The sequence below is a fragment of the Halorubrum sp. B52 genome, from assembly GCF_059752555.1.
The window spans coordinates 722,613-776,503 of the sequence record NZ_MWTG01000009.1 but is presented as its reverse complement, the minus strand read 5'-3'; the positions used below and the strand labels follow the sequence as shown (position 1 = coordinate 776,503).

Below are 53,891 nucleotides of genomic sequence, written 5' to 3'. Positions count from 1 at the left end.
AAGCTGACCCCGGAGATCCCGGACGACGAGTACGTCTGCTTCTACCCGATGAGCAAGCGCCGCGGCGAGGAGTACAACTGGTACGACCTCTCCTTCGAGGACCGCGCGGAGCTCATGGCCGGCCACGGCGAGGTCGGCAAGGAGTACGCCGGGAAGATCAAGCAGGTGATCGCCTCCTCGGTCGGCCTCGACGACCACGAGTGGGGCGTCACGCTGTTCGGGTCGGACCCGACCGACATCAAGGACATCGTCTACGAGATGCGGTTCGACCCCGCCTCATCGCGGTACGGCGAGTTCGAGGAGTTCTACATCGGGCGGCGGTTCCCGCCGGCCGACCTGGGCGCGTACCTCGCGGGCGAGACGGTGCCCACGGGCGACGCCGACCGGGAGGGCGAGCACGGCCACGGCGAGGGGGGACACGGCGGCGCTCACGGCGAGAGCGACCACCACGGCGACGAGAGCCGCGGGAGCCGCGGCGGGGGCCACGACCACGCGAGCGCCGGCGGCGGCTCCGCGCACGGCGACCACCCGCACGGCGAGGAGGAGGCGGGCGGCGATGGCGACCACCCGCACGGCGATGAGGAGGCGGGCGGCGATGGCGACCACCCGCACGGCGATGAGGAGGCGGGCGGCGAGGGCGTCTCCGACGAGGAGATCCGCGGCGAGCTCGCGGACCTCGACATTTACGCCGGGAAGCCGCACGGCGAGGACGTGTACGCGACCGTGCTGTACAGCGAGGCCGACGTCGACGAGCTGTTCGACGAGGTCGAGGGGCTCCGCGGCAACTTCGACCACTACGGCACCCACGTGAAGACGGCGGTGTACGAGGGCCGGCACACCGACCGGTCCGCGGTCGTCTCGATCTGGGACACGGCCTCCGCCGCCGAGACCGCGGCCGGCTTCCTCTCGGAGCTCCCGGACGTCGTCGCCCGCGCCGGCGAGGAGTCCGGCTTCGGCACGATGGGGATGTTCTACACCGTCAAGCCGGACTACCGCGAGGAGTTCGGCGACACGTTCGACGAGGTCGGCGAGATCCTCGCGGAGATGGACGGCCACGTCGAGACCGACCTCATGACCAACGTCGAGGACGAGAACGACATGTTCATCGCCAGCCAGTGGGAGGCGAAGGAGGACGCGATGACGTTCTTCGGCTCCGACGAGTTCCGCGAGACGGTCGAGTGGGGCCGCGAGGTGCTCGCCGACCGGCCGCGGCACGTCTTCCTCGCCTGATTCCCGAGGGAAACCGTTCCGCGGTCGACCGCCTGTTTTTAACTATCGCCTCGGCGAACGGAGTCGTATGTTCGACACGATCGTGGTCGCGACCGACGGTTCCGACAGCGTGCGGCGGGCCGTCGACGTCGCGGTCGACATCGCCGCCCGCTTCGAGGCCGAGGTTCACGCCGTCTACGTCGTCGACAAGGGGGAGGTCGAGTCCACGCCCGACGAGGTCCGCGAGGACCTCCGCGCCGCGCTCGACGACCACGGCGAGTCGGCGCTCGAAGCGGTCGCCGACGCCGCGGCGGAGCGCGACCCCGGCATCGACGTCACGGCCGAGGTGCGCGAGGGGCGACCGGCCGCCGAGATCTCGGGGTACGCGCGCGACGTCGACGCCGACGTCGTCGCGATGGGCACCCGCGGCCGCCACGGGGAGAACCGGTTCCTCATCGGCTCCGTCGCGGAGCGCGTCGTGCGCACCTGTCCGATCCCCGTGCTCACCGTCCGTCAGCTCACCGACGAGGACCCGCGGCGAACGACGATCTGAGGGACGCACGCGGCGGGACGGCGGCACGGGCGAGGTGACCAGTACGGGAGGGGTGATCCGACGCGCACCGGGAGAACGGCGGAGTTTTCCCGCTCCCGCCCGGCCCGACGGTATGGACGACGAGCTCATCGACGAGGCGGGGATCCCCCGCTCGCGGTACACGCGGCTGCCCGGCAAGGGCTTCTTCTACCCGGACTCGCTGGACGAGGAGCGCGCCGAGCGGCGGGCCAAGGAGGCGATCGAGGGGAGCGAGGCGGTCGTGATCGCCGACGGCGACGCCGACGGGCTCGCCTGCGCGGCGATGGTCCGAGAGGCGTACGACGCCACCCTCGACGTCGCCGACTTCGAGGCCGCCATCGCGGCGCGGCTCGCGGGCGGGGACGACAGAGAGGAGGCGGGCGAAGACGCGGAGGAGGCGGACGAAGACGCGGAGGAGGTCACCGACGACGACGCCGACGACCCCACCGCCGACGCCCACGCGCGTTCGCCGGTCGGACTGGTCGCGGCGGGGCCGTACTCGCTCGACACCTCGCTCGAGCGCGTGCTCGCGTACGCCGACGCCGACGTCGATCTGTTCGTCTGCGACCTCTGTCCCGACGACTACGAGTGGATCGCGGAGCCGCTGGAGGCGCTCGCGGCGGAGGTCGCCTCGATCCGGTGGTTCGACCACCACCAGTGGGACGACGAGACGGCCGCAGCGGTCCGAGAGCTCGGCGTCGACCTCGTGATCGGCGAGTCCGACGAGGAGTGCACCGCCGACGTGGCGCTGCGCTCGCTCGACCACGCGTTCGACGACCGGTGGGCCGAGCTGGCGGCCGTGACGCGCGACCACGACCTCTGGATCAAGGAGGACCCGCGCTCGGACGACCTCGCCGACTACTCCTACTGGGCCGGGAGCGAGGAGTACGCGACGGTCGTCGGCGCGTACGGCGCCGACCTCCCGGAGACCGTCGAGGCGTTCGTCGCCGACCGTCGCGTCGAGAAGGAGGCGCGGATCGACGCCGCCGTCGACCGCGCGGTCACCCACGAGGTCGGCGAGTGGACCGTCGCGGTGACGTACGGGCGCTGCTCGCAGAACGAGGTCGCGGAGGCCCTCCGCGAGGCGGGCGCGGACGCCGCCGTGATCGTCAAGCCGGCCGGCTCCGCGTCGATCCGCGGCTCGGAGGAGTTCCGGCACGCCCACGAGGTCGCCGGGAAGGTGAACGGCGGCGGCCACCCGCAGGCCGCCGGCTGCAAGCCGGACATCTACGACGACATGCTCGACTACGCCCAGCACTGGACGACCGAGGGCCAGGCCTGCAAGCGGGTCATCCTCGCCGCCTTCGAGGCGGTCGCCGAGGAGGTCGCGGCGGCGGAGGGCGACGCGGACGGGCCCGACGCGGACGGAACTGACGCCGACGAGTAGGGTATCACCGAGCGAACAGGGGCGAACCGCACACTTTCATGTCGCCCGGCGCCCCCGTCTCTCGCATGGCGGAGATCCTCGTGGCCGGCGAAACGCTGATCGACTTCCTCCCCGGGCCGGGGGAGACGCTCCGCGACGTGGACGGCTTCTCGCACCGGCCGGGCGGCGCGCCGGCCAACGTCGCGGTCGGGCTCTCCCGGCTCGGCGCGCCGCCGGCGTTCTGGACTCGGCTCGGCGGCGACCCGTTCGGAGATTTCCTGCGCGAGGCGCTCGTCGACGAGGGCGTGTCGCCGGCGCGGTTCGAACGCGTCGACGGCAACACCACGCTCGCGGTCGTCTCGCCGCCCGGCGTCGGCGGTCGGCGCTTCCGCTTTTACGGCTCCGGCGACGTCACGTTCGGCTTCGAGCCCAGCTCGGTCCCCGAAGACGCGCTGGCGTCGGCCTCGTGGGTCCACCTCGGCGGCGTCGCCCTGACGCACTCCGACGGCCGGGAAGCGATGCGCGAACTGGCCGCGGCCGCCGGCGAACGCGGCTGTACGGTGTCGTTCGACGTCAACTACCGCGAGGACCTCGTGCCGGACGGCGAGCGCGAGGCCGTCGTCGACGCGGTCCGCGGGATCGTCGCCGACAGCGACGTGGTCTTCGCCAGCGACGAGGACGTGGACGCGACGGGGCTCTCCTCGAAGGAGGGCGAGGCGCTCGGTCGCGACCTGCTGGCGCTCGGCCCCCACACCGCCGTCGTCACGCTCGGAGAGTCCGGCGCGGTCGTCACGAGTTCGGCGGCGGCGCCGTGGGGCGAGCGGACCGCCCGCCACGCCGGCTTCGCGGTCGAGGCCGTCGACGCCACCGGCGCCGGCGACGCGTTCACCGCCGGGCTGATCGCGCGGCTCGCCGAGGGAGGCTCGGGCGCCGATACCGACCTCGACGACGCGGTCGCGTTCGCCAACGCGACGGCCGCGCTCTCGGTCCGAGAGCGCGGCGGAATGACGGCGCTCCCCCCGAGAGAGGGCGTGAAGTCGTTCCTCGACGAGCGGCGGTAGGGAGGTCCGGTCGGCTTCGGCGGAAGAACGGCGCGAACCCGGCGCCGACCTAGTCGTTCCGGCCGTGGACGTACGTCTGGTCGTGGTCCGGGAACACGTCGTCGACGGTGTCCTCGCCGTGCTCCTCCGCGATGAGGGTCCGGATCTCGCCCTCGTAGTCGGCCTTCGGCACCTCCTCGCTCGGCCCCTGTTGGACGTCGAACGTCTCCTCGACGAGCCGGTCGACGGCGTGGCGGCCGAACCCCGACAGCGGGGAGATGTAGTCGACCCCGTGGCGGTCCTCTAAGCTCTGCGCCTGCGCGCGGGAGACCGTCGGCACCCGGTCGTCACGGCGGGTGCCGTCGGCGATCGCGTCGACGTCGCGGCTCGCGATCGCCTCCAGGGCGTGCTCGTGGACGCGCTGGATCCCGTTGCGGGGGTAGCCGTCCTCGAGCATGGTCTCGGCCGCCTCCTCGGCGACCGCGCGGTCCAGTTCGACGCGCTCGAAGGGGAACCCGAGCTCCGCGGCCGCCCGCTCGGCGTGCTCCCAGTCGTCGGTAAGCCCGAAGCTGCCGGTGACGCAGCGCACGTCGTAGAACCGGTCGAGCAGGTGGGCGGCGAGCGAGGAGTCCTTCCCCCCGCTGTACAGGAGCGCGAGCTCCATCTATCGCCGCCTGATGTCGAAGCTCTGCTGGTCGGGCTGCAGCTCCTTCAGGAGGTCGCGCATCTGGTCCTCGTCGATACGCCCCTGAATCCGGCCGCTCTGGGCGAGCGCCGCGACCTGCTGTTTCACCTTCTCGCCGAACTCCGGCTTCGACATCTCGACCGCGTTGAGCCGTTGGCGCGCGCCGTCGGTCAGGTACTGCTTGAGAACGGCTTCCTGCTGGGCGTCGGCGCGCTCCTGCGCCTCGCGCTGGGCCTCGGCGTCGCCGCCGCCCTGCTGCTGCTCGCGGAGCTCCTCCATCTTCTTCTCTCGCAGTTCCTCCAGTCGTTCGTCGTCGGGGTTCTCGCTCATACGAGGGCCTTCACGGTCCGCGCGAAAAACGATTTCGGAGGCCGCGGTGGCGACCGCGGGGCGTCGGACGCCCCGAACGGCCGCGACGGCTGGCGGGGGAGGACCGCCCGCGCCGGCGGTCCGCGCCGCTTAAACGGCTCCTCGGCGTAGCCGCCGGCAATGAGCGAGTCGCGGGAGTTCTGTCCGCGGTGCGGCGATCCGGTCCCGGAGCGGCGCGAGCCGCTCCCCGGCGAGCCGCGCGGCCGAGACGCGCTGTTATGTGACGACTGCTACTTCGAGGACTTCGACCTCGTCGACGCGCCCGACCGGATCGAGGTGCTGGTCTGCTCCGGCTGCGGCGCGGTCCGGCGGGGCGAGTCGTGGCGCGACGTCGGCGCGCGCGACTACACCGACGTCGCCGTCGACGAGGTGGCGGAGGCGCTCGGCGTCCACGTCGACGCCACGGACGTCGAGTGGGGCGTCGAGCCCGAGCAGGTCGACGAGAACAACGTCCGGATGCACTGCCGCTTCTCGGGCGTCGTCCGCGGGACGCTCCGCTCCGCGGAGGTCACCGTCCCGGTGAAGATATCGCGCGGGACCTGCGACCGCTGCGGGCGGATCGCGGGCGGCTACTACGCCGGCACCGTGCAGGTGCGCGCGGACGAGCGCGACCTGACGCCCGCGGAGCGCGCCGAGGCGCTCGACATCGCCGAGTCGTACGTCGCGGCCCAGGAGGCCGACGGCGACCGCGAGGCGTTCATCACGGAGGTGAAAGAGACCGACGACGGCCCGGACGTGAAGCTCTCCTCGAACCGGCTCGCGCAGAACGTCGCGACCCGGATCACCGACGCGCTCGGCGGGAGCTTCGAGTCGTACCCGACGCTCGTCACCGAGGACGGCGACGGCAACGAGGTGTACCGGGTGACGTTCGCGGTCCGCCTCCCCCGGTACGCCGAGGGCGAGGTCATCGACCCGGAAGACGGCGACGGTCCCGTGCTCGTCACGGGCGTCTCCGGGCGCCTGCAGGGGGTCAGACTCGCCACGGGCGAGGCGTACGTCTCGGAGTTCGAGGACGCGGAGGCGCCGGACGCGACCCGCCTCGGGACGAGGGAGGACGCCGCGGAGACGACGGTGGTGACGGTCGAAGACGAGAACGCGATCCAGGTGCTCGACCCGGTCACCTACGAGGCCAAGACGGTGCCGAACCCCGACTTCGTCGACGGCGACGCCGACAGCGTGCTCGCGTTCGAACACGAGGGCGACGTGCACCTCGTCCCGGAGGAGTAGGGCGCCGTCGCGGAGAGGTCAGTCCGGGCGTCGTCGCGGAGGGACGCGGTCTCGGCGCCGACGGTCGCGACGCTGTGCGTGCGGGTAAGCGAGGAGACGGCGGCGGGGACAGTCCGCCGTCGAGGAGAGGGAGGTGGTCGCGTTCAGTCGGCGCGAGCGGTCGACTCGTTCCCGAGGGCGGCGGCGCGCTCCGACTCGGCCACGTCGATCCCGCGGCGCTCGAGCTGATCGACGAACTCGGCCTCGCTGAGGCCCGCCTGTGCGGCCGCCTGAGGGAGTGTCAGCGTTCGCGCACCGTACAGCGTCAGCGCACTCGAGAGGCCCTTCGTTGCCATACCTACAGTAGACCCGTGTAGGTTTATGAAGGTTACTAATTGATTGAAGTTCCTGATACACCTTATACGATATATATTGACGATCGATCAGACCGGCGGCGTATAATCACTACCGAGGACGGCCCGCAGGAATTATGCCGCTCTGCGGCGCAGGTGGGGTATGAACAGACAACAGATATTCGCGCTGTTCTTCGCGTTCCTCATGGTGAGCTCCATGGCCGCCTGGGGAATCTCGCTGATTTAAGCGGGGTTCGCGCGATCCGGCGGTCTCGTATCCGGCGCCGCTCGGCGGCGAAACGCGGCTCGAGCCCCCGCCTCAGCCGTCGCCCCAGACGTCGGAGAGCGGGTGATCCCGACGCTGCTCCGCGTCCGCCTCGGAGCGCGTGCGCGTCGTCTCACCCCCGTCGCCGGACGCGCTGGCCTCGCCCGACGGTCCCGCCCCCGAGCCGCCGCTCCGTGATCTCCCGGTCCCGTCGGGCCCGTCGCCGTCGACGCCGCCCGGTCGGCTCCGCGCAGCTCGAGAGGGGCCGGACGGCTCGGCGTCGATGCCGGCGAGCGCGGCCGCGGGGTCGAAGTCTGGCAGATCGGGGGTCGTCATCGCGTCGATCTGGTCGCGGAACCACGGCGGCGTGTCGGCGCTCGCGCGGTCGAAGAGGTCCAACAGGGAGTCGTCCGCGAGGTACGTCGCGCCGTAGTCGTCGGGCGCGCGGACGACGCGGCCGCACGCCTGAATGACGGTCCGCAGCGCGGTGCGGTGGTACCACGCCCACTGGTCGTCGGCGAGCCGGCGTGCGACGCGGGAGTCGTTCGTGTTGCGGTACGGCGCCTTACACACCACCTGCCAGCGGCAGAGGTCGCCTTTCAGGTCCAGCGCCTCCTCCATCTTCACGGAGACGAACACCTCGGGGTCGTCGCTCGCCTTCCACGCCGACAGCTCCGCGTCGCGGTTCTCCCGTCCGTGCCGTCTGACCCGCGCGGCGACGCCGAACTCGCCCAGCAGCTCGGTGATCCGCCCGGCGATGTCGTAGGAGTGCGCGTGGATCAGCCCCTTCTCGTTCGGGTGTTCGGCCATCAGCCGGACGATCAGGCGAGCGATCTTCGGCACCGTCTCGTCGCGGTGCTCGTACGTCATCGACCCCCGCGTCACGTCGTACAGCGGGCGGTGCTCCAGCGGGAAGGTGTGCTCGACGTCGACGAGGGCGACGTTCGACGGGTCGAGCCCGATCCCGCGACAGAACGCCTCCTTCGAGAGGATGGTGGCGGAGAGGAGCGCGAACCGGTTCCCGCGGTCCCACACCGTGTGCCGGAGGTAGCGGGCGGGGTCCAGCGGCTTGATCGCGAGCGGCGACCCCTCTCCGCCGGACTGGTCGACGACCCACGTCGTCGGCGAGTCGAGGTCCCGGTAGTCCTCGAGGAACCAGCCGAGCTCGCTTATCAGCTCCCCGAGGCGGTCGCGGCGCGCGACCTCCTCGCGGTCGAGCTCGGGCCGGCCCGTCAGCTCGTCTTTCGCGCGCTTCGCGACGTCGCGGAGGGAGGCGACGAAGCGGGCGGTGCGGTCGAGCGCGTCCTCCTCGGGACCGGCGTCGGCTTCCACGTCCGGAACGCTCACGTCGTCCCAGACGGGGACGCGCTCGGGCGAGAGCTCGATCGTCGCGTACATCTCCGCCCACTCGGCGAGCCCGTGCGCCTCGTCGATGACGACGACGTCGCGCTTGCGGAACACGTCGGAGCCCGCGGTGCGCATGAAGTAGGCTAACGTCAATGCGGCGTACCGGTTCCCGGAGGCGATCGCGCGGTCGGAGAAGTACGGGCACCGGTGTTTCACGGAGCAGTCGAACCCCTGCTGCCTGACGCACGGAGCCCGGTTGACCGGCGTGTCGTGCTCGCCGGGGAGGATGCAGTCGTAGTTCGACTTCCCGCGGATCACCGCCAGGTCGTCGAGGAGGTCGTCCGCCTCGACGTCGTCGATCTGCGACACCTGCGGCGTCGTGTAGTAGGCGCCCGTCGCCTCGCTCGGCGACGTCTCCTCGACGGTGGCGGCCGCGCCCATCACGGCCCGCGCGAGCAGCGACTTCCCGCTCCCCGTCGGCGCGCGCACGAGGACGACCTCGTTGCCGGCGGCGAACGCGTCGCGGATGTCGGCGAGCGCCCGCTCCTGCGCGCCGCGGAAGCTCGGGGCGGGGAACTCGGCGGGGATCCGATCGGGGTCCACAGGGGTCCCTCGCGCCCTCCCGGGATTAAACCCTCGCGTTCCGACCGATCGGGTAAACTCAAAACTACCCGATCGTTTATACTGTTCGGGCGGGTCGAAGGCGGTATGCACTGGCAGGAGGCGGAACGTGAGTTCGCGGACGACGTCGTCGCCCGGGAGACGCTCCCGCGCACGTTCGAGCGGTCGGCCGAGCGCAACGCCGACCGGACCGCCCAGCGGTACAAGGGGGGGATCTACGACCGCTCGCTGGTGACCGAGGGCGTCCTCCCGGCGGCGCCCGACGGCGAGTACGCCGACGTCACCTACGCGGAGATGCGCGGCGTCGTGCGGCGCCTCGCCGCGGGATTCCGCGAGGTCGGCGTCGACGGCGACGCCCGTGTCGCCCTCTACGCGCAGACGCGGATGGAGTGGGCCCAGACAGACTTCGCGGCGCTGGCCGCGGGCGGGGTCGTGACGACCGTCTACGCCTCCTCCTCGCCCGATCAGGTCCGGTACCTGCTGGAGGACCCCGGCGCGACCGTCGTCGTCGTCGAGGACCGCGACCTCTTGGACGAGGTGCTCGCCGTCGCCGGCGACCTCTCGCGGCCCCTCGACGCGATCGTCTCGTTCGACGACGTGGAGACGACCGATCTGGATCTGGACGACTCCTCCCTCACCGCCGACGACGTGTACACCCTCGGCGAGCTCCACGCGCTCGGCGCAGAGGCGTTCGACGCGGAGGCCTACGAGGGGTGGCTCGACGCGGTCGACGTCGGCGACCTCGCCAGCCTCATCTACACCTCCGGGACGACCGGGAAGCCGAAGGGCGTCCGACTCACGCACGCGAACTTCCGCGACAACGTCACGCAGTGTTACCGCCGCTTCGCGGACCGCCCGGACCGCGACCCCGACGTGCCGGGGATCTCGGCCGAGTCGACGACGCTCTCCTTCCTCCCGCTCGCGCACGTCTTCGAGCGCATGGCGGGCCACTACATGATGTTCGCGGCGGGCGCGACGGTCGGGTACGCCGAGAGCCCGGACACCCTCCGCGAGGACTTCGGGCTCGTGCGGCCGACGACGACCACGAGCGTCCCGCGCGTCTACGAGAAGCTGTACGACGCGATCCGCGAGCAGGCCGGCGAGTCGCCGGTGAAAGAGCGGATCTTCGAGTGGGCGGTCGAGGTGGGGCGAACCCATCACGGGGCGGACGACCCCGGCGTCCTGCTCGACGCGAAGCGCGCGGTCGCCGACCGGCTCGTCTTCTCGTCGGTCCGGGAGGCGATCGGCGGCAACGTCGACTTCTTCATCTCTGGCGGCGGGTCGCTGTCGGCCGAACTGTGTGCGCTGTACCACGCGATGGACCTCCCCATCTTGGAGGGGTACGGGCTCACGGAGACGTCGCCGGTGATCAGCGTCAACCCCCCCGAGGCGCCGAAGGTCGGCACCATCGGCCCGCCGGTCGTCGACACCGAGATCGCGATCGACGGCGGGGTCGTCGGCGAGGAGGCCGCCGACCTCGACGGCGACGTCGGGGAGCTGCTCGTTCGCGGCCCGCAGGTGACCGACGGCTACTGGAACCGGCCGGAGGCGACCGCGGAGGCGTTCGTCGACGCCGGTGGCCTCCCCGACGACGCGACCGTCGCGGGCACGCCGCCCGAGGAGCGCGACGGCGACCCGGACGAGCCGTGGTTCCGCACGGGCGACATCGTCCAGCTCCGACCGGACGGGTACGTGGCCTTCCGCGAGCGCGCCAAGCAGCTGCTCGTGCTCTCGACCGGCAAGAACGTCGCGCCCGGTCCGATCGAGGACCGCTTCGCGGCGAACGAGTTCGTCGAGCAGTGCGTCGTGCTCGGCGACGGGCGCAAGTTCGTCTCCGCGCTCATCGTCCCGAACTTCGAGAGAATGGAGTCGTGGGCGGAGACGCGCGGGATCGACCTCCCCGACGACCGCGGGGCGATCTGTCGCGACGATCGGGTCCGCGAGCGCATCGAGGAGGAAGTCGACCGCGTGAACGAGGAGTTCGAGTCCTACGAGCGGATCAAGCAGTTCCGCCTCGTCGAAGAGGAGTTCTCCGCGGAGAACGACCTGCTCACGCCGACGATGAAGAAGAAGCGGCGGAACATCTTAGACCGCTTCGCCGACGAGGTTGAACTGATCTACAGGGAGGCGTAGACGGCGTTCCGACGGCGGCGGGGCGGCCGAGGGATCGACGCGACGGGTGCCGCCGTCTCAGCGCCACATGGCGAGCGAGACGTACGCGCCGCGGCTCGCCGTCATCCACTCCGTGGTCTGTTTTCCCTCGGCGGGATACTCCGGGTGGAGGGTACACTCGTCGGGGCGGCCCTCGTACCGCGCGAACGTCGCCTTGATCGTCTCCCCGCGGCCGTGGGAGTCCTCGCTCTGTTTCATCGCTGGTTCCGCATGCGGCCCATCCGGGTATGATTATGCGCGTCCTAACGGGGTCGAGTCGCTCGTTTCGACCGAGACGTGCGGAGGGGTCCGGCGACGGTCACGCCGACGACGCGACCGACTCCGCGGGGTCGTCCTCGACGTCGGCGTCGTCGCCTTCGGCGGTTTCTCGGTCGTCGACGGCGCCCTCGTTGACCGGGTCGCCGAACGCGTAGACGGTGTTGTGTCCGGTCACCTCGACCGTCAGGAAGTCGCCCACGTCGACGCCGCGCTCGGTCGCGTTCTGCACGATTATCTGGCGGTACGCGTTGTCGCGGCACTTCACGGAGTCGCCGGTGCCTTCCTCGACGACGAGGACCTCGTAGCGCTCGCCGACCATCGACTCGTACGCCTCGCCGACGACGTCCATCTTCAGCTCCGACATCGCCTTCGAGCGCTCCTTCTTGACGGTCCCGCCGAGCCCCTTCATGTCGGCGGCGTCGGTGCCGGGACGCTTCGAGAAGCGGGTGACGTTGATCTTCTCCGGACGGACCTCGGCGAGCAGGTCCATCGACAGCTCGTGGTCGGCCTCGTCCTCGGTCGGGAAGCCGACGATGAAGTCGGTCGAGAGCGTCCAGTGGTCGAGCCGGTCGTCGAACGTCTCGACGACCTCGCGGAACTTGTCGACGCGGTGTTGCCGGCGCATCTCCTCGAGGACGTCGTCGGAGCCGGACTGGACCGGCGCGTGGATGAAGTCGTACAGCTCCTCGTTCTCGGCGAACACGTTGGCGAGCTCCTCGTGGATCCCGTGGATGCCGCCGGGGTTCGCCATCCCGAGCCGGACTCGGAACTCGCCGTCGATGTCGCAGATGCGGTCGAGCAGCTCCGGGAGCTTGCGCTCGCCGTCGTCCCAGCCGTAGACGCCGGTGTCCTGTCCCGTGACGCGGATCTCCTTCGCGCCGGCGTGGACCAGCGCGCGGGCCTTCTCGACGTTCTCCTCGACCGGCGGGGAGTCGACCCGCCCGGTCGCGAACTTCGTGATGCAGTACGAGCAGTTGCTCATGCAGCCGCGGGCGATGGGGAGGAGCCCGACGACGCCGTCTAAGACCGGCTCGGCGTCGGGGGTGGTCGTCGGGCACTCGCCGTTGAGCGCGTACGTCGGCACCTCGTCCCAGTGGAGGATCTCGGCGTCGACGCCGGCCTCGCGGAAGGCGTCGCCCTGCGCGAGCGCCATGCAGCCGGTGACGACGAGGTCGGCCGTCGTCTCCTGGAGCTCCTCGGCGCGGCGGAGCATGTTCCGTTCCGTCTTCTCGACGACCGTACAGGTGTTGAGGATGGCGACGTCGGCGTCTTCGGGTCCGTCGGCCGGGCGGTGACCGCCGTCGCGGAGCGCGCGCTCTATCTCCCGGCTCTCACCCCGGTTCGAACTACAGCCGTAGGTTTCGATGTGGTACGTCGCCATCGAGTGGGTTCACTACCGGTCCCGCGGGCAAAAACGCGACGGATCGGAGCCGTGCGCGTGGAAGCGGTCGGAGTCGGATTCGAACCACGGTCGCTCCCTATCGGTCGCTCTCTGATTCGAATCCCCGCACGACACGCCCGCGGCGCGGCGTGCGCCGCGTGCGTACGGTGGGAGCGGGATTCGAACCCGCGAGGCCTTTCGGCCACCTGCTTTCCAAGCAGGCACGTTCGTCCACTCCGTCATCCCACCGGGCGAACGGTCCTGGCCGACTCCGACGAACCGCGAACGCGTTCCGGTGCTCCGCGGCGGACGAAGCGAGCGTCGGCTCGCCTCAGTGCTCCTCGTCGACGACCTCGAAGAGACTCCCCCAGTTTTCGGTGTCGTCGCTTTCGGGAAGCATGTCCCTGAGCTGGTGGAAGTCCGACTCGGGGACCTGCGACCGGACGACGTCCATGATGACCCGGGCGTGATACGCCGCGTCGGCCGGCTCCGCGCGCTCGATCTCACTCACCCGCTCGACGAACTCCTGCCAGTCGAAGCGCTGGCCGTGTTCGTGGACCGCGCCGGTCAGGTACCACTTGATCTCGAGGGGCAGCGAGGCGGCGAGGTCCTCCGCGTTCCCCTCGGGAATCCGCTGTCCGAGCGTCATGAGCGTCGCCCGGATCGCCCGTACCGTCTCCCCCGTCCCGGGCAGTTCGAGTCGGTGCTGTACTTCGCCGGTGAATTCGTCGAAGTTCATGAGCGAGGGTACGCACCGCGAGAATGTCAATGTACCTGAAGGATCTCATCACCCGGCAACGATCCACCGGCCCGCCCTCGCCGGTAGGCGTCCGATCGCCCCCGGCTCCGGTGGGCCGTCGGACGGTGGCCGCCGTGCTACTGCGTCGTTTCGTAGATCTCCACGCCCGAGGAGGCGCCGATCCGACTCGCTCCTGCGGCCACCATTTCGAGCGCCTCCTCGAAGGTGGATATCCCGCCCGAGGCCTTGATCTCGGTGCCCGGACCGACGGCGTCTCGGATCGCGGTTATCTCGTCGATATCCGTCGGCCCGTCGTACCCGACGGCGGTCTTGACGAAGTCGGCACCGCCCTCTTCGACGAGCGCGGCGGCCCGCCGTATCTCGGACGGCGTCAGGGTGGGCGACTCGATGATACATTTCAGCGTCGTCTCTCCGACCGCGTCTCTGACCGCCTCGACGTCCTCGACGACGAACTCGTGATCGCCGTTCGCGAACGCGGTTCTGTTCATGACCATGTCGAACTCGTCGACGTGCTCGCGGAGCGCTTCGACTTCGCTTCGCTTGGCCGCCGAGTTCTGTATCCCGTAGGGGAACCCGATCACCGCGACGACGTTCGCGTCCCCGTCGAGCAGTTCACTCGCGAGCGCCGCGTGGTACGGAACGACGACGGCCGAGCAGAACCCGTATTCGAGCACCTCCTCGCAGAGGGTCCGGATCGCCGCTTCGGTCGCCGTCGGGTCGACGTTCGTGTGGTCGATTATCGACGCGATCCGCTCGGGGTCGTCTCGGAGTGTTGTCTCCAATGACATGTCTTCCCCTTGTGTCCGAGCCGATAAGTATGTCTGCCGCTCGAAACGTGTCGGCACGCCGTCGTTCCGTCGAGGGGATCGAACCGCCTCGATACGCGGTCCGGATCGGTCGTACCACTGCGTCCAGAAACAGATACACGCACGTCGGTCGATCGGGCCGAACCGGTCCCGGACGGCGGTCCCACTGCGGCCCCTTTCGAGGTCGGTCTAGTCCTCGGCGACCGCGGCCGCCGTGGGCGCGTCGGCGTCGGGGTCCGAGCCGGCCTCCGGCTCGGCCGCCTCCGAGCGTTCCGACTCGGGGACCGGCGCGTACACCGACCGGCGGGCGTCGCGGGGGCAGAGGCCCTCCTCGACGAGCCCGACCTCGGTGAGCTTCTCGACCGCGAACCGCACGGTCCGGGTGGAGAGGCGGGTCTCCTCGGCGAGCCCGGTCTGGTCGAACCGGCCCTCCTCGTCGAGAACGTAGTAGACCAGTTTGGCGCTCGGCGGGAGCGGCTCGAGCAGCTCGCGGGCACTGTCGTCCATACGTAACGGACACGGGCGAGTCGGTCATAATCGTGGCCCGAGTGTGTGCTCCGGTCGCACAGCTCCCCGTCATTTTATATACGATAGCGAGTCGACGCGGCGGTCGAGAGGGTGCGCGGTCGGCGGCGGAGTCCCCCTACCCGTCCGTGCGGAACCCGAACCGCGCGCCGTCGGCGTCGTCGATCGAGAGCGTCCACCCGTGTGCGGCCGCGATCTCGCGGACGATCGCGAGCCCGAAGCCGGTCCCGTGCGGGTCGTTGGAGACCCCGTACTCGACCGCCTCGTCGGGGTCGACGTCGAACCCCTCGCCGTCGTCGGCGACGTAGAACCCGTCCGCGAGCGCGCCGACCGTCACGGTGACGCCCGATCCGTCGCCGGGAGCGCCGTGCTCCATACTATTCGTGAACAGGTTCTCCAACAGCGTGCGGAGGCGCTCGGGGTCGGCGTCCACCGCGACCGCCTCGTCGGGGGCGTCCAGCGCCGCGCCGGCGGTGTCGACGGTGCGCCACGCCTCCGCCGCCGCCTCGGCGAGGTCGACCGACTCCAGCTCGTCTACCGTCCGTCCCTGCCGCGCCAGCGCGAGGAGGTCGTCGATGAGCTCCTCCATCCGCTCGTGGGCGTCGGCGACCCGGTCGAGCTCGGCGAGCGCGTCCGCGCCGTCGACGAGTCCGCGCGCGATCTCGAGCCGCCCGGCCGCGACGTTGAGCGGATTCCGGAGGTCGTGGGAGACGAGCCCGGCGAACTTCTCCAGTCGGTCGATCTCGCGCTGGAGCGCGGCGTCGCGGGTCCGGAGCTGCGCCGTGCGCTCGGCCCCGTCGAGCGCGACGGTGACGTTGGCCGCCAACACCCGCGCCAGCTGGATCGCCGTGTCGTCGAAGAACCCCGGCTCGCGGGAGCCGAGCGGCATCACGCCGTGGTCGCCGAGCGGGACGACGAGCAGGCTCCGCAGGTCGCCGTAGCCGACGACGGTGTCGACGGCGTCGAGGTCGTCGACGACGATCGGCTCGCCGCGGTCGAACGCCTCCCAGATCCGGCCGTCGCCCGGACCGAACGCGGGGCGCTCGCCGAGCGCGGCGGTCGCCTCCTGGCTGATCGCGGTCGGCGCCAGCTCCCCCGCGTCGGGGTCGTACAGCCGGACCGCGCTGTTCGGGAACTCCAGGATGTCGATGGCCGCGCGCGTCGCGAGCGCGGCGATCTCCTCGCGACCCTCCCCGCGGAACATCTCGCGGGTCGTCTCGTGGAGGTTCCGGAGGGTCCGCTCGACCCGCTTCTGCTCGCCGATGTCGGCGTAGACGCTGTAGATGACCGTCTCGTCGCCGCGACGGACGGGGATCACGTGCAGGATGAAGTCCCTGAGCCCGTCGGTCGTCCGGCGACGCACCTCGAGCCGGGGGATCTCGTCCCCCTCGAGGACCGTCCCGGGATCGTGTCGGTCCGCGCCCTCCGGGATGATCGCGTCCCGGATCTCGCAGTAGCCGTGGTCGGCCGCCGAGTAGCCGAACGTCCGTTCGAACGCCTCGTTCGTGGCGTCGAGGCGCCGACCGCCGCCCCCCAGCGCCACCGTCCTAGCCGCCGGCAGCGGGAGGTCGTCGAACAGCGCCGTCAGCCGGTCGCGCTCGGCCCGCAGCGCGTTCTCCGTCTCGATCTGTTCGATCGCGTCGGCGGCGTGGGCGGCCAGCAGCTCCGCGAACTCGGCGTCCCCCTCGTCGAACGCGGCGTAGCCGTCGGAGACGGCCTGCAACACGCCGTACGACCCGATCGGAACGCTGATCGCCGAGCGGATGTCGTCGGCGACCGGATCGGCGACCGAGCTGCCGTCGGCCTGTTCGGCGTCGCCGGTCCGGTCGGCGTCGCCGGTCCGGTCGGCGTCGCCGGTCCGATCGGCACCGCCGACCCGGCCGCTATCGCGGCGTTCGGCTCCCGGCGAGTCGCAGTTCTCCGGGTCCTCCAGCTGGTCCGGGTCGGCCGGGTCGACGCTGACGTTGTCGACGACCATCGTCCGCTCCTCGGCCGCCGTGGTGCCGACGACCCCCTCGCCGAGCTCGAACGCGCGGACCTCGTCGTCCGTGACGCTCTCCGAGAGCGCCGCGGGGACGAGCAGGTCGCCCTCGCGGCGGGCCGTGACGCACCGGTCGAACTCGAGGATGCCCTCCGCGGCGACGACGGTCCGCTCGAACACGTCGGCGACGCGCTCGCAGGCGGCGACCTCCGTCGCGAACTCGTGGAGCGCCGTCACCTTCTCGTTCACCTCGCGGAGGTCCCGCTCGACCCGTCGGCGTTCCAGCGCGTTCCTGACGCTGTTCGCGAGCATCTCGTACCGGTCCCGACCGGAGCCCTTCTGGAGGTAGTCGGTCACGCCGGCGGAGATCGCCTCGCTGGCGATCTCCTCGGAGCCCTTCCCGGTGAACAGCACGAACGGGATCCCGGGGTCGACCGCGCGGACGTCGGTGAGCAGTTCGAGCCCGTCGCTTCCGGGCATGTCGAAGTCGCTGACGACGCAGTCGACGCGCTCCGTCTCGACCGCCGCGAGCGCGTCCTCCGGGGCGGTGTACGTCACCGTCTCGATCCCGTCGAGCAGCCGTTCGACGTGGATCGCCGCGAGGTCGGCGGCGCCGGGCTCGTCGTCGACGAAGAGCACCCGTCGCGGCCCCCCGCCGGCCGGGTCCGATCCGCGGAAGGCGTCGGCGGCGGGACCGTCGACGGCGTCTCCGGGAGCGGTGTCCATGGGTACCTCTCACACCACCGGTAATTTTAGCTTACGCTCCGATGGTCAAGACTGAGAACCGGAGCGGCGGCGGTCGCGGTCGGTCCGCTCCGTCGCCGCCTACAGGAAGTCCTCGACGTGGTCGGCGACCTCCTCGGGGGTGTCGCCGACGGGGACGCCCGCGTCGTTGAGCGCGTCGATCTTCGACTGCGCCGTGCCCGTGCCGGAGCCGGAGACGATGGCGCCCGCGTGGCCCATCCGCTTGCCCGGCGGCGCCGTGCGCCCGGCGATGAAGCCGGCGACCGGCGTGTCCATGTGCTCGCCGATGAAGCGGGCGGCCTGCTCCTCGTCCTCCCCGCCGATCTCGCCGCACATCACGACGGCGTCGGTCTCGCTGTCGGCCTCGAACGCCTCGAGGGCGTCGATGAAGGAGGTCCCGATGATCGGGTCGCCGCCGATCCCGATGGCGGTCGTCTGGCCGATCCCGCGCTCGGTGAGGTTGTCGACGACCTGGTAGGTGAGCGTGCCGGAGCGAGAGACGAGCCCCACGTTGCCGTCGGCGAAGATGTTCCCCGGCAGGATGCCGAGCTTCGCCTCGCCGGGCGTGATGATCCCCGGACAGTTCGGGCCGAGCAGCCGCGTGTCGACCTCGCTCAGGCGCTTGTTCACCTTCGCCATGTCCTGGGTCGGGATCCCCTCGGTGATCGCGACGGCTAAGTCGAGGTCGGTGTCGAGCGCCTCGAAGATCGCGTCGCCCGCGAACGCCGGCGGGACGAAGACGACGGACGCGTCAGCGTCCTCCTCCTCGACGGCCTCGTCCACGGTGTCGTAGACGGGGACGCCGGCGACCTCCTGGCCGCCCTTGCCGGGCACCGCGCCGGCGACGACGTTGGTGCCGTACTCGATCATCTGGCCGGCGTGGAACTTCCCCTCCCCGCCGGTGATCCCCTGCACAACCACCCTGGTGTCGTCGTCGACGAAAATGCTCATTGGGTCACCTCCTCCGCGTTCTTCACCGCGCGCTGGACCGCCGCTTCCAGCGTCTCCTCGACCTCGATCAGGTCGGTGTTCAGGATCTCCATCCCCTCCTCGGCGTTGGTGCCGGCGAGCCGGACGACGACCGGCTTCGGGATCTCGTCGAACTCCGCGAGCGCCTCGTTGATCCCCTTGGCGACCTCGTCGCCGCGGGTGATCCCGCCGAAGATGTTGAACACGACGCTGTCGACGTTGGGGTCGGAAAAGACCATGTCGAGAGCCTGCGTGACGCGCTCGGCCTTCGCGCCGCCGCCGATGTCGAGGAAGTTGGCGGGCTTCCCGCCGTAGTAGTCGACCAGGTCGAGCGTCGTCATCACGAGCCCGGCGCCGTTGCCGATGATGCCGACGTTGCCCGAGAGGCGGACGTAGTCGAAGCCGTACTCGCCGGCCTTCCGTTCGAGGTCGTCCTCGTAGGACGCCTCGGCCATCTCCGCGAGGTCGGGCTGGCGGAACAGCGCGTCCTCGTCGATGTTCATCACGGCGTCGGCCGCGACCACGTCGCGGTCGCCGGTGATCATGACCGGGTTGACCTCGATCTCGGAGGCGTCGTTCGCCTCGTAGAGGTCGTACAGCGTCGAGAGTATCGACGCGACGTCGAGCGCGACGTCGGCGTCGACGCCGGCCTCGTAGACGACCTTGCGGGCCTGGTACGGGTGGAGGCCGAACGCGGGGTCGACGTGCTCGCGCGCGATGGCGTCGGGGTTCTCCTCGGCGACCTCCTCGATGTTCACGCCGCCCTCGGTCGACACCATCAGGACCGGCTCGCCCGCGCCGCGGTCCATCGTGACGCCGACGTACAGCTCGTCCACGAAGTCGACGCCGGCCTCGACGAGCACGGAGTCGACGGTGTACCCCTTGAGGTCCATCCCGAGGATCTCCTCGGCGTACTGCTCGGCCTCCTCGCGGTCGGTCGCGATCTTGATCCCGCCGGCCTTGCCGCGGCCGCCGACGTGGACCTGCGCCTTGATCGCGGCCGGGTAGCCGATCTCGTCGACGGCGTCGAGCGCCTCGTCGACGGTCGTCGCGAGCCGGGAGTCCGGGACCGGGATCCCGGCGTCCGCGAAGATAGTCTTCGCCTGATGTTCGTGTAGCTTCATCCGTCTCGAACGGGGACCGACGGCGGCTTAAATGGTGCCGATCCGCCGCGAGCGGCGCGCGGAGCGCCGCCCCGGAGAGGGCGGGCGATCGGAGCGGACGCCCCCGGCGCGGCCCGTCCGCGCCGGCTCGTTACGGGCCAGTCAGTCCTCGTCGCCGAGGATGACGCGGTGCGTCATCGCCTCGGGGTCGAGCACCTCGTCGGCCTCTTCCTCGGTGAGGTAGCCGGCCTCGACGGCGGCCTCGCGGACGCTCTTCCCCTCCTTGAGCGCCGTCTTCGCGACCTTCGACGCCTTGTCGTAGCCGATCGCGGGGTTCAGCGCGGTCGCCAGCGCCATCGACTGCTCGACGCGCGTCTCGCAGTGCTCCTCGTTGGCCTCCAGCTTCGCGACGAAGCGCTCGCCGAACGTCGCCGCGGCGTTCGACAGCAGCTCGGCGGACTCGAGGAAGTTGTGCGCGATGACGGGCTTGTAGAGGTTTAAGTCGATCTCGCCGCGGGCGGCGCCCGCCGAGATCGCGGCGTCGTTGCCGACGACCTGCTTGTGGACCTGGTTGACCGACTCGGCGACGACCGGGTTGATCTTCCCGGGCATGATCGAGGAGCCGGGCTGGTTCTCGGGCTGCTCGATCTCGCCGAGCCCGTTGCGGGGGCCGGAGGCGAGCAGCCGCAGGTCGTTCGCCATCTTGTTCATGCTCCCGGCGATCGTCCGGAGCGCGCCGTGGGCCTCGGCCATCGCGTCGTGGGCCGCCTGCGCCTCGAAGTGGTTGTCGGCCTCGCGGAACGTCGTGTTCGTCTCGTCGGAGATGTACTCCGCCGCCAGCTCCGGGAAGTCGGGGTGGGTGTTGAGCCCGGTGCCGACCGCGGTGCCGCCGAGGGCGAGCTCGCGGAGGCTCGACTGGACCGTCTCGGCGCGCTCGATCCCCTTCGCGGCCTGGGTCCGGTAGCCGCCGAACTCTTGGCCGAGCCGGATCGGCGTCGCGTCCTGCAGGTGCGTGCGGCCGGTCTTGACGACGCCGTCGAACTCCGCCTCCTTCGCCTCCAGCTCGGCGTGGAGCGTCTCCAGCGCGGGCACGAGGTCCTTCTCGACGGCCTCGAGGGCGGCGACGTGCATCGCGGTCGGGATCACGTCGTTCGACGACTGTCCGTAGTTGACGTGGTCGTTCGGGTGGACGACGCGGTCGCCGATCTCCGCGCCGGCGATCTCGGCGGCGCGGTTGGCGATCACCTCGTTGGCGTTCATGTTCGAGGAGGTGCCCGAGCCGGTCTGGAACACGTCGACCGGGAACTGGTCGTCGTGCTCGCCGGCGATCACCTCGTCGGCGGCGGCGACGATCGCCTCCGCGGTGTCCTCGTCGACGAGGCCCAGGTCGCGGTTCGCCTGCGCGGCCGCCTTCTTGACGACGCCGAGCGCGCGGATGAACCGCCGGCTCATCGGGATCCCCGAGATCGGGAAGTTCTCGACCGCTCGCTGGGTCTGCGCGCCCCAGTAGGCGTCGGCCGGCACCTGCATCTCGCCGAGGCTGTCCTCCTCCGTGCGGTATTGCTCGCCCATGCGCGACGCTTCCCGCGAGACCGGGTAAAAGCTATTGAATGCGGCCGTCCCGACTCACTCTCCCTCGACCGGGAACAGCCCCGCCTCGCGGAGGTCGGGCGCGAGGCTCCCGTCGCCGTGCTCGGCGTAGTCGGCGGGCGTGTACGTCTTGATCTCCAAGGCGTGGACGGACCGGGTCATGTGGTCGCCGACGGCGTCGTACACGCGCTGGTGCTGGTCGACGAGCGACTCGCCGTCGAAGGCGGGGGAGACGACGACGGCCGCGAAGTGCGCGTCCTCGTCCTCGTCGTCGTGGATCCGCGGGTTCGTCACGCGGGCGACGGCGTCCGGGATCCCCGCCTCGATCAGGTCCTCGATCTCGGCCGGTTCGATGGTCATACCCCGTCTCGGAGCCCCCTCGGCAAAAAGCGACCGCATGCGGTCCGGGGGAGTCGCCGCGCGGACGTGAGCGGCGCAAGCTTCTTTTCGCGAGTCACGGTAACGGGAAACGATCATGTCAGACGTTGACTTGCGGGAGGAGCAGGAGCCGCTGAAACGCGAGTACGAGGAGAACCCGGACGCGGCCAAGGTCACGCTGAGCGCGACGGGCGAAGAGCAGGACGACGTGCGTTCCTGCAGCGTCGACATCGGCCGCGCGATCTACGAGGCGGAGCTCCACGAGGGGGCCGGCGGTCCCGGCGCCGCCGCCTGCTCCGGGGACCTCCTCCTCGGCGCGCTGGCGGCCTGCTCGCAATTGACCGCCCAGGCCGTGGCGGAGAACTTCGGGGTCGACCCCGACATCAGCGTGGAGGCCAGCGGCGACCTCGACCTCCGCGGGACGCTCGGCATCGACGACGACGTCCGGGTCGGCTTCGAGGAGATCCGCCTCGACGTGAGCGTCGACGGCGACCTCGACGAGGACACGCGAGCGGCGCTGCGGAAGTACACCGAGCGGTACTGCGTGGTGTACCAGACGCTAGCGGACGCGCCCGAGCCGGAGACGACGTGGGAGTTCTCGTAGGCGGAGACGACGTGGGGGTTCTCGTAGGCGGGGACGCCGCGAGGGGTCTCGTAGGGAGTCCCGCCCCGACCCGGCTCAGCGCTCGAAGACGAGCCCGTAGTGGAACGGCGGCAGGTCGACCTCGCGGGCGAGCCGCAGGTCGCTCGCGTCCTCGACCGCGCGCCTCGTCTCCTCGGGCCCCAGCCGCAGTTCGGTCGGCGGGCCGCGCGGCTCGCCGTCGACCGCCGTCTCCTCCCGGGGCCGGTCGCGCCAGTTGACGACGACGAACCGCCCGTCGGCGGCGAGCGCGGCGGCGACGCCCGCGACGAACCCCGCCCGGTCGTCGATCCCGTGGAAGGCGTTCGCGAGCAGCGCGAGGTCGACCGGCTCGGGAAGGAGGTCGGCGAGGTCCCGGGCGTCGCCGCGGACCGGGACGACGTTCCCGATCCCCTGCGCGTTCGCCATCCCCTCCAGCTCAGCGAGCAGCGTCGCGTCGACGTCGACGGCGTACACCGACGCCGGGTCGGCGAGCCGCGCGGCCGGCAGGGCGAAGTAGCCGTTGCCGCAGCCGATCTCGGCGACGCGGTCGCCCGGGGTCAGACCGAGCCGCCGAAGGGTGTCCGCCGGCGTCGGCCAGATCCGTCCCCACCAGTCCCAGTCCGGCTGCCCTGTGTTCCGGAAGCGCTCCATGCGGGCCGTAGCGATCGACCGGATTTAGCGGTTGGGGTCCCCGCGCCGAGCGCTCCGCGAGTGGGAAGGGGTTTGTCGTCGGAGCCGAAACGGTCCTCGCAGATGTCTCACCGGGACGACCTGCGCGAGGCGGCCGACGCCCTCGGCGGCTCCGTCGTCGTCTGCGGCCTCGGCGCCTACGCCGACCGGCTCGCCCGCGTCGAGTTCCGCGACGCCCGGTACGCGTCGGCAGCGGAGCTCCTCGCGGAGACGACGCCCGCGGGCGAGCCGGGCGCCGCGCCCGCCACGGCCGACGCGTCGCCGCCCGCGGCGGTCGTCGTCGTGCTCGATCCCGACGACCTCGGCGAGGGCGACGAGGCGAGCGAATCGCTCCGGGCGCTCGCCGGGCTCGACGCGTTCGCGGTCGCGGTCGTCCCCGCGAACGCGGCCGACGGCGACGCGCTCTCGGCGGTCCGCGACTCGGTCGACGCCGTGTTGCTCGCGGAGGGCGACGCCGTCGAGGCGGCGATCCGCGCGTTCCTCGCGACGGTCCAGGAGCCCGGCTTCGTCAACCTCGACCTCACCGACGCGGAGACGGTGCTCTCGGCCGGCGTCGCCGCGCTGGGGACCGGGACCGCCGACCGCGACGCGCCGGGGACCGCGGTCGCGTCGGCCTTCGACGGGCTCCCCGCGGGGGTCGACGCGACCGACGCGAGCGCGGTGCTCGTGGACGTCGTCGTCGATCCGGAGACCAGCATCGCCGCCGCGACCGACGTGATCGCGGCGGTCCGCGAGCGGATCGGCGCCGACGCCAACGTGATCTGGGGCGGCGCGGTCGACGAGGCGGCCGCGGCGGAGCTCTCCGTTCGGCTCGTCGTCGCCGGCGTCCGCCACGCCCCGCCGCTCGCCGCCGGCGATCCCTGCCCGCGCTGCGGGGCGCCCCTCTCCGCGTACGAGTTCGGCGCCCGCGAGACGCTCTCCTGCGACGACTGCGGCTACTCCGGCATCGCGATGCGGCGCGGGTGACCGTCGCGGGTGAGACCCGCGCGGCGCCGCCCCGTCGCTCTCCGGAACGCGTTCGCGTCGAGGGGCACCGCCGACGGTAATTTTCTTTGAATACGGGCGCGTACCCTCGCCCGTATGTACGGCACGACCCTGATCCCGACCGGCGGTAGCGACGCCGCGTTCGCGGCCGTGGACGACGCGGTGGAGGTCACGGCGCCCGACGGGACGGTCCACGTCCTCGGCGTGCTGGAGGACATCCCGACCTACGAGCGGTCGGGGAAGCCGGGCGCGTTCGACGGCGACGAGGACGACGACCAGGAGCAGCGGGTCCGCCTCGAGGCGGCCGTCGAGCGGATCGAGAGGGAGGCGACGGGGGCGGGAATCGACTGCGAGACCGCGATCGAGGAGGGGGTTCCGTCGCGCGAGATCGTCGCGTACGCGGACGAGATCGGCGCCGACGCGATCGTCATGGGGACCCGCGGCGCGCGCGACGCCGCGGGCGACCTGCTCGGCAGCACGACCGAGCGCGTCCTCCGCGACGCGTCGACGACGGTCGTCTCCGTTCCCGCGTCGGAGTAACGGCCTGACGCGTTTCGCGCCATACCCCGTCACTTATTCCCACGCGGACCGACGAGATCGACCGTGGTCGCGTTCGTAACGACGGTGACCGGCGCGTCGCCCTCGGCGGCGCCCGGCTCGGTCAGGCGGCGGGTGAGCGGGCCGTGAGCGACGACGGCCTCTTGGGATCGCTGTCGCTCGCGGGGCTGTTGAGTCTCTGCTGTATCGGCTTCGGCGGACTGGCCGGCGGCGCCGCCGTCGCGGGCGGCGGGGCGTCGGTGAGCGTCGTCACCGCGGGCGCGACGGGGGTCCGAGGCGCGCTGATCTCCGGTCTCGTCACGTTCGCGACGGTGTTCGCCGTCGCCGGTGTGATTCGGTGGCGGCAGCGCCGGTGACGCGACGGTCGACGGTCAGCGCTGCGGCTCGTCCGGCGCGGCGCGGGGCTCGCGTTCCGGGGCGGCCCGCCGCGGGGCGGGAGCCGACTCCTCCCGGTACAGCCGGAGGAGGTCCTCTAAGACGACCGCGTGCCGATCGCTCGGGACGTACTGGTGGTCGATGAAGTCCTCGGCGTCGCTGAAGTTCCCGCGGAGCGCCAGCTTCCTGACGAACGCGACGGACTCGAAGAACGGCGGGTGGTCCGCGTCGGCGTCGCCGCCGAGCTCGCGCTCCGCCCGCGGCATCACCTCCCCTCTGATCTCCTCGTAATCGATCGTCTCCGGCTCGTAGTCGTCGAGCACCTGGTTCAGCACGTAGTCGGTCGAAAACCGGTAGAACTCGGACTTGCTCTCGAACTGGCCGCTCTCGACCAGCGACTCGATCTCGCCGACCACAGACTCGGGAAACCGGACCGTGCTCTTCACCATGCGTCCACGAGGCGCCCCCACCCGTATTACCTTTTTGTAAGTCGACAGAAACTTCGCGGTGCGGGAGCGGCGAAAAGACCCCCCTGCGGTTCACGCCTCGCGCCGGAACGAGCCGGCGAGGTCGTCGGCGACGGCCGCGATCGCCTCCTCGGCGCGGTCGACCTCGCGGAGCGTCATGAAGCCGTGGACCATCGCCTCGTAGTTCTCGTACCGCGTCGGGACGCCGTCCCGGACCAGCTGCTCGGCGTACGCCCGCCCGCCGTCGCGGAGCGGGTCGAACCCCGCGGTGACCACCGTCGCCGGCGCGACGCCGCCGAGGTCGCCGGCGTTCGTCGGGTCGGCGTACGGGTTCCGGCGGTGGATCTCGTCGCCGTAGTAGCAGTCCGCGAACCACTCGAGGTCGGCCTCGTCGAGGACGACCCCGGCGTGCTCCCGGACCGACGGCTGGTCCGGGTCGACGCCGACGCCCGGGTACAACAGCGCCTGGTACTCGATCGGGGGACCGTCGCGCTCGGCGGCCATGAGCGCGGCGACCGCGGCGAGCGCCCCGCCGGCCGAGTCGCCCGCGACCGCAACCTCCCCCGTGCCGGCGAGCGCGTCCGGGTTCTCCGCGGCCCACTCGACGGCGGCGTACGCGTCCGCGACCGCCGCGGGGAACGGGTGTTCGGGCGCGAGCCGGTAGCCGACCGAGAGGACGGCGCAGCCGCTCTCCCGCGTGAGCCCCCGACAGAGCCGGTCGTGGGTGGCGACGCTGCCGAGCACGAACCCGCCGCCGTGGAAGAAGACAACCGTCGGGAACGGTCCCTCGGCGTCCGGGAGGTAGAGCCGCGCGTCGAGGTCGCCGTCGGGACCGGGTATCGTCCCGTCGACCGTCCGCCCGACCGGCGGGGGGTTCCGGTTGCGGATCCGCATCACCGGCTCGGTGAGGAGGCGGGCGAGCTTCAGCCCCCACTCGCTGTGCGGGATCGGGAACCGCTCCTGGCGCTCGATCGCCGCCTTCGCCTGCGGATCGATCTCGTCGGCGTGCATGGCCCAAGGTGCGTCGAAGCGGAGTTGAGTCTTCGGGCGGCGCGTCTGCGGGTCCCGCCGCGACGCTTTTCACCCGGGAAATCGTGGACGCGGTCGATGCCAGACGGGACGAAGATCACCGACGTCGAGACCGTCACCGAGCGGGGATCGTACCGCTTCACGGCGGCCGACCCGTTCACGAACGACCGGGAGGTCGTCATCGTGCCCTGCGAGGAGCCGCCCGGGGTTCGGGCGTGGATCAACACCTGCCCGCACGAGAGCCAGCGGTTCGACACGGGCGACGGCGTGCCGATGCGGGACGGCGAGGTGATCTGCCCGCGGCACGGCTCGCTGTTCGACGCCTGCTCCGGCGAGTGCGACAACGGCCCGGCGGCCGGGACGACGCTCCGCGGCGTCGAGGTCGCCGTCGACGACGGCGCCGTCTACCTGATCGACGACGACTACGCGTTCCGACACGAGGGCGGGACCGACGACGACGGTCCGGGGTCGACGTCGCACCTCTCGCTCTGATCTGTCGCTCGCTCCCCCTTCGGGCCGCCGCTACCGACTCGGCGGCTCCGGCTCCGAGCGCGCCTCGACGTCGACGCGGTCGTGGATGTGCCCCTCGCGCTCGCGGAGGTGCCGCGGGGTCCGGCCGTTGCTGACGGCGAGGATCTCGCCGACGATGCTGTGGGCGATCTGGTACGGCGAGCCGCCGCCGAGGTCGAGCCCGATCGGCGTGTACAGCGACGCGAGCTCGGACTCGTCGAACGTCGTCCCCTCGTCGTCGTACGCCTCCATCATCTCCTCGAACCGCTCCCGCGGGCCCATCAGGCCGACGTAGGGGGCCGGCGACCGGAGCAGCTCCTCGACGGCGATCCGGTCGTCGACGAAGTTGTGGGTCATCACGACCGCGTGCGTCCGCTCGTCGAGGCCGAGCGCGTCACCGAGTCCCGCCGGCGACGTCGTCACGGTCCGGTGGGCGTCGGGGAACCGCGCGTCGAGGTCGACCCCGCCGCGGAAGCCGACGACGGTGACACGGAAGTCGTTCCGCTCGGCCAGTTCGACCACCGGTCCGACGTCGTGGCCGGTGCCGAAGACGACGAGGTCGTCCGGGGCGGCGAGCCCGTCGACGAACACCTCGAGCGTCTCGCCGGCATCCCCCTCGACCGTGACCACGTCGGCGGCGCCGCGCGCGGCGAGGTCCGCTGCCGGCCCCGCGAGCGCCTCGGTCGGCCACCCGTCTGCAGGCGACCCGTCGGGGAGCGTCAGCCGGTCCTCGTCGGGACGGTAGTACGCGCGCTCGCCGAGGCGGTCGCGGTCGGTGTCCGGGGCGTCGTCGACGTCGCCCGCACCGCCCTCTTCTCCCTCGCCGCCCGCGGAGAGCACCGTGAGCACCGCGACGTCGCGGCCGGCGCCGAACGCCTCGACGGCCGGGCGATACGTCTCGTCTAACGGTTCCAGGAGGACGTCGATCACGCCGTTACAGCCCACGCCGAGCCCCCAGACGTCGTCGTCGTCCTCCATCAGGTCGTAGGTGACCCGGTCGGGGCGGCCCGTCTCGCGGACCGCCTCCGCGGCGGCGAGCAGGTCGTCCTCGATACAGCCCGCGGTGATCGAGCCGACGCCGGTCCCGTCGTCGTCGAGGAGCATCTTCGCCCCCGGGCGACGGTAGGCGTTGCCCTCGACGTCGACGATCGTCGCGAGCACGTCGGTGCCGTCGGCGTCGAGTCGGTCGCGAACGCGCTGTACCACTTCGGTCTCCGGTACGCTCCAGTTGCTTGCTGTCATGTCAGGTCACAGGTCGATGGTCGCCGGCGCGTCGCGCGCCGCGTACACCTTCCGAACGCCGCGGTCGTGGAGGTCCGTGCCGCAGGCGCCGCCCGCCACCGCGGCCCGCGCCCGCCCGGGGTCGTCCACCGCCGCGCCGGCGACGACGTCGACGCCCCGCTCGAACAGCGGGCCGGGGAGCGACGAGGCGGTCGCCCCCACCACGACGACCGTCGCCGACGCGGGGGCGGCGTCGAGATATCGCTCGATCCCGCCGTACACGAGCGTCGATCCGGTGACGAAGACCACGTCCGCCCCCTCCATCGCGGCCGCGGTCTCCGCAGGGATGAACGACCGGAGCGCGACGCCCGCGGGGGTCGACACCGCCTCGGGGTCGACGGGCTCCCGCTCGATCGCGCGGACCTCGACGCCGTCGAACTTCCGGAACGCGGGCCGGAACAGCCCGACCGTGACGACCGTCTCGACCGACGGGTCGAGCAGCGCCATCGGGTCGCCGTCGCGCCAGTCGAGCAGCGGCGCCGCGCAGGCGTTCAGCGTCGCCACCGCGAGTGCGCGGGCGCCGAGGACGACCTCGTCGGTTGCGGCGCCGCCTCCGCCCTCTCCCGACCGGATCGGCGCCAGCAGTCCCTCGACGTCGTCTGGCACCGTCGGCGCGGATCCCGGCGGAAGGTGCGCGAGTCCGGCCGCCGGTCGGCCCGGTCGCTCATCGCCGCCCTCGAGCTCCACGAGCGCGATTGACTCCCCGAGCGTGACGCGATCGAGGCGGACTCCGGAGAGCACGCCGCGGTCGCGGAGCGCGTCGCGCGTCGCCCGCAGGACGGGACCGGGCCACGCGGCGTCGACGTCGTCGGAACCGGTGGGGTCGGCGCCGGCGGCGGCTCGGTCGACGTCGTCGGTCATACGACACCTCCGTCACCGGCGTCCGCGTCGCCCGTCTCCGTCCCGCCGCGAGATCGACCTCGCTCGCCTCCGGGCGCGCTGCCGGTCCGACGCGGGTCGTGCTCGTAGCCGACCGGCCCGCCGAGCCCGCGGCGCTCGATCTGGCGGGCGGCCTCCGCGAGATCGCTCGCCTCCGCGAATCCGAACAGCCCGTCGACGTAGGGGGCCGCGTCGCTCATCCCGCGGGACGCCGGCTCGAACGACGGGGAGACGGCGAGCGGGTTGAGCCAGACGACGCCGTCAGCGCGGTCCGCGAGCCACGTGATCCCGTCCGTGAGCAGCTCCGGGTCGCCCACGTCGAGCCCGTCGCTCACGACGACGACGACCGTCCGCCGGTCGACGGCGTGCGGGGCGGTCCGGCGCAGCTCGTCGAACGCGCCCCCGATCTCGGTGCCGCCGCCCCACTCGATCTCGGCGGCGCGGAGCGCCTCCGCCGGCGAGCGGGCCGGGTCCGCGAACGCCGCCGTCGCCTCCGCGAGGTCGGTGTCGAAGAGGAAGACGCGGGCGTCGCGGGCGCTCCCCGCGACCCGCTCCCCGAGCCCGAGCAGCGCGCTCCGGTCGATCGTGTCGAGCACCGACCCGCTGACGTCGACGAGCAGGCAGCACCGCAGCTCGCTCGGCGTCGGCTCGTCGCGCGGGAGGTCGATCGGCGCGCCGCCGGTCTGGAGGCTCGCCCGCAGCGCGCTCCGCGCGTCGACGAGCGGACCGGTCGGCGACCGGCGGCGGCGGCGGCCCGGGAGCGACGAGAGCGCGTCGACGAACCGGTCCGCGGCCGCGCGCTCCGCGCTCGACGGCGCCGGCACGTCCGCCTCCACGAGCGCGCTCTCGCCGACCGCGCTGTACCGGCGCCCGTCCGTCTCCTCGCGCGGCTCGTCGGTCGGGCGGTCGCCGGCGGCGTGGCGGCGGTCGGTCGGGATCCGGACGGTCGGGTCGCCGTCCCCGTCGGCGTCCATCTCCGGCGGCTCCGCGCCGTCGAGCAGGCCGGGCTCCTCCGCGTCTGCGGTCGGCCCCGTCTCGTCTCCCTCCCGGTCGCCGTCGCCCCCCTCGTCGCCCGCCGGCGACGGCCCGTCGTGGGCGGTGGCGATCCGGTCGAGCCCGCTCCGGAGCCGGTGCCAGAACGTCGGGAACGCCTCGTCGAAGGCGTCGCCGTCGGCGGTCTCGGAGAGCAGGCTCGCGCGCAGCGCCGCCTCGACCCGGTCCTCGTCGTCCAGGCCGACCGCCGCGAGCGCGCGGGCGGCGTCGAGGGCGCCCGAGGCTGGCACGGCGACGCCGTCGCGCCGGAGCACGGCCACGAACCGGATCAGCTCCGCGAGGAGGTGCTCCCTCGCGGCCGGGAAGTCGGGCGTCTCCGTCGCGGTGCGGTCGGGGGGCGCCACGGTCACTCGACCCGCTCGGCCGCCGCGCTCGCGGCGTCGTGGAGGCGTTCGAGCAGTTCCGAGTCGACGCGGCCGACGTCCTCCGCCTCCTTCAGCAGGCAGCCGATCGTCCGCTCGATCTCGTCCGGCGCGAGCGGCTCGTCGGCGTCCTCGTGGCGCAGCGCGGCGACCGCACGAGCCCAGTCCAGCGTCTCGGCGACGCCCGGGCGCTTGAGGAACGACTCCTCGCGCAGGCGTTCGACCACCGAGCACACCTCGGCGGCGACGGCGGCGTCGAGCTCCGGCACCTTCCGGCGGACGATCTCGTACTCCGTCTCGAACGACGGGGGCTCGACGTGGAGGTAGAGGCATCGCCGCTTCAGCGCGTCGCTCAGCCCCCGCGTCCGGTTCGACGTGAGGATCACGATCGGCGGCGTCGACGCGCTCACGGTGCCGTACTCCGGGATCGACACCTGGAAGTCGGAGAGCAGCTCCAGCAGGAACGCCTCGAACTCCTCGTCCGCGCGGTCGATCTCGTCGATCAGCAGCACCGGCGGGCGCCCCTCCGAACTGCGGAGCGCGCGCAACAGCGGGCGTTCGAGGAGGTACTCCTCGCCGAACACCGAGCCGGCGGCGTCGCCGTCGCACCCGGCGCCCCCCTCGTGCTCGCGTCCCCCGGCCACCGCGCCGGCGTCGCCGTTCGTCGTGGCGCCCCCGGCGACGGTGCCCTCGTCGGCCTGCACGGCGAGCAACTGCTTGGTGTAGTTCCACTCGTAGAGGGCGTTCTCGGCGGTGAGCCCCTCGTAACACTGGAGGCGGATCAGCTCCGTGTCGAACCCCTCCGCGAGCGTCTTGCCGAGTTCAGTCTTCCCGCTGCCGGGCGGCCCCTCGACGAGGAGCGGGCGCCCCAAGCGAAGGGCGAGGTCGACCGTCGTCACCGTGCGATCGTCGGCGACGTAGTCGGTCGCCTCGAACCGCTCGCGGAGCTCCTCCTCGGTGAGCGAGGCGAAGGGGTTCCCGTCGAGCTCCCCGCTCACGCCTCGGCCCCCTCCAGGTACGACGCCGGGTCGTTCGCGAACGAGTCGGCGCAGCCGTGACAGCAGAAGTGGTACGTCTCGCCGTCGTGCTCGACCGACGCGTCCGCGGTCGCCGGGTCGACGGTCATGCCGCAGACCGGGTCGATCGCGGTGTCTGCGGCGGCGTCGGCGTCGTTGCCGTCGTCGATTTCGGCGTCTTCGTCGGCGTCACCTCCGGCGGTCGCCCCCTCTGCACTCGTCTGCCTCGCCGGGCTCGCCGCCGACCGCTCGTCGACGACCTCGGCGAGCAGGCTCGCCGCGATCGCCGCCGGGGTGTAGGCGGCCACGTCGACGCCGGCGGGGTTCGTCACGGCCGCGGCGACGTCGTCGACGTCGCGGTCGAGCAGCCCCGCGGCGCGCTCGGTCACCTCGGCCGCGCGCTCGTCGCTGGCGACGAGGCCGACGTAGGGCGCGTCGGCGAGGATCCCGGCGGCGACGCCGCGCGCGTCGTACTCGCCCATCGAAGCGACGATGACGAGCGGCGCGGCGCCGACGGCGTCGGCGATCGCCTCGTGGTCGATCGTGTCGAGCACCCGCGTCGCATCCGGCACGTCGCGGTCCGCGTCGCCGTCGGCGACGACGAGCGTCACGTCGACCGCGAGCTCGTCGGCCAGCCGCGCGAGCGATCGGGTCACCGGGGAGTCGCCGACGACGACGAGCTCGGTCGTCGGCGTCACCGGCTCGATGAACAGCTCCAGCACGCCCTCGCTGTGACACGTCATCGGGAAGGCGTCGAGCCCGGGACGGTCGACCGTTTCCGGGTCGGGCGCGATCCCGACGAGCCGGGGGATCCCGTCCTCGATCGCCGCGACGCCCTGCGTCGCCACGATCGACTGCGCGCAGGCCGCGCCGCCGACCCAGCCGCGGATCTCGCCGTCGGCGGTGACGACCGCGCGGTCGCCGACGTTGGCCGACACCGGCGGCTCGCGGCGGACGATCGTCGCCCGCGCGTACGGCTCGCGGCGCTCGACGAGCTCGGCCTCCACGTCGGAGACGTCGCCGTCGTCGGTCCTCGTCGCGGTCCCGCTCGGTTCGTCGTCGGGCCTCTGGCCCCCGTCGCGTACGGGCTCGTGGGCCCGGTCGTGTGCGGTCTCGTCGTGTGTCATCAGTTGGTGGAAACGGCGCCGCGCCGGGCGACTCGGTCGGACCGGCCGTCGGTCCGGTCGGGCCGGGAATCGGCGCGGGGCTGGCTGCGTGCGGCTCAGTCGTCGGCCGGTTCGGCGTCGTCGCCGAGGTCGAACTCGACGTTGTGGGCGGGCTGGTGGGCCAGCCCGGCCTCGTCGAGCGTCTCCCAGACGACGTCCGGCGTCATCGGCATCTCCACGTGGGAGACGCCGGCGTGGCTCATCGCGTCGACGACCGCGTTGACGATCGCCGGCGGCGACCCGACCGTGGGCGACTCGCCGACGCCCTTCGCGCCGATCGGGTGGTGCGGCGACGGCGTGACGGTGTGTCCCGTCTCGAAGTTCGGGATCTCGTTGGCCGTCGGCAGCAGGTAGTTCATGAAGTCGCCGCCGGTGACGTTGCCGTTGTCGTCGTAGGTGACCTTCTCTAACATCGCGGTGCCGATCCCCTGCGCGAGCCCGCCGTGGATCTGGCCCTCGATGATCATCGGGTTGATGCGGTTGCCGCAGTCGTCGACCGCGACGAACTTCTCGAAGTCGACCTCGCCGGTCTCGCGGTCGACCTCGACGACGACGATGTACGAGCCGAACGGGTACGTCATCTCCGGCGGGTCGTAGTAGTTCACGGCCTCCAGCCCGGGCTCCTCGTCCCCGGGGTGGTTCATGTAAGCGCCGGCCGCGATCTCCGTGATGGTGATCGAGCGGTCGGGCGCGCCGGCGACGTGGAACTCGCCGGACTCGCGGTCCCACTCGATGTCCTCCTCGGCGGCCTCCAGCTCGTTAGCGGCGATCGACTTCGCCTTGTCGCGCACCTTGCGCGCGGCGACGGCGGCGGCCGCGCCCGCGACGGGCGTCGACCGCGAGCCGTACGTCCCGAGCCCGTACGGCTCGGTGTCGGTGTCGCCGTGCTCGACCGTGATGTCGTCGACGTCCATCCCGAGCTCCTCGGCGACGATCTGCGCGAAGGTGGTCTCGTGGCCCTGCCCCTGCGTCTGGACGCCGACCCGCAAGACGGCGTTGCCGGTCGGGTTCACGCGCAGGTCCGCGGAGTCGAACATCTCGATGCCGGCGATGTCGCACTGCTTGCCGGGCCCGGCGCCGACGACCTCCGTGAACGAGGAGATGCCGATGCCGATGAGCTTGTCGGCGTCCTCCTCGATCCGGCGCCGCTGCTCCTCGCGGTAGTGCTCGTAGTCGGCCATCTCCAGGGCCTTGTCGAGCGCCTTCTCGTAGTTCCCGGAGTCGTAGTTCCAGCCCGTCGCGGACTCGTACGGGAACGCGTCCGAGGGGATGAAGTTCCGCCGGCGGATCTCCGCCGGGTCCATCTCCAGCTCGTCGGCGAGCACCTTCACCATGCGCTCGATGAGGTACACCGCCTCCGTGACGCGGAACGAGCACCGGTAGGCGACGCCGCCGGGCGCGGTGTTGGTGAACGCGGCCGTCAGCGAGCCGTACGCGGCCTCGATGTCGTACGAGCCGGTGAAGATGTTGAAGAAGCCGGCCGGGAACTTCGACGGCTGGGCCGCCGCGTTGTACGCGCCGTGGTTGGCGAGCACGTCGACCTTGACGCCCTCGATCACGCCGTCCTCGGTTGCGGCGAGCTCGCCGGTCATGTCGTAGTCGCGGGCGAACCCGGTCGTCTGGATGTTCTCGGAGCGCTCCTCGATCCACTTCACCGGCTGTTCGAGGACGTACGACGCCGCGGCGGCGACGACGTACCCCGGGTATATCGGCACCTTGTTGCCGAACCCGCCGCCGACGTCGGGGCTCACGATCCGGACCTTATGCTCCGGGATCCCCGACACCTGCGAGAACAGGGTGCGGTGGGCGTGGGGCGCCTGCGAGGTCATGTGTACCGTCATCTTGTCCATCCCGGGGTCCCAGTCCGCGACCGCGCCGCACGTCTCGATCGGGGCGGGGTGGAGCCGCTGGTACAGCATGTTCTCCTCGACGGTGACGTCGGCCTCGTCGAACACCTCGTCGGTGGCCTCCTTGTCGCCCGTGTCCCAGTCGAAGATGTGGTTGTCTTCCTGGTCGTCGAGCTCGTCGCGCACGAGCGGCGCGTCCTCCTCGAGCGCCTCCTCGGCGTCGACGACGGGGTCGAGCACGTCGTAGTCGACCTCGACCTTCTCGGCGCCGTCCTTCGCCGCGTAGCGGTCCTTCGCGATGACGGCCGCGACCTCCTGCGACTGGAACTTCACCTTGTCGTTGACGAGCACGTCCTGCGTGTCGTCCATCAGCGTCGGCATCGTCGCGAGGTCGTGCTCCAGTAAGTCATCGGCCGTCAGCACCGCGACGACGTCGTCCATCGCCTCGGCGCGGGAGCCGTCGATCTCCTCGATCCGGGCGTGGGCGTGCGGGCTCCGGACGATCTCGCAGTGGAGCATGCCCGGCTTCTTGATGTCGTCGACGTAGTTGCCGCGGCCGGTGATGAAGCGCTTGTCCTCCTTGCGCGTCACCTCCTCGCCCATGCCGCCGCGGCCGTGGCCGCAGTGTTTCTCCGGGTCGGGACCGCCGTCCTCGTCGTGCTGATACTCCGTCTCCGCGTCGGGGGTATCCGGTTCGCTGCTCATTTGGTGTCACCTCGATCGTCCGCGTCGGTGTCGGCGGCGTCGTCCGCGTCGGCGACGTCGCCCGCGTCGTTCGCGTCGAGGAGCGCGTCGCGGTCGAACGGGTCCGCTCCGTCCGGCCCGCCGCAGCAGTCCTCGCGGCCGCAGAACGTGTCGGCGTCGCCGCCGACCTCGGGGGCCGCGTGGCCGCCCTCCGGCGATGGCGACGCCGCGGATCCCCCGTCCGTCGCCCCGTCGGCCGCGACCGCGCCGCCGTCGGCGGCGGCCCGGTTCTCCAGCTCCTCGGCCGCGTACTCGATCGAGCGGACGATGTTCTGGTAACCGGTGCACCGGCAGAGGTTCCCGCTGATCGCGTCGCGGATCGTCTCCTCGTCCGGGTCCGGGTGCTCGTCGAGCAGCGCCTTGCCCGCCATCAGCATCCCCGGCGTGCAGTAGCCGCACTGCAGGCCGTGCTCCTCGCGGAACCCCTCCTGGAGCGGGTGGATGTCGTCGGCCTCGGGGAGGTCCTCCATCCCCTCGACGGTGAGGATCTCCGCCCCGTCGGCCTGCGCGGCGAACATCAGGCAGGACTTGATCGGCTCGCCGTCCTTCAGCACGGTGCAGGCGCCGCAGTTGCCCGTGTCGCAGCCGATGTGCGTGCCCGTCATGTCCAGGTCCTCTCGGATCGCGTGGACGAGCAGGCGCCGCGGCTCGACCTCGATCGTGTGCTCGGTGCCGTTGACCGTCAGCGTGATCTCGCGTTCGTCAGTCACTGTGTGACCCTCCGTTCGACCGTCACCGTCCCCGCCCGCTCGGCGGCGTCGCCCAGCGCGCGCTGGGTGAGGACGTCGACCATCCGCTCCTTGTAGTCGGCGCCGCCGTGCTCGTCCGACTCGGGGTTCGACTGCTCGGCGGCCAGCTCGCCGGCCTTGGCGAACAGGTCCGGGCTCGGCCGCTCCCCTTCGAGGTGCTCCTCGGCGTCCGTCGCGCGGGCGTTCGTGATGTCGACGGCGGTCATCCCGATGCCGGCCGACTCGATGACGCCGTCGTCGTCGAAGACGAGCCGGACGCCGACGCCCGCCATCGCGTAGTCGCCGGTCTTGCGCTTCAGCTTGTGGTACGCGCTCCCCTCGTTCGGCCCGGGTTCGGGGACGCGGATCTCCGTGATCAGCTCCTGCTCGCCGAGCGTCGTGTCGTACGGGAGCAGGAAGAACTCGTCCGCCGGGATCGCCCGGTCGCCGTCCGGACCGGTGGCGATCACGTCGCCCTCGTGGGCGAGGAGGATGCTCCCCCAGTCGCCCTTCGGGTCGGCCTGCGCGACGGAGCCGACGACCGTGCCGCGGTTCCGGATCTGCGGGTCGGCGACCAGCGGCGCGGCGTCGGCGAAGCTGCCGTACTTCTCGTCGATCAGGGCCGAGTCCTCGACGTCGGCGTGGCGCGCGAGCGCGCCGAGCCGGAGGTGGTCGTCAGCCTCGCGGAGGTAGTCGAGCGAGTCGATGCCGTTGATGTCGACGACCACGTCGGGGTTCGCGAGCCGGAACCGTAACATCGGCACGAGGCTCTGCCCCCCGGCGAGGATCGTCGGGTCGTCGAGGCTCTCCAGCAGGCTGACCGCCTCGTCGACCGTCTCGGGTTCGTGATGCTCGAACGGTGCGGACTTCATCAGAACATCCCTCGGATCTTATCCGTGACTCCCGAGTCGGTCTCCTCGACGTCGGTCATCTGCGACTCGATCGAGGTGAAGAAGTTGTTGACGATCTTGTTGGCGACCGGGTTGATCACGCGGCCGCCGAGCTGGGCGATCCGCCCGGAGATGTCGGCCTCGGTCCACCACTCGATGCGGGAGCCGTCGCCGTCCTCCTGCTCGTGGATGTGCATCCCGGACTCCATGCTGAAGCTGCTCCCGCTGGCCGAGCCGGACCCGGTGGCCGTCATGACGAACTCCTCCTCGTCGCGGTCCTCGATCGTCACCGTCGTCTCGAACTTCGGCTTCACGCTGCCGACGCCGACCTGCATCAGCGCCGCGTAGTCCTGGCCCGCCCGGAACGCGCGGGCGGCGACGTCGTCGGCCTCCGCCTCCGGCAGCGTCGGGACGTCCTCCTCCGGCTCGTAGGAGTCCCACTCGAAGTCGTCGTCCATCGGGGTGATGTACTGACACCCCTTCAGCGAGTCGCGCACCGCGATCGGGTCCGAGAGCACGACCCACGCCTTCTCCGGCGGGACGCCGTCGAGCTCGAACTCCCCGTCGAACTCCATCAGCGACACCCCCCCGTCGCGTCCGCCGTCGTTCGACCGTCCGTCACCGTCATCTTTTATACCCCCCTACTATGAGCATACTATTACCACGAACCATGCTATGTCGTAGCACCATAATAAACGTTATTGACCATGACAAATACCGGATCTGCGGACGGATCGGGTTCGAGAGCCCCGGAGGGAACGGATGAGCGGTAATGGCGGCGGGAAAAGCGATCGCGAAGGCGGCGGGGACGGCGGCCACGACCACGGCGAGATAACCCCGCTGAGAGCCGCCGCGGAGCGCGTCCGCGACCTCCGCGACGAGTGGCTCGACCGGTGGAGCGTCGAGGCGGTCTCGCTCGACCGGATCGCCGGTCGCACTCTCGCGGAGCCCATCGACGCGCCGAGCGACGTGCCCGCCCGGAGCCACGCCACGATGGACGGCTACGCCTTCGACGCGAGCGAGGGGTACCCGTACGAGCTGGTCGACAGGGAGGTGTTCCCGGAGTCCGACCCGCCGGCCCTCGGCGACGGGGAGGCCGTCCGGATCTTCACGGGCGCCCCGCTCCCCGCCGAGGCCAACGCGGTCCTCAAACAGGAGGAGGCGACCGTCGAGGAGGGCCTGCTCGACGGGTCGTCGACCGAGCCCGGCACGTACGTCTACGAGCGCGGCAGCAACGTCGCGGCCGGCGAGCGGCTGTTCGCGGCCGGCGAGCGGCTCGTCGCGAAGGACGCGATCCTGCTCGGCGACCTCGGGGTCGAGGAGGTGCCCGTGACCGAGCGGCTCTCGGTCGGCCTGCTGGCGACCGGCACGGAGATCCACGAGGGCCGCCACGCCGACCTCGACTCGCCGATGCTCGCGGGGCTCGTCCGCGGGTGGGGCCACGAGGCGACGTACGAGGGCACCGTCCCCGACGAGTACGAGCGCGTCAGGGACCGGATCGCCGGGCTCGCCGCCGACCACGACGTGGTGATGACGACCGGGGGCACGAGCGTCGGCGACAAGGACTACGTGGTCCGCGCGCTCCGCGAGCTCGGGACCGTGCGCTTCCACCGGGTCGCGCTGCGGCCCGGCAAGCCGATCGCGGTCGCCACCCTCGACGACCGCGACGCCGTCGCCTTCGCGATCCCGGGCAAGCCGGTCGGCGCGCACGCCGTGACCTCGCTGGTCGTGCGCCCGTTCTTCACCGGGAGCACGTCGCTCCCGACCGTCGACGCCGCGATGGCGAGCGACGTCGGCATCTCGGTTCCGGGGTTCACCTACGCCGTCCCGGTGACGCTCGACGGGGGCGAGGCGACGCCGCTCGGGCACGCCGACTCGCCGCTCGCCGTCTACGAGGAGACGTTCGACCCGAGCGTGCTCTCGTCGAGCACGCGGGCGACGCGCGCCGACGGGTTCGTGCTCACTGAGTCGGCGCTGTCGGCCGGCGAGACGGTCGCCGTCGTCCCCTACCCCGTCGTCGAGCGATGACCGACGAGGACCTCCCGATCGTAACGCCGCCGTTCGCGTCGGGCGAGGGCGACGCCGCCGGAGGGGACTCCATCCCGCCCCGCGTCGCCGGCGTGCTGCTCGCGGCGGGGACGAGCAGCCGCTTCGGCGACGCCAACAAGCTCCTCGCGACCGTCGAGGGAGAGCCGATCGTCCGCCGCGCCGCCCGGACGCTGGTCGACGCCGGACTGGACCCGGTGGTCGTCGTCGTGGGTCACGAGGCCGATCGCGTCCGAGACGCCGTCGACGACCTCCCGGTGGAAATCGTCGACAACGAGGGGTACGAGGCGGGGCAGTCGACGTCGGTCCGGGCCGGGATCGACGCGATTCGAAGGGGGGGATCCCGAGGTCGGGGAGACGCGCGGGTCGACGCCGCGATCATCGCGCTGGGCGACATGCCGTTCGTCGACCCGGAGAGCGTCGAGACGCTCGTCGCGGCGCACGCCGCGGGCGCCGGCGACGCGCTCGCGGCTGCCCACGAGGGAGACCGCGGGAACCCGGTGCTGTTCGACCGGCGGTTCTTCGGCCGACTCGCCGACGTCGACGGCGACGTGGGGGGCCGCGAGATCCTGCTCGCGGACGACGCGAGCGCGCTCGTCGCCGTCGACGACCCGGGGGTCCGCCGCGACGTGGACCGGCCGACCGACCTCTCCGAGCGGGGGTCGGAGGAGGCGGGCGGCGGCTGATCGGCCGGGGTTCGGTCGGGCTGGCGTCGGCGCCTACTCCTCGGTCGCCTTCCTGACGACGATGTTCCCGTCCTCGACGTGCCACTCCACGCGGTCGCCGGCGCCGACGTCGAGGAAGTTGCGCACGGGCTTGGGGACCGTCGTCAGGTTCTTTTCCGACACTTTGGTGTCCGTGAGGTTACCCATTGAGTCGCCGTATGAGCGTAGCAGGGACATAGTTTACGCTACGGTAGCGCGTAGTGTCGGGGACCGGTCGGGCGTCTTCGGAATGCGGTCGGGGGTCAGACGGCGGAGTTCCAGCGGTGGGCACCGCCCTCGGAGGCGCGGTCGAAGTCCAGATCGAACCGGTCCGACTCGATCAGCACCGGTCCCGGGACGTAGACGTCGGCGTCGCCGTCGCCGTCGACGGCGGCGAGCAGGTCGCGCTCGCGCATCGTCTCCAACACGTCGCTGACGGTGCGCTCGCGCCCCTCGATCAGGTTCGCCTCCTCGACGACGCCGTCGACGGTGACGCGCCCCTCCAGCATCGCCAGCCGGATCGCCGACACCCACGCCGGCTCGCGTTTCATCTCCCGACACACGATACAGTACCACATATCGGGGGTCTTTATAAAAATTTCTCACCTGAGCGATAGAATCAACTGGACGGCGCGGCCGCGGCGGGAGTCCGGGCCGGGACCTCGATCCGGGAATCGCATTCGGGACCGCGAGCTCGATCCGGGAATCGCGGCGGTTCCGGTGCGGGAGGGCGGGCCGGTCGGCAGACGTATCCCGAGTCGGGGCGAACCGACGGCCGATGACGGACTCACCGTCGACGAACGACCTGGCGGCCATCTTCGACGAGGGCGACGTCGCGCTCGCCGCGCTCGAGAACGCGTACAGCCCGCGCCTCGTGGAGTTCTACGGCGATCTCGGCCTCGACGTCGTCTGGCTGGACCTCGAACACGGCGGCCCGGACCCGTGGGACGCGGGCCGGATCGAGGACCTGCTCCGCGCGGCGGAGGCGACGGACACGGAGCTGCTCGTGCGGCTCCCGAGCACCGACCCGGCGCTCGTCCGGAAGGCGCTCGACCTGGGCGTGCGGAACGTGTTCCTCCCGCGCGTGGAGGGACCGGACGAGGTGCGGGCGGCGGTCAAGTCGGCGCGCTTCGACTACGACGGCGAGCCGGGGGACCGCGGGCTGGGCTCGGCGCGCGCCCGCCGCTGGGGGCTCGCCGACGACTACGTCGCGACCGAGGACGCGGAGACGCTCGTCGGCGCGACGATCGAGACCGAGCCGGCCGTCGCGAACCTCGACGACATCCTCGCGGTCCCGGAGCTCGGCTTCGTCTTCGTCGGGCCGTTCGACCTGTCGGTCTCGCTCGGCCACCCCGGCGAGATCGACCACCCGGAGGTGCGGGAGGCGGTCGAGACGATCCGGTCGAAGGCCATCGCCGCGGGCGTGCCCGTCGGCGGGCTCGGGTTCGACGCGGACGACGTCGACGAGAAGGCGGCGGACGGCTACCAGCTGTTGAACGTCGGGAGCACGACCGGGGCGATCAAGGGAGCCGTGACGGACTGGCTCGACGGCTTCGAGACCGGCCGGTAGGCGCGCTCCGGCGGTGGACGAGGGGTGACCCACCGCTTTGTTCTCGGCGCCGTCTGCCCCGATACATGTCGTTAGAATGGATGCTCTTCTTCCGCTGTTGCTCGCGGGTACGCCGCTCGACGGGCGAAATTCTTTACGTTCCTGTCCGTATGACCACCCGTGTCACACCCACGTCACCGGGTCCGTCCACAGCACGGAGTGTACGCGCTGGGGGCCCTCTGTATCGGGCTCGGACTCGCCCACCTCGCGACCGAGGGCGAGGGGCTCGGGACGGGACTGGAGGCGTTCGTGATCTGCGGTATCGCCCTCCTCGTGGTCGCGACGGGGTACGAGCTCCCGAACCGACCGATCTCCCGGTCGGGCAAGTGGCGGGCGCTGCGGTTGGCGCTCACCGTGGCCGGCTCGTTCGCGCTCCTCGCGCTCGCCGTCTGGCTGATATGGGCGGTGGAGGGACAGGAGGGGGAGCTCACCTTCCTCCTCGCGTTCGCGACCACGCTCGGCTCCGCCGTCGGCGTCCGCGGCGGGCTGTACGCGGTCGAGGCCGACGAGCGGCTCGACGAGGCCCGCGACCTGACGAAGCTGCTGACGATCAACCAGCGCGTGCTGCGACACAACCTCCGGAACGAGCTCTGCGTCGCGCTCGGCAACCTGGATCGGATCGAACGCCGCGATCACGGCGCGGAGACGAACGAGGACGTGCGGACCGCGCGTGCGCACTTGGAGAGCCTCTTGGACACGACCGACCGCACGCGGGAGATCGTCTCGATCTGGGACACCGACCAGCGCGAGACGTTCCGCCTCCGGGAGCTCTTAGAGGAGCGGATCGAAGCGGTCGGGACGGCGTACCCGGACGTGTCGATCGGGACCGAGTTCGACGGCGACCCTCGCGTGGTGTCCCACCCGGCGCTCCGGGCGGCGATCGAGGAGGCGCTCCGCAACGCGGCCGAGCACACCCCGACCGACGCCGCGGTCACCGTCGCGCTCCGCACGGACCGGACGGGAGCGGCGGTCGTAGAGGTCGTCGACACCGGTTCGGGGATCCCGAAGTTCGACGTGGACGCGATCGAGAGCCCGGAGGAGACCTCGCTCGTCCACACGCAGGGGCTCGGGCTCTGGATAATCTACTGGACCGTCGAGACGTCGGACGGGACGTTCGAGCTGCTGGAGAACGAGCCGACCGGGACCGTCCTCCGGATCACGCTGCCGACCGCGGAGGAGGCCTGACCCGTCCGTCCCGCGGCCGGCGACGGGCGCGTCGACGTCGACGTCGCGGAGCCGTGACGTGCGGCCGAGAGACACAATATTGTGCGTATCACGCAAAAGCATAAGTCGACGCGGACCGTACGACGAGTCGATGACCGAGGAAATCGAGGCGATCCGACGACAGAAGATGGAGGAGCTTCGGAACCGAGACGAGGCGGAAGCGACCGAAGAGGCGGAGCCGCGGAGCCCGTCCGAACCCGTTCCGGTCGACGGAACGGCGGAACTGAACGAGACCGTCTCCGAACGCGACGTCGTGCTGATCGACTTCTACGCCGACTGGTGCGGCCCGTGTCAGATGCTCGAACCGGTCGTCGAGTCGATCGCCGCCGACACCGACGCGACCGTGGCGAAGGTCGACGTCGACGCGAACCAGGGGCTCGCCGCGGAGTACGGCGTCCGCGGCGTCCCGACGCTCCTGCTGTTCGCCGACGGAGAGCCGGTCGAGCGCCTCGTCGGGATGCAGGACGAATCGCGGCTCCGGTCCGCGATCGAGGAGTACGCCTGACCCGCACGCGTCCATGAACAGATCCGAACCGAGTCGGGGGCTCGTTCGGCGATGAGCGACGAGACCCCGGTCGCGTACGTTCGAGAGCGCCGCGAGGAGTTGGCCGACCTCGCGCTCGAGCTCCTCGCGGTCGACAGTTCGAACCCGCCGGGCGACACGCGAGGGGTCGTCGACGCGGTCGAGCGGTTCCTCGACCCGCTTCCGGTCGAGGTCGAGCGCTTCGCGGTCGACCCGGCGAAGCCGAACCTCCTCGTTCGGCTCGCCGGGGCGTCCGACCGAACGCTGCTGTACAACGGCCACCTCGACACGGTCCCGTTCGACGCCGGCGCGTGGACCCGCGATCCGCTCGGCGAGCGCGCGGGCGACCGCGTCTACGGCCGCGGCGCGACCGACATGAAGGGCGCCGTGGCGTCGATGCTGTTCGCGCTCCGGGCGTTCGCGGCGACAGGCACCGAGCCGCCGGTCGACCTGCTGTTCGCGTTCGTGAGCGACGAGGAGGTCGGCGGCGACGCGGGGTTACCGGCGCTCCTGGAGGCCGGACGGCTCGACGCGGACGCCTGCGTGATCGGCGAGCCCACCTGCGAGGCGGGTCGGCACTCGGTCACGGTCGCCGACCGCGGCAGCATCTGGTTGACGCTCGAGGCGGCCGGCGAGGGGGCCCACGGCTCGCGGCCGGCGCTCGGCGTCAACGCGGTCGACCGCCTCTACGGCGCGGTCGAGACGCTTCGCGACCGCTTCGGCTCGGAGCGGCTGGACCTCGGCGCCGACGTCGAGCCGATCGTCGAGGAGTCGGTCGAGTACTACGCCCCGGCGATGGGCGAGAGGGCCACCCGAGAGCTGTTCCGTTTCCCCTCGATCAACCTCGGCGTCTTCGAGGGCGGCGACGCGGTGAACAGCGTCCCGGAGTCGGCCCGGGCCGAGGTCGACGTGCGCCTGACCGCGGGCGTCTCGACGCCCGACGTGCTCTCCCGCATCCGGGCCTGCGTCGCCGACTGCGAGGGGATAACGATCACCGACGTCTCGTGGAGCGTCGGCACCGCGGAGCCCCCCGACAGCCCGCTGGTCGAGGCCGTGGCGTCGACCGCGACCGACGTCACGGGCGAGCGCGTCTTCCGTCGGAGCGCGACGGGCGGCGGGGACGCGAAGACGCTCCGGAACGCCGGGGTACCGACCGTCGAGTTCGCGCTCGGGACCGACACCGTCCACGCCGCAGACGAGTACGTGCCCGTCGACGCGCTCGTGGGGAACGCCCTCGTCTACGCACGGCTCCCGTCGGCGTGGGCGGCGGCGACGAATCGGTGACGATCCACGACCGACCGGTAACGGTTCTCGACCGACCGGTAACGGTTCTCGACCGACCGGTAACGGTTCTCGACCGACCGATGACGGTCAACCGCCGCGATCGGAATCGGTAGACGCTCGCTCGTCCGCGTACGCTTTCGTGGATTTTCATGCTCTTGGAATTGATATACAATACTAATGTCGAACGGACCCAACGGGTACCTGTGAGACGCCCATGACAGACATCGAACCCGACGAGACCGTCGACGCCAGAGGCGCCGCCTGCCCCGGTCCCCTGATGGACCTCATCGGAGCGATCCGAGGGGCCGACTCCGGCGCGGTGATACGGCTCCTGAGCGACAACGAGCAGTCGCGCACCGACGTGCCGGAGTGGGCCGAGGAGGCGGGTAACGAGCTGCTCGCCGTCGAAGAGGAAGACGATCACACCGCGTTCTACGTGGAGAAAGCATGACTGAACGCGTCGTCATCGTCGGCGGCGGGACCGGCGGATCGGTCCTCGCGAACGACCTCGCCGACCGGCTCGAATCCGAACTCGACGCCGGCGACGTCGAGGTGACGCTCGTCAACGACGGCCCCGACCACGTTTACAAACCGGTGTGGCTGTACGTCCCGTTCGGCCAGCGCGAGACGGCGGACGGTCGACGTCGGCTCGACGAGCTCGTCGACGACGCGGTCGACCTCCGGATCGACCGGGTGACCGATATCGACACGGAGGCCAAACAGCTGGGGTTCAGCGACGGGCCGACGATGGGATACGACCACCTCGTGCTGGCGACCGGGTCGACGCTGAGGCCCGAACGGGTCCCCGGCCTCGCGGAGGGCGGGCACGACTTCTACAGCGAACCGGGCGCGACCGAGCTCCGGGATGAGCTGCTGTCGTTCACCGAGGGCGAGATCGTGTTGAGCGTCGTCGGCACGCCCCACATGTGCCCCGCCGCGCCGTTGGAGTTCGTCTTCATGGTCGACGACTGGTTCCGGAAGCGCGGGCTCCGCGAGGACGTCGAAGTCACCTACACGTACCCGATCCAGCGCGTCCACGGCAACCCCCACATCGCGGAGTGGGCGAGGCCGATCATGGACGAGCGCGACATCAACGTCGAGACGTTCTTCAACGCCGAATCGGTCGACCCGGAGGCGGAGACCATCACGTCGATGGAGGGGACCGAGCTCGACTACGACCTCCTCGTGACGATCCCGCCGCACGGCGGCATCGACCTGATCGAGGAGGCGGGGCTCGGCGACGACGGCTGGGTCGACGTGAACAAGCACACCCTCGAGGCCGAGGCCGCCGAGAACGCCTACGCGCTCGGCGACACCGCGGCCACCGGCGTCCCGAACGCGGGCAGCGTGGCCCACTACCAGGCCGGCGTCGTCGGTCGGCGCCTCGCCAGCGAGATCCGCGGGCGGCCGGCGACGGCGAGGTACGACGGGAAGACCCTCTGCTTCATCGAGACGGGGATGGACGCGGCGTCGTACGTCGAGTTCGACTACGAGAACCCGCCGTCGCCCGCGCCGCCGTCGCAGAAGCTGCACTGGTCGAAGCTGGCGTACAACGAGTCGTACTGGCTCACCGCACGGGGGTTACTCTGACCATGTCCGGGGAATCCACCTCCGAGCGGAGCGACCTCGAGGCGGCGATCGAGCGGAACCCGGAGGCAGTCGCCGCGTTCGTCGAACGGCTCGACGCGGTCAACGAACTGCTCGACGTGCTCTCGCTGGGCGAGAACGCGCTCGACGACGGGATGGTCCGCGAGCTCTCGGCCACGGGGTCGACGCTCGCCGAGTCCGCCGACGGGATCGCGACCGACGAGACGGTCGCGCTGGCCGAGACGGTCGGCGAGAACGGCGACGAGCTGCGGGAGGCGCTCGACACCATGATCACGCTCCAGCGGAGCGGGACGCTGGACGAGCTGGCCGAGATCGCGGAGGTCGGCTCGCTGGCGACCGCCGCGCTCGACGACGAGATGGTCGCCTCGCTGGCCGGCACCGGCGCCGCGCTCGGGGAGGTCGCGCAGACGGCCGCGGACGACGACACGCGCGACGGCGTCGAGACGCTGCTGAGGAGCCTCGGCGAAGCGGAGCGCGAGCCCCCCGAACGGGTCGGGCCCGTCGGCCTGGTCCGCGAGCTACGCGATCCGGACGTCCAGCACGGCCTCGGCTATCTGCTGGCCATCGCGGGCGCGCTCGGCCGCGAGCGATCCGACGACGACGGGCGCTGACGTCGCGCCCGACTCACGCGACCGGCGCGCGAGCGAGACGGGTTCGGCTTCGCGAAACCCTCGGTGAGTGACCTGTTTTGAGACCGTTGCGACCGATCGGGAACGGCCGCGGTCGACGGCGGGTGTTACCGTTACAGTCCGTCGACAGCGAGACGGTAATTAAACCGGGCTGAGCGACGGCGACGATCGCTTATAAATGAGCGAAGCGGCGGCGCGTGCCGGTGAGCGGCCGACAGGCCGCGAACAGCGAGGGACCGAAGGTCCCTCCGACAGCCGGACGTAGTCCGGCGACCGCACGCGCGAGGGAGTCGCGAACGAAGTGAGCGACAGCGAGGCGCTTCGCGCCTCTGGCAACCGGCGGCAAAGCCGCCGGCGACGAGGCCGGGGAGGCGTGAAGTGCGGAGCTGTGCGGTGCGGGGCTGCGCGGTGCGGATTGGGACTCGACGGGGTAGTCGCCCGGCTGGGGCTTCGGAGGCGTCCTCCGTCACGGCGGCTGCGACGGCGAATGTCCGAGAATTCGGGCCCGAATCCACCGAGCCGATCGAGGCTCGCGGGCGACCGGGACGCGCGTCCGTCGACGGATCAGACCAGAAGCTGGATGTCGGCCTCGGCCATGTCCTGCAGGGCCGTCGCGGCGCCGACGCCCGTTGTGACGCCGTCGTAGAAGTCGTCCTCGTCGTAGTCCATCAGGTCGATGGTCATCTGACACGCCTGGAACTCAACGCCCATGTCGAGGCTCGTCTCCAGGAGCTCCTCGACGGTGGCCGTGTCGTTGTCCGCGATGCGCTTTTCCATCATCTTCGTCGTCACGCGGTCCATCCCGGGGAGCGCGGCGACGGCGTTCGGGACGGGCATGTTCGGGTTGCCGACGGAGCTGAGCTTGAGGTTCTTCGACCGCTCCTCGTGGAGGATGTCGAGCCCCCAGAACGTGTGGAACACCGTGACGTCGTAGCCGAAGGCGGCGGCGGTGCTGGCGAGGATGAGCGGCGGGTACGCCATGTCGAGCGTCCCCTTCGTCGCGATGATGCTCATCTTCTTGACGTCGTCCTCGCCGGTCGCCTCGCCGAGCGCCTCCTCCAGCTCGTCGACGCGCGCGGCCAGTTCGGCGCGCGAGGGCGCGTCGTCCGCCGAGGATTCGGTCCCGTCCGGGGCCGGTGTGTCGGTGCTCATCGTCACTCCGTCTTGCGGACGTAGTGTTTGTACACGTCGTCGCCTTCCTCCTGACCGACGAGCTCGACGCCGGCGGTCCCCGCGGCCCAGCCGTCGATGTCGCTCACGCTTCCCGGGTCGGTCGCCAGCACTTCGAGGACCTCGCCTTCGGTCAGTTCGTCGATCGCTCCCTTCGTCTTCACGACCGGCATGGGACACGATGCGCCTTTCACGTCGAGCGTCTCCGCGATATCGTATTCTGCACTCATTGGTTATCTGCTCCGTTGGTCTGTATTGGAGCTATCACACAATATTCTCGCCACGGTTAAAAGAATGTTGTTTCTTGGGTGTGTCGCGAACAACCGCTTCCGACGGGGGTTTGCGTGAAACACCGATAAGCCGCCACCTAAACGTGTAAAGTGTACTATACGCGCTCCGCCCCCGATAGTATATTGTGTAGTTATTGAATTACTATGAGAACCCTTTTGTACGTTCACCCGGTACAATGGGGTGTACAACATGGACGCTGAAGATTTCCCGACGCCGGATGTCGACGTCGAAACGATCGCACCGGACACGCTGAAAGAACGCATCGACGCGGGCGAGGCCGTCACGCTCCTCGACGCGCGCATGCAATCCGACTACGAGGAGTGGCGCATCGACGGCGAGAACGTCACGTCGATCAACGTCCCGTACTTCGAGTTCCTCGACGACGAGATCGACGGGGACGTCCTCGAACGGATCCCCGAGGACCGCGAGGTGACCGTCCTGTGCGCGAAGGGCGGCGCCAGCGAGTACGTCGCGGGCACGCTCGCGGAGCGCGGCTACGACGTGAACCACCTCGAAGAGGGCATGAACGGCTGGGCGGGCATCTACGAGGCCGTCGAAGTCGCCGACTACGACGGCGCGGGCACGCTGCTGCAGTACCAGCGCCCCTCGTCCGGATGCCTCGGCTACCTGCTCTACGACGACGGCGAGGCGGCGATCATCGACCCGCTGCGCGCGTTCACCGACCGCTACCTCGACGACGCCGACGACCTCGGCGTCGATATCGAGTACGCGCTTGACACGCACATTCACGCCGATCACATCTCGGGCGTGCGCGACCTCGACGCGGAGGGCGTCGAGGGCGTCATCCCCGAGGCGGCCGTCGACCGCGGCGTCACCTACGCCGACGAGCTGACCACGGCTGCGGACGGCGACACCTTCCAAGTCGGCGACGCGGCCATCGAGGCCGTCTCCACGCCCGGACACACGACTGGGATGACCTCGTACCTCGTCGACGGGAGCCTGCTCGCGACCGGCGACGGGCTGTTCGTCGAGAGCGTCGCCCGCCCGGACCTCGAGGAGGGCGACGACGGTGCGCCGGACGCCGCGCGCATGCTGTACGAGTCCCTGCAGGAGCGCGTTCTCACCCTGCCCGACGACACGCTGATCGGGGGCGCGCACTTCAGCGACGCCGCCGAGCCCGCCGAGGACGGTACCTACACGGCACCCATCGGCGAGCTCGTCGAGGAGATGGACGCGCTCACGATGGAGGAAGACGCGTTCGTCGAACTCATCCTCTCCGATATGCCGCCGCGGCCGGCCAACTACGAGGACATCATCGCGACGAACCTCGGTCAGAACGCCGTCGACGACGAGGAGGCGTTCACCCTCGAACTCGGGCCGAACAACTGCGCCGCGAGCCAGGACTCGCTCGCGGGTGACTGAGACTGCCATCGATGCCTGACCCACTCGTCGCGCAGGCGGCCGCCGATCTGTTCCCGAACGGGGTCAGCCGGTACGCCGTCGGCGGGCTGCTCGTCGGCCTCGGCGCGGTCGTGATATACGTCGGGACGGGGATCGCGGCCGGCGCGAGCACCTTCCTCGAGTCGACGCTGTCGTACGTGTCGGGGCAGTCGCGGTTCCAGCGGTACGTCGCCTCCCGGGACTGGCGCGTCGTGTTCACGCTCGGAATCATCCTCGGCGGCGCGGCGTTCGCGGCGACGGTCCAATCGGGCGTCATCACGACGTCGCTCTACCAACCCGGAACAACCGGGCAGACCTACGAGCTCGCCGGTGTGACCCTGTGGCTGACCGACGTTCAGCCGTGGCGGCTGTTCGTCGGCGGCGTCCTCGTTGGCATCGGGACCCGAATCGGGAAGGGATGCACTTCGGGGCACGGCGTCTGCGGCGTCGGGTCGGCGTCGAAGACGTCGCTGGTCGGCGTGGCGACGTTCCTGACCGTGGCGATCGGGACGGCGCAAGTCGTCGCCGCTCTGGGGGTGAGCCCGTAATGGCGGACAGACATCCGCTGTTCAAGCCGCTGATCTTCGTCGGCGGTCTGATCTTCGGGTTCGGGCTCGGCTTCAGCCACATGGCGCGGCCGGAGGTCGTGCTGAACTTCCTCACGTTCGAGGACTTCGGGCTGCTGTTCGTGATGTTCGGCGCGGCCGTCGTCTCCGGGATCGCGTTCGCGGTGATGCCCCGGATTCGGAACGCCGCGCCGCTGACCGGCGACCGATACGAGCGGCGTCTGAAGCCGTTCGACCGGAACGTCCTCGTCGGCGGCGTCGTCTTCGGCGTCGGCTGGGGACTCTCCGGAATCTGCCCGGGCGCGGCGTACGCGAGCCTCGGCGTCGGCAACGTCACCATCCTCTGGGCGCTCGCCGGGATGTTCCTCGGCGCGTACGCGCAGGGGTACTGGCGGAGCCGCAGCCAAGCGCGTGACGCCGCCGCGGCCGGCGCGGACTAACGGAACCGGTATGGACCCCGCTCTCCTCGCCCTCTCCGTCGGTGCAGCGCTCGCCAGCCTGTTCATGGCGTGGGTCATCGGCGCCGGCTCGAGCGGTGCGACCCCGTTCGCACCCGCTGTCGGCGCGAACGCGATCTCGACGATGCGGGCCGCGTTCCTCGTCGGAATCTTCGGGTTCGCCGGCGCCGTCACGCAGGGCGGCAACGTCTCGGAAGCCGTCGGGAGCGGTCTCGTCGGCGGGATCAGCCTCCCCGTAGCGGGAGTCATCCTCGTGCTCGTGTTGGGCGCGGGGCTGATGGCGGTCGGCATCACGACCGGCTACCCGATCGCGACCGCGTTCACCGTCACCGGGGCGGTCATCGGCGTCGGCCTCGCGCTCGGCGGGACGCCCGTCTGGGCGAAGTACCAGCAGATCGCCTCCGTCTGGGTGTTGACTCCCTTCGTCGGGGGCGGCATCGCGTTCTCGATCGCGAGCCTGCTCCCGCGCTCCGACGTCCCCGAGCGGTACAGCGTGCCCGTCCTCGCCGGCCTCGTCGGGGCGGTCCTCGTGAACGTCCAGTTCGGCTTCCTGGGTGAGGGGAGCGCGTCGGGGACCCTCCGCGGGCTCGGGCAGCGGGCGCTGGCGGTCGACGGACTCGCGTCGGCGGTCGGTGTCACGGGCCTCGCGGCGCTGGTCGTCGCCGCCGTCGTCTGGTGGGACGTCAGTCGCGACGAGCCCGGCGGGCTGCGACGCGTACTGCTCGCGCTGGGCTCGCTGGTCGCGTTCTCCGCGGGCGGGAGTCAGGTCGGCCTCGCCGTCGGGCCGCTGCTGCCGCTGCTCGACGAGGTGGGGATGGTCTCGACGTTCGCCGTCCTCGTCGGCGGGGGTCTGGGAATGCTCGTCGGGTCGTGGACGGGCGCGCCGCGGATGATCAAGTCGCTCGCCCAGGACTACTCGTCGCTCGGACCGCGGCGCTCCATCTCGGCGCTCGTGCCCTCGTTCCTGATCGCGCAGCTGGCGGTCCTGTTGGGCGTCCCGGTCTCGTTCAACGAGATCGTCGTCAGCGCCATCATCGGGAGCGGTGCCGCCGTCGGCGGGCGGGACGCGGTGGACGCGCGGAAGATCCTCGTGACGGTGGGGGCGTGGGTGGGGTCGTTCGTCCTGTCGTTCGGGCTCGCGTACGCCGCCGCGTTCCTCCTGCTCTGAAACCGACCGTCATCCTGTTCTGAAATCGACCGTCGCTGCTCCGCGCGTGCGGGCGATTTCGACTCACTACGAGCACCGACGGAGTGGACCTCAGTACGTCCATCGACGGATCTCCGAGTTCAGCGGAGCGCCGTACGTTCCGTGTAAGTTATCGATGGTCGGGCGGAGGTTATCCGGATATAGTATTGTATGGTGAGCCCAAAACTGTTATAGGCACGAACCGGGTAAGAGATATTGAGCAGAAATGTGTCAACAGCGAATTTCCGAAGACGGAGATCGGAGGACGAACCGATGTCAGGGTTAGAGGTTCCCACGTGGGACCCGGAGACGGCCCTGCTCATCGGCGCGATCCTCCTGGAAGCGATCGTGTTGTACGTGGGTTACGGGGGACTCGAGCGACTCATCGGGCCCCGGTTGATGAAACTCGTGATCGGAGGCGAAGGAGATGCTCGATAGCCTCCCGCTCGGGTTCCTCGGAACGAGCCCCGAGATGCTGGCCCTGTTCGTCGGCTTCGGCCTCGTCGTCGGCGTGCTGTTCGGGTTCTTCGGTATGGGCGGGTCGTTCCTCGTCACCCCCGCCCTGTTGATGTTGGAGTACCCGGCGCCCGTCGCGGTCGGCAGCGGGATGGCGTTCGTCTTCGGGACGGCCGTCATCGCGACCCTGAAACACCACGACCTCGGGCAGGTCGACTACAAGCTCGGCGTGATCATGATCACCGGGACGACGATCGGCATCGAGGTCGGACGCGCCAGCGTCTACTACCTCGAGTCGATGGGACTCGCCGGCGGCGTCATCAGCGTCGCCTACGTGGTTCTGCTCGGCGGGGTCGGAGCGATGGTGACCCGCGACGCCCTGAAAAACGACGGCGGCGGTGGCATCGACCACGATGCGGCCGACCGGGATCTCAGCGAGTACGAGATCCCCGACATCGCCAAAACCATCCAGCAGACCGTTCGGATTCCGCCGATGGTGACGCTCCGCGGCGACGTCCGCGTCTCCGCGTGGGTCATCACGGCCGTCGCCTTCGCGACCGGACTCCTGTCCGGCTTCCTCGGCGTCGGCGGCGGCTTCATCCGGATGCCCGCGATGATCTACGCGATCGGCGTTCCGGTCCCCGTCGCCGTCGGGACGGACCTGTTCGAGATCGTCTTCTCCGGCGGCCTCGGGAGCTACCTCTACGGACAGGGCGGCGGCGTCGACCTCGGCATCGTCGTCCCGCTGCTGTTCGGGAGCGCGCTCGGCGCCCGCATCGGTTCCGCCGCGACCGCCGTCGTCGACGCCGACGGCATCAAGGTCTACTTCGGCGGGATGCTGCTCGCCGGCGCCGTCGCGGTCGGCATCGGCGAGATCGGATCCTACATCGGGAACCCGCTCCTGGAGACGGTCGGACTGGTCCTCGTGATCGGCGCGGCCGTCGTCGTCGCCGCCGCGGTCATCTACACATCGGTCGTCTCGCTGCGGACGACGCGCAGTCGCCAAGCCGCGACGGCGGACTGACGCGGTCGCTCGGCCTCGAACTCCCGACGTTCCCCGCGAGCCGTCGGCGTTAGCGCGAAATTGTGTGATCCATACACAAGTCTTTTAACGGCTTACCGCGTACATACTCCCGATAAAATGCCGGATTCGATGTCGGAACAACTCCAGCAAGACATGGTGTGCGAGGGGCTCCTAGAGTGTTTCCACGGGCTCAAGCAGCTCGACAAGCAGGTCTTTCAAGAGCTCGTCCGGACCGAGGCGCCGCTGACCATCGACGAGATCGCCGACGAAGTGGACCGCGAGCGCTCAACCGCGTACCGCGCCGTACAGCGGCTCCTGCAGGCCGGCTTCATTCAGAAGGAGCAGGTGAACTACGACCAGGGCGGATACTACCACGTGTACAGGCCGACGGACCCGGAAAAGGTCGCCGACGACATGCAGCGGATGCTCAACGACTGGTACGCGAAGATGGGACAGCTCATCCAGGAGTTCGAAGACAAGTACGACCGGGCCGAGACCTCGTCTCCGGCCGCCGAGAGCTAACGCCGGCGCGAACCGGTCGTCCGACGACCGAGACCGGATTGGGGGTCGCCCCGCCTCGGTGTCGGTGACCGGCGGTTGAAACGAGCGGGCACTCGAAGCGGCGATCGTGAATCGCCGTCGCCGCACAAAAGATAAAAACGGATCGTATTACAGATATTCGATACTTCGGCGATATCTCGATGCGGCCGGGACAGCGTGTGAACGTGCGACGTCGGAATGTTTCTGGCGCCACGAATTCGGTTTACAGGAGTTGCAGAGCGACAGCGCTCGATATTCCCAGTGTTCGAGCG

At 70.9% G+C, this 53,891-nt stretch carries 56 protein-coding genes, 1 tRNA gene and 1 pseudogene (1 of these 58 only partly in view); 27 read left to right on the top strand and 31 right to left on the bottom strand.

The genetic code is table 11. The annotated features are described in order from the left end of the window. The 4 genes from B4V04_RS12450 to B4V04_RS12435 all read left to right on the top strand — a co-directional run. Positions 1 to 1,230, top strand: partial view of a heme-binding protein gene (locus B4V04_RS12450; RefSeq protein WP_498232068.1) — the 3' portion only. It extends 408 nt beyond the left edge of the window; the window shows 1,230 of its 1,638 coding nt (coding positions 409-1,638); the start codon falls outside the window, past its left edge; its stop codon occupies positions 1,228 to 1,230. Between the two features lie 67 nt (positions 1,231 to 1,297). Continuing rightward, positions 1,298 to 1,762 carry a universal stress protein gene (locus B4V04_RS12445; RefSeq protein ID WP_498232066.1) on the top strand — a complete coding sequence of 155 codons (465 nt, stop codon included), beginning with the start codon at positions 1,298 to 1,300 and terminating at the stop codon, positions 1,760 to 1,762. A gap of 112 nt (positions 1,763 to 1,874) precedes the next feature. Further along, complete coding sequence (locus B4V04_RS12440) at positions 1,875 to 3,167, top strand: DHH family phosphoesterase (protein ID WP_498232064.1); 1,293 nt, start codon at positions 1,875 to 1,877, stop codon at positions 3,165 to 3,167. Positions 3,168 to 3,232: 65 nt separating this feature from the next. After that, a complete protein-coding gene (locus B4V04_RS12435; RefSeq protein ID WP_498232062.1) occupies positions 3,233 to 4,207 on the top strand; it encodes a carbohydrate kinase family protein in 975 nt (324 codons plus the stop codon). 49 nt (positions 4,208 to 4,256) lie between these two features. Here the strand turns inward: B4V04_RS12435 and B4V04_RS12430 are convergent, their stop codons facing one another. Next, the gene (locus B4V04_RS12430) at positions 4,257 to 4,850 is read right to left on the bottom strand and encodes a DUF7411 family protein (protein ID WP_498232060.1); all 594 of its coding nucleotides are present in this window, start codon (positions 4,848 to 4,850) and stop codon (positions 4,257 to 4,259) included. After that, the gene (locus B4V04_RS12425) at positions 4,851 to 5,201 is read right to left on the bottom strand and encodes a DNA-binding protein (protein WP_144797189.1); all 351 of its coding nucleotides are present in this window, start codon (positions 5,199 to 5,201) and stop codon (positions 4,851 to 4,853) included. Between the two features lie 159 nt (positions 5,202 to 5,360). Between B4V04_RS12425 and B4V04_RS12420 the strand changes: the two genes are divergently transcribed. Continuing rightward, the gene (locus B4V04_RS12420; protein ID WP_498232058.1) at positions 5,361 to 6,467 is read left to right on the top strand and encodes a 60S ribosomal export protein NMD3; all 1,107 of its coding nucleotides are present in this window, start codon (positions 5,361 to 5,363) and stop codon (positions 6,465 to 6,467) included. Positions 6,468 to 6,610: 143 nt separating this feature from the next. On the opposite strand, the gene B4V04_RS12415 is transcribed toward B4V04_RS12420, so the two are convergent. Beyond that, on the bottom strand, positions 6,611 to 6,802 hold the full coding sequence (locus B4V04_RS12415; RefSeq protein WP_498232056.1) for a DUF7317 family protein: 192 nt from the start codon (positions 6,800 to 6,802) through the stop codon (positions 6,611 to 6,613). A gap of 316 nt (positions 6,803 to 7,118) precedes the next feature. Beyond that, positions 7,119 to 9,014 (bottom strand): helicase C-terminal domain-containing protein, encoded by a 1,896-nt coding sequence (locus B4V04_RS12410; RefSeq protein ID WP_498232054.1) that lies wholly within the window; start codon positions 9,012 to 9,014, stop codon positions 7,119 to 7,121. Positions 9,015 to 9,119: 105 nt separating this feature from the next. Here B4V04_RS12410 and B4V04_RS12405 point away from each other — a divergent pair, with 105 nt between their 5' ends. Then, entirely contained in the window at positions 9,120 to 11,165 is a 2,046-nt protein-coding gene (locus B4V04_RS12405; protein ID WP_498232053.1) for an AMP-dependent synthetase/ligase, read from the top strand. Positions 11,166 to 11,222: 57 nt separating this feature from the next. On the opposite strand, the gene B4V04_RS12400 is transcribed toward B4V04_RS12405, so the two are convergent. From B4V04_RS12400 to B4V04_RS12350, 11 genes are all read right to left on the bottom strand, one after another. Continuing rightward, positions 11,223 to 11,402 carry a DUF7511 domain-containing protein gene (locus tag B4V04_RS12400; RefSeq protein ID WP_498232051.1) on the bottom strand — a complete coding sequence of 60 codons (180 nt, stop codon included), beginning with the start codon at positions 11,400 to 11,402 and terminating at the stop codon, positions 11,223 to 11,225. Positions 11,403 to 11,502: 100 nt separating this feature from the next. Next, positions 11,503 to 12,843: a tRNA (N(6)-L-threonylcarbamoyladenosine(37)-C(2))-methylthiotransferase gene (locus B4V04_RS12395; RefSeq protein WP_498232049.1), complete on the bottom strand. Its 1,341-nt coding sequence runs from the start codon at positions 12,841 to 12,843 to the stop codon at positions 11,503 to 11,505. A 165-nt stretch (positions 12,844 to 13,008) separates the two neighbouring features. Further along, positions 13,009 to 13,092 (bottom strand) — tRNA-Ser (locus tag B4V04_RS12390). 82 nt (positions 13,093 to 13,174) lie between these two features. Next, entirely contained in the window at positions 13,175 to 13,582 is a 408-nt protein-coding gene (locus B4V04_RS12385; protein WP_498232047.1) for a DUF2267 domain-containing protein, read from the bottom strand. Between the two features lie 137 nt (positions 13,583 to 13,719). Then, on the bottom strand, positions 13,720 to 14,391 hold the full coding sequence (deoC, locus tag B4V04_RS12380) for a deoxyribose-phosphate aldolase (RefSeq protein WP_498232045.1): 672 nt from the start codon (positions 14,389 to 14,391) through the stop codon (positions 13,720 to 13,722). Between the two features lie 207 nt (positions 14,392 to 14,598). Beyond that, the gene (locus tag B4V04_RS12375) at positions 14,599 to 14,916 is read right to left on the bottom strand and encodes an ArsR family transcriptional regulator (protein WP_498232043.1); all 318 of its coding nucleotides are present in this window, start codon (positions 14,914 to 14,916) and stop codon (positions 14,599 to 14,601) included. A 136-nt stretch (positions 14,917 to 15,052) separates the two neighbouring features. Next, on the bottom strand, positions 15,053 to 17,641 hold the full coding sequence (locus B4V04_RS12370; RefSeq protein WP_498232041.1) for a hybrid sensor histidine kinase/response regulator: 2,589 nt from the start codon (positions 17,639 to 17,641) through the stop codon (positions 15,053 to 15,055). Positions 17,642 to 17,740: 99 nt separating this feature from the next. Then, positions 17,741 to 18,610: a succinate--CoA ligase subunit alpha gene (gene sucD, locus B4V04_RS12365; RefSeq protein WP_144797205.1), complete on the bottom strand. Its 870-nt coding sequence runs from the start codon at positions 18,608 to 18,610 to the stop codon at positions 17,741 to 17,743. After that, positions 18,607 to 19,752, bottom strand: coding sequence for an ADP-forming succinate--CoA ligase subunit beta (gene sucC, locus B4V04_RS12360; protein WP_498232039.1), 1,146 nt, complete (start codon positions 19,750 to 19,752; stop codon positions 18,607 to 18,609). The genes sucD and sucC overlap by 4 nt, the downstream gene beginning before the upstream one ends. A 141-nt stretch (positions 19,753 to 19,893) precedes the next feature. Continuing rightward, positions 19,894 to 21,303 carry a class II fumarate hydratase gene (locus tag B4V04_RS12355; RefSeq protein ID WP_498232037.1) on the bottom strand — a complete coding sequence of 470 codons (1,410 nt, stop codon included), beginning with the start codon at positions 21,301 to 21,303 and terminating at the stop codon, positions 19,894 to 19,896. A gap of 54 nt (positions 21,304 to 21,357) precedes the next feature. Beyond that, positions 21,358 to 21,681: a BolA family protein gene (locus B4V04_RS12350; RefSeq protein WP_498232035.1), complete on the bottom strand. Its 324-nt coding sequence runs from the start codon at positions 21,679 to 21,681 to the stop codon at positions 21,358 to 21,360. A 115-nt stretch (positions 21,682 to 21,796) separates the two neighbouring features. Between B4V04_RS12350 and B4V04_RS12345 the strand changes: the two genes are divergently transcribed. Beyond that, positions 21,797 to 22,303: an OsmC family protein gene (locus B4V04_RS12345; protein ID WP_498232033.1), complete on the top strand. Its 507-nt coding sequence runs from the start codon at positions 21,797 to 21,799 to the stop codon at positions 22,301 to 22,303. A gap of 75 nt (positions 22,304 to 22,378) precedes the next feature. On the opposite strand, the gene B4V04_RS12340 is transcribed toward B4V04_RS12345, so the two are convergent. Further along, entirely contained in the window at positions 22,379 to 22,972 is a 594-nt protein-coding gene (locus B4V04_RS12340) for a class I SAM-dependent methyltransferase (protein WP_498232031.1), read from the bottom strand. A 102-nt stretch (positions 22,973 to 23,074) separates the two neighbouring features. Here B4V04_RS12340 and B4V04_RS12335 point away from each other — a divergent pair, with 102 nt between their 5' ends. From B4V04_RS12335 to B4V04_RS12325, 3 genes are all read left to right on the top strand, one after another. Beyond that, a complete protein-coding gene (locus tag B4V04_RS12335; RefSeq protein WP_498232029.1) occupies positions 23,075 to 23,977 on the top strand; it encodes a zinc finger domain-containing protein in 903 nt (300 codons plus the stop codon). Between the two features lie 114 nt (positions 23,978 to 24,091). Further along, positions 24,092 to 24,535 (top strand): universal stress protein, encoded by a 444-nt coding sequence (locus tag B4V04_RS12330; RefSeq protein WP_498232027.1) that lies wholly within the window; start codon positions 24,092 to 24,094, stop codon positions 24,533 to 24,535. A 143-nt stretch (positions 24,536 to 24,678) separates the two neighbouring features. Further along, the gene (locus B4V04_RS12325) at positions 24,679 to 24,909 is read left to right on the top strand and encodes a hypothetical protein (protein ID WP_498232025.1); all 231 of its coding nucleotides are present in this window, start codon (positions 24,679 to 24,681) and stop codon (positions 24,907 to 24,909) included. Positions 24,910 to 24,924: 15 nt separating this feature from the next. Here the strand turns inward: B4V04_RS12325 and B4V04_RS12320 are convergent, their stop codons facing one another. Together B4V04_RS12320 and lipP1 are read right to left on the bottom strand one after the other, a co-directional pair. Continuing rightward, entirely contained in the window at positions 24,925 to 25,377 is a 453-nt protein-coding gene (locus B4V04_RS12320; RefSeq protein ID WP_498232023.1) for a hypothetical protein, read from the bottom strand. 90 nt (positions 25,378 to 25,467) lie between these two features. Continuing rightward, entirely contained in the window at positions 25,468 to 26,406 is a 939-nt protein-coding gene (gene lipP1, locus B4V04_RS12315; protein WP_498232021.1) for a LipP1 family hormone-sensitive lipase, read from the bottom strand. Between the two features lie 96 nt (positions 26,407 to 26,502). Here lipP1 and B4V04_RS12310 point away from each other — a divergent pair, with 96 nt between their 5' ends. Continuing rightward, the gene (locus tag B4V04_RS12310; protein WP_498232019.1) at positions 26,503 to 26,916 is read left to right on the top strand and encodes a Rieske (2Fe-2S) protein; all 414 of its coding nucleotides are present in this window, start codon (positions 26,503 to 26,505) and stop codon (positions 26,914 to 26,916) included. 30 nt (positions 26,917 to 26,946) lie between these two features. Here B4V04_RS12310 and B4V04_RS12305 read toward each other — a convergent pair whose 3' ends face one another. The 9 genes and pseudogenes from B4V04_RS12305 to B4V04_RS12265 all read right to left on the bottom strand — a co-directional run bounded on the left by B4V04_RS12305 (position 26,947) and on the right by B4V04_RS12265 (position 37,475). Continuing rightward, entirely contained in the window at positions 26,947 to 28,176 is a 1,230-nt protein-coding gene (locus tag B4V04_RS12305; protein ID WP_498232017.1) for an XdhC family protein, read from the bottom strand. A gap of 6 nt (positions 28,177 to 28,182) precedes the next feature. After that, positions 28,183 to 29,076, bottom strand: coding sequence for a Rossmann-like domain-containing protein (locus B4V04_RS12300; RefSeq protein WP_498232016.1), 894 nt, complete (start codon positions 29,074 to 29,076; stop codon positions 28,183 to 28,185). Continuing rightward, positions 29,073 to 30,491: a VWA domain-containing protein gene (locus tag B4V04_RS12295; RefSeq protein ID WP_498232014.1), complete on the bottom strand. Its 1,419-nt coding sequence runs from the start codon at positions 30,489 to 30,491 to the stop codon at positions 29,073 to 29,075. The genes B4V04_RS12300 and B4V04_RS12295 overlap by 4 nt, the downstream gene beginning before the upstream one ends. A gap of 2 nt (positions 30,492 to 30,493) precedes the next feature. Beyond that, entirely contained in the window at positions 30,494 to 31,507 is a 1,014-nt protein-coding gene (locus tag B4V04_RS12290; protein WP_498232012.1) for an AAA family ATPase, read from the bottom strand. After that, positions 31,504 to 32,652 carry an XdhC family protein gene (locus tag B4V04_RS12285; RefSeq protein ID WP_498232010.1) on the bottom strand — a complete coding sequence of 383 codons (1,149 nt, stop codon included), beginning with the start codon at positions 32,650 to 32,652 and terminating at the stop codon, positions 31,504 to 31,506. Before B4V04_RS12285 ends, B4V04_RS12290 begins: the two co-directional genes overlap by 4 nt. A 95-nt stretch (positions 32,653 to 32,747) precedes the next feature. After that, on the bottom strand, positions 32,748 to 35,243 hold the full coding sequence (locus tag B4V04_RS12280; protein ID WP_498232008.1) for an aerobic carbon-monoxide dehydrogenase large subunit: 2,496 nt from the start codon (positions 35,241 to 35,243) through the stop codon (positions 32,748 to 32,750). A 212-nt stretch (positions 35,244 to 35,455) separates the two neighbouring features. After that, positions 35,456 to 35,992 (bottom strand): annotated as a pseudogene (locus tag B4V04_RS12275) ((2Fe-2S)-binding protein); the annotation flags it as partial. Beyond that, complete coding sequence (locus B4V04_RS12270; protein WP_498232006.1) at positions 35,989 to 36,882, bottom strand: FAD binding domain-containing protein; 894 nt, start codon at positions 36,880 to 36,882, stop codon at positions 35,989 to 35,991. The gene B4V04_RS12270 and the pseudogene B4V04_RS12275, both read right to left, overlap by 4 nt. After that, positions 36,882 to 37,475 carry an SRPBCC family protein gene (locus tag B4V04_RS12265; RefSeq protein WP_498232004.1) on the bottom strand — a complete coding sequence of 198 codons (594 nt, stop codon included), beginning with the start codon at positions 37,473 to 37,475 and terminating at the stop codon, positions 36,882 to 36,884. Before B4V04_RS12265 ends, B4V04_RS12270 begins: the two co-directional genes overlap by 1 nt. A gap of 187 nt (positions 37,476 to 37,662) precedes the next feature. Here B4V04_RS12265 and B4V04_RS12260 point away from each other — a divergent pair, with 187 nt between their 5' ends. Next, positions 37,663 to 38,928, top strand: a complete 1,266-nt coding sequence (locus B4V04_RS12260) for a molybdopterin molybdotransferase MoeA (protein WP_498232002.1) — start codon at positions 37,663 to 37,665, stop codon at positions 38,926 to 38,928. Further along, entirely contained in the window at positions 38,925 to 39,632 is a 708-nt protein-coding gene (locus B4V04_RS12255) for a nucleotidyltransferase family protein (protein WP_498232000.1), read from the top strand. Before B4V04_RS12260 ends, B4V04_RS12255 begins: the two co-directional genes overlap by 4 nt. 33 nt (positions 39,633 to 39,665) lie before the next feature. Here the strand turns inward: B4V04_RS12255 and B4V04_RS12250 are convergent, their stop codons facing one another. Then, complete coding sequence (locus B4V04_RS12250; protein WP_144797243.1) at positions 39,666 to 39,818, bottom strand: AbrB/MazE/SpoVT family DNA-binding domain-containing protein; 153 nt, start codon at positions 39,816 to 39,818, stop codon at positions 39,666 to 39,668. 95 nt (positions 39,819 to 39,913) lie between these two features. Beyond that, the gene (locus B4V04_RS12245; RefSeq protein ID WP_498231998.1) at positions 39,914 to 40,201 is read right to left on the bottom strand and encodes a hypothetical protein; all 288 of its coding nucleotides are present in this window, start codon (positions 40,199 to 40,201) and stop codon (positions 39,914 to 39,916) included. A 227-nt stretch (positions 40,202 to 40,428) separates the two neighbouring features. On the opposite strand from B4V04_RS12245, the gene B4V04_RS12240 reads away from it, so the two are divergent. The 7 genes from B4V04_RS12240 (at position 40,429) to B4V04_RS12210 (ending at position 46,509) form a co-directional block, all read left to right on the top strand. Next, positions 40,429 to 41,220, top strand: a complete 792-nt coding sequence (locus B4V04_RS12240) for an HpcH/HpaI aldolase family protein (protein WP_498231996.1) — start codon at positions 40,429 to 40,431, stop codon at positions 41,218 to 41,220. A 159-nt stretch (positions 41,221 to 41,379) separates the two neighbouring features. Then, a complete protein-coding gene (locus tag B4V04_RS12235) occupies positions 41,380 to 42,444 on the top strand; it encodes a sensor histidine kinase (RefSeq protein ID WP_498231994.1) in 1,065 nt (354 codons plus the stop codon). A 130-nt stretch (positions 42,445 to 42,574) separates the two neighbouring features. Continuing rightward, on the top strand, positions 42,575 to 42,988 hold the full coding sequence (trxA, locus tag B4V04_RS12230) for a thioredoxin (RefSeq protein ID WP_498231992.1): 414 nt from the start codon (positions 42,575 to 42,577) through the stop codon (positions 42,986 to 42,988). Between the two features lie 51 nt (positions 42,989 to 43,039). Then, positions 43,040 to 44,290, top strand: coding sequence for a M20 family metallopeptidase (locus B4V04_RS12225; protein WP_498231991.1), 1,251 nt, complete (start codon positions 43,040 to 43,042; stop codon positions 44,288 to 44,290). Between the two features lie 214 nt (positions 44,291 to 44,504). After that, the gene (locus tag B4V04_RS12220) at positions 44,505 to 44,741 is read left to right on the top strand and encodes a sulfurtransferase TusA family protein (protein ID WP_498231989.1); all 237 of its coding nucleotides are present in this window, start codon (positions 44,505 to 44,507) and stop codon (positions 44,739 to 44,741) included. Continuing rightward, positions 44,738 to 45,880, top strand: coding sequence for an NAD(P)/FAD-dependent oxidoreductase (locus B4V04_RS12215; RefSeq protein ID WP_498231988.1), 1,143 nt, complete (start codon positions 44,738 to 44,740; stop codon positions 45,878 to 45,880). Before B4V04_RS12220 ends, B4V04_RS12215 begins: the two co-directional genes overlap by 4 nt. A 2-nt stretch (positions 45,881 to 45,882) precedes the next feature. Continuing rightward, complete coding sequence (locus B4V04_RS12210) at positions 45,883 to 46,509, top strand: helical membrane plugin domain-containing protein (RefSeq protein ID WP_498231986.1); 627 nt, start codon at positions 45,883 to 45,885, stop codon at positions 46,507 to 46,509. 582 nt (positions 46,510 to 47,091) lie between these two features. On the opposite strand, the gene B4V04_RS12205 is transcribed toward B4V04_RS12210, so the two are convergent. Together B4V04_RS12205 and B4V04_RS12200 are read right to left on the bottom strand one after the other, a co-directional pair. Further along, a complete protein-coding gene (locus tag B4V04_RS12205) occupies positions 47,092 to 47,679 on the bottom strand; it encodes a DsrE/DsrF/DrsH-like family protein (RefSeq protein ID WP_498231984.1) in 588 nt (195 codons plus the stop codon). Between the two features lie 2 nt (positions 47,680 to 47,681). Continuing rightward, positions 47,682 to 47,927 (bottom strand): sulfurtransferase TusA family protein, encoded by a 246-nt coding sequence (locus B4V04_RS12200; RefSeq protein ID WP_144797259.1) that lies wholly within the window; start codon positions 47,925 to 47,927, stop codon positions 47,682 to 47,684. Positions 47,928 to 48,177: 250 nt separating this feature from the next. Between B4V04_RS12200 and B4V04_RS12195 the strand changes: the two genes are divergently transcribed. From B4V04_RS12195 to B4V04_RS12165, 7 genes are all read left to right on the top strand, one after another. Next, on the top strand, positions 48,178 to 49,371 hold the full coding sequence (locus tag B4V04_RS12195) for an MBL fold metallo-hydrolase (RefSeq protein ID WP_498231982.1): 1,194 nt from the start codon (positions 48,178 to 48,180) through the stop codon (positions 49,369 to 49,371). An 11-nt stretch (positions 49,372 to 49,382) separates the two neighbouring features. Next, positions 49,383 to 49,937: a YeeE/YedE family protein gene (locus B4V04_RS12190; protein WP_498231981.1), complete on the top strand. Its 555-nt coding sequence runs from the start codon at positions 49,383 to 49,385 to the stop codon at positions 49,935 to 49,937. Then, positions 49,937 to 50,395, top strand: coding sequence for a DUF6691 family protein (locus tag B4V04_RS12185; RefSeq protein ID WP_498231979.1), 459 nt, complete (start codon positions 49,937 to 49,939; stop codon positions 50,393 to 50,395). The genes B4V04_RS12190 and B4V04_RS12185 overlap by 1 nt, the downstream gene beginning before the upstream one ends. A 10-nt stretch (positions 50,396 to 50,405) precedes the next feature. Further along, a complete protein-coding gene (locus B4V04_RS12180; protein WP_498231977.1) occupies positions 50,406 to 51,581 on the top strand; it encodes an inorganic phosphate transporter in 1,176 nt (391 codons plus the stop codon). Positions 51,582 to 51,872: 291 nt separating this feature from the next. Continuing rightward, entirely contained in the window at positions 51,873 to 52,037 is a 165-nt protein-coding gene (locus B4V04_RS12175; protein WP_498231976.1) for a DUF7512 family protein, read from the top strand. Further along, the gene (locus B4V04_RS12170; protein ID WP_498231974.1) at positions 52,027 to 53,079 is read left to right on the top strand and encodes a sulfite exporter TauE/SafE family protein; all 1,053 of its coding nucleotides are present in this window, start codon (positions 52,027 to 52,029) and stop codon (positions 53,077 to 53,079) included. Before B4V04_RS12175 ends, B4V04_RS12170 begins: the two co-directional genes overlap by 11 nt. A gap of 117 nt (positions 53,080 to 53,196) precedes the next feature. After that, the gene (locus tag B4V04_RS12165) at positions 53,197 to 53,601 is read left to right on the top strand and encodes a helix-turn-helix domain-containing protein (RefSeq protein ID WP_144797272.1); all 405 of its coding nucleotides are present in this window, start codon (positions 53,197 to 53,199) and stop codon (positions 53,599 to 53,601) included. The last annotated feature ends 290 nt before the right edge of the window (positions 53,602 to 53,891 follow it).

What these genes read in the sequence shown, in the direction of transcription:
- B4V04_RS12445 (WP_498232066.1), top strand. Translation starts at nt 1,298, where the DNA reads ATGTTCGACACGATCGTGGTCGCGACCGACGGTTCCGACAGCGTGCGG.
- B4V04_RS12440 (WP_498232064.1), top strand. Translation starts at nt 1,875, where the DNA reads ATGGACGACGAGCTCATCGACGAGGCGGGGATCCCCCGCTCGCGGTAC.
- B4V04_RS12435 (WP_498232062.1), top strand. Translation starts at nt 3,233, where the DNA reads ATGGCGGAGATCCTCGTGGCCGGCGAAACGCTGATCGACTTCCTCCCC.
- B4V04_RS12430 (WP_498232060.1), bottom strand. Translation starts at nt 4,850, where the DNA reads ATGGAGCTCGCGCTCCTGTACAGCGGGGGGAAGGACTCCTCGCTCGCC.
- B4V04_RS12425 (WP_144797189.1), bottom strand. Translation starts at nt 5,201, where the DNA reads ATGAGCGAGAACCCCGACGACGAACGACTGGAGGAACTGCGAGAGAAG.
- B4V04_RS12420 (WP_498232058.1), top strand. Translation starts at nt 5,361, where the DNA reads ATGAGCGAGTCGCGGGAGTTCTGTCCGCGGTGCGGCGATCCGGTCCCG.
- B4V04_RS12415 (WP_498232056.1), bottom strand. Translation starts at nt 6,802, where the DNA reads ATGGCAACGAAGGGCCTCTCGAGTGCGCTGACGCTGTACGGTGCGCGA.
- B4V04_RS12405 (WP_498232053.1), top strand. Translation starts at nt 9,120, where the DNA reads ATGCACTGGCAGGAGGCGGAACGTGAGTTCGCGGACGACGTCGTCGCC.
- B4V04_RS12400 (WP_498232051.1), bottom strand. Translation starts at nt 11,402, where the DNA reads ATGAAACAGAGCGAGGACTCCCACGGCCGCGGGGAGACGATCAAGGCG.
- B4V04_RS12395 (WP_498232049.1), bottom strand. Translation starts at nt 12,843, where the DNA reads ATGGCGACGTACCACATCGAAACCTACGGCTGTAGTTCGAACCGGGGT.
- B4V04_RS12385 (WP_498232047.1), bottom strand. Translation starts at nt 13,582, where the DNA reads ATGAACTTCGACGAATTCACCGGCGAAGTACAGCACCGACTCGAACTG.
- deoC (WP_498232045.1), bottom strand. Translation starts at nt 14,391, where the DNA reads ATGTCATTGGAGACAACACTCCGAGACGACCCCGAGCGGATCGCGTCG.
- B4V04_RS12375 (WP_498232043.1), bottom strand. Translation starts at nt 14,916, where the DNA reads ATGGACGACAGTGCCCGCGAGCTGCTCGAGCCGCTCCCGCCGAGCGCC.
- B4V04_RS12370 (WP_498232041.1), bottom strand. Translation starts at nt 17,641, where the DNA reads ATGGACACCGCTCCCGGAGACGCCGTCGACGGTCCCGCCGCCGACGCC.
- sucD (WP_144797205.1), bottom strand. Translation starts at nt 18,610, where the DNA reads ATGAGCATTTTCGTCGACGACGACACCAGGGTGGTTGTGCAGGGGATC.
- sucC (WP_498232039.1), bottom strand. Translation starts at nt 19,752, where the DNA reads ATGAAGCTACACGAACATCAGGCGAAGACTATCTTCGCGGACGCCGGG.
- B4V04_RS12355 (WP_498232037.1), bottom strand. Translation starts at nt 21,303, where the DNA reads ATGGGCGAGCAATACCGCACGGAGGAGGACAGCCTCGGCGAGATGCAG.
- B4V04_RS12350 (WP_498232035.1), bottom strand. Translation starts at nt 21,681, where the DNA reads ATGACCATCGAACCGGCCGAGATCGAGGACCTGATCGAGGCGGGGATC.
- B4V04_RS12345 (WP_498232033.1), top strand. Translation starts at nt 21,797, where the DNA reads ATGTCAGACGTTGACTTGCGGGAGGAGCAGGAGCCGCTGAAACGCGAG.
- B4V04_RS12340 (WP_498232031.1), bottom strand. Translation starts at nt 22,972, where the DNA reads ATGGAGCGCTTCCGGAACACAGGGCAGCCGGACTGGGACTGGTGGGGA.
- B4V04_RS12335 (WP_498232029.1), top strand. Translation starts at nt 23,075, where the DNA reads ATGTCTCACCGGGACGACCTGCGCGAGGCGGCCGACGCCCTCGGCGGC.
- B4V04_RS12330 (WP_498232027.1), top strand. Translation starts at nt 24,092, where the DNA reads ATGTACGGCACGACCCTGATCCCGACCGGCGGTAGCGACGCCGCGTTC.
- B4V04_RS12320 (WP_498232023.1), bottom strand. Translation starts at nt 25,377, where the DNA reads ATGGTGAAGAGCACGGTCCGGTTTCCCGAGTCTGTGGTCGGCGAGATC.
- lipP1 (WP_498232021.1), bottom strand. Translation starts at nt 26,406, where the DNA reads ATGCACGCCGACGAGATCGATCCGCAGGCGAAGGCGGCGATCGAGCGC.
- B4V04_RS12310 (WP_498232019.1), top strand. Translation starts at nt 26,503, where the DNA reads ATGCCAGACGGGACGAAGATCACCGACGTCGAGACCGTCACCGAGCGG.
- B4V04_RS12305 (WP_498232017.1), bottom strand. Translation starts at nt 28,176, where the DNA reads ATGACAGCAAGCAACTGGAGCGTACCGGAGACCGAAGTGGTACAGCGC.
- B4V04_RS12300 (WP_498232016.1), bottom strand. Translation starts at nt 29,076, where the DNA reads ATGACCGACGACGTCGACCGAGCCGCCGCCGGCGCCGACCCCACCGGT.
- B4V04_RS12285 (WP_498232010.1), bottom strand. Translation starts at nt 32,652, where the DNA reads ATGACACACGACGAGACCGCACACGACCGGGCCCACGAGCCCGTACGC.
- B4V04_RS12280 (WP_498232008.1), bottom strand. Translation starts at nt 35,243, where the DNA reads ATGAGCAGCGAACCGGATACCCCCGACGCGGAGACGGAGTATCAGCAC.
- B4V04_RS12270 (WP_498232006.1), bottom strand. Translation starts at nt 36,882, where the DNA reads ATGAAGTCCGCACCGTTCGAGCATCACGAACCCGAGACGGTCGACGAG.
- B4V04_RS12265 (WP_498232004.1), bottom strand. Translation starts at nt 37,475, where the DNA reads ATGGAGTTCGACGGGGAGTTCGAGCTCGACGGCGTCCCGCCGGAGAAG.
- B4V04_RS12260 (WP_498232002.1), top strand. Translation starts at nt 37,663, where the DNA reads ATGAGCGGTAATGGCGGCGGGAAAAGCGATCGCGAAGGCGGCGGGGAC.
- B4V04_RS12255 (WP_498232000.1), top strand. Translation starts at nt 38,925, where the DNA reads ATGACCGACGAGGACCTCCCGATCGTAACGCCGCCGTTCGCGTCGGGC.
- B4V04_RS12250 (WP_144797243.1), bottom strand. Translation starts at nt 39,818, where the DNA reads ATGGGTAACCTCACGGACACCAAAGTGTCGGAAAAGAACCTGACGACG.
- B4V04_RS12245 (WP_498231998.1), bottom strand. Translation starts at nt 40,201, where the DNA reads ATGAAACGCGAGCCGGCGTGGGTGTCGGCGATCCGGCTGGCGATGCTG.
- B4V04_RS12240 (WP_498231996.1), top strand. Translation starts at nt 40,429, where the DNA reads ATGACGGACTCACCGTCGACGAACGACCTGGCGGCCATCTTCGACGAG.
- trxA (WP_498231992.1), top strand. Translation starts at nt 42,575, where the DNA reads ATGACCGAGGAAATCGAGGCGATCCGACGACAGAAGATGGAGGAGCTT.
- B4V04_RS12225 (WP_498231991.1), top strand. Translation starts at nt 43,040, where the DNA reads ATGAGCGACGAGACCCCGGTCGCGTACGTTCGAGAGCGCCGCGAGGAG.
- B4V04_RS12220 (WP_498231989.1), top strand. Translation starts at nt 44,505, where the DNA reads ATGACAGACATCGAACCCGACGAGACCGTCGACGCCAGAGGCGCCGCC.
- B4V04_RS12215 (WP_498231988.1), top strand. Translation starts at nt 44,738, where the DNA reads ATGACTGAACGCGTCGTCATCGTCGGCGGCGGGACCGGCGGATCGGTC.
- B4V04_RS12210 (WP_498231986.1), top strand. Translation starts at nt 45,883, where the DNA reads ATGTCCGGGGAATCCACCTCCGAGCGGAGCGACCTCGAGGCGGCGATC.
- B4V04_RS12205 (WP_498231984.1), bottom strand. Translation starts at nt 47,679, where the DNA reads ATGAGCACCGACACACCGGCCCCGGACGGGACCGAATCCTCGGCGGAC.
- B4V04_RS12200 (WP_144797259.1), bottom strand. Translation starts at nt 47,927, where the DNA reads ATGAGTGCAGAATACGATATCGCGGAGACGCTCGACGTGAAAGGCGCA.
- B4V04_RS12195 (WP_498231982.1), top strand. Translation starts at nt 48,178, where the DNA reads ATGGACGCTGAAGATTTCCCGACGCCGGATGTCGACGTCGAAACGATC.
- B4V04_RS12190 (WP_498231981.1), top strand. Translation starts at nt 49,383, where the DNA reads ATGCCTGACCCACTCGTCGCGCAGGCGGCCGCCGATCTGTTCCCGAAC.
- B4V04_RS12185 (WP_498231979.1), top strand. Translation starts at nt 49,937, where the DNA reads ATGGCGGACAGACATCCGCTGTTCAAGCCGCTGATCTTCGTCGGCGGT.
- B4V04_RS12180 (WP_498231977.1), top strand. Translation starts at nt 50,406, where the DNA reads ATGGACCCCGCTCTCCTCGCCCTCTCCGTCGGTGCAGCGCTCGCCAGC.
- B4V04_RS12175 (WP_498231976.1), top strand. Translation starts at nt 51,873, where the DNA reads ATGTCAGGGTTAGAGGTTCCCACGTGGGACCCGGAGACGGCCCTGCTC.
- B4V04_RS12170 (WP_498231974.1), top strand. Translation starts at nt 52,027, where the DNA reads ATGCTCGATAGCCTCCCGCTCGGGTTCCTCGGAACGAGCCCCGAGATG.
- B4V04_RS12165 (WP_144797272.1), top strand. Translation starts at nt 53,197, where the DNA reads ATGCCGGATTCGATGTCGGAACAACTCCAGCAAGACATGGTGTGCGAG.